This window comes from Janthinobacterium sp. 17J80-10 (assembly GCF_004114795.1).
GTDB lineage: Bacteria > Pseudomonadota > Gammaproteobacteria > Burkholderiales > Burkholderiaceae_D > Paucimonas.
The window spans coordinates 1,480,142-1,537,430 of record NZ_CP035311.1; the positions used below are offsets into that span (position 1 = coordinate 1,480,142).

52 protein-coding genes (2 of these 52 cut by a window edge) are annotated in these 57,289 nt (G+C 60.4%); 16 read left to right on the forward strand and 36 right to left on the reverse strand.

What is annotated here, in order from left to right:
* The 3 genes from EKL02_RS06700 to EKL02_RS06710 form a co-directional block, all read right to left on the reverse strand.
* A protein-coding gene (locus EKL02_RS06700; RefSeq protein WP_164931968.1) for an EAL domain-containing protein crosses the window boundary here: on the reverse strand, nt 1-79 show its beginning. The gene continues 2,795 nt to the left of window position 1, outside the view; only the first 79 of its 2,874 coding nucleotides appear in the window; it begins with the start codon at nt 77-79; its stop codon lies off the left edge, out of view.
* A 252-nt stretch (nt 80-331) separates the two neighbouring features.
* Nucleotides 332-2,257 carry a molecular chaperone HtpG gene (htpG, locus tag EKL02_RS06705; protein ID WP_128901330.1) on the reverse strand — a complete coding sequence of 642 codons (1,926 nt, stop codon included), beginning with the start codon at nt 2,255-2,257 and terminating at the stop codon, nt 332-334.
* An 82-nt stretch (nt 2,258-2,339) separates the two neighbouring features.
* A complete protein-coding gene (locus tag EKL02_RS06710) occupies nt 2,340-3,803 on the reverse strand; it encodes a PLP-dependent aminotransferase family protein (protein WP_128901331.1) in 1,464 nt (487 codons plus the stop codon).
* 105 nt (nt 3,804-3,908) lie between these two features.
* Here EKL02_RS06710 and EKL02_RS06715 point away from each other — a divergent pair, with 105 nt between their 5' ends.
* From EKL02_RS06715 to EKL02_RS06725, 3 genes are all read left to right on the forward strand, one after another.
* Nucleotides 3,909-4,493, forward strand: coding sequence for a LysE family translocator (locus tag EKL02_RS06715; protein ID WP_128901332.1), 585 nt, complete (start codon nt 3,909-3,911; stop codon nt 4,491-4,493).
* Nucleotides 4,494-4,590: 97 nt separating this feature from the next.
* Entirely contained in the window at nt 4,591-5,049 is a 459-nt protein-coding gene (locus EKL02_RS06720; RefSeq protein ID WP_128901333.1) for a RidA family protein, read from the forward strand.
* Between the two features lie 67 nt (nt 5,050-5,116).
* Complete coding sequence (locus EKL02_RS06725; protein ID WP_128901334.1) at nt 5,117-6,310, forward strand: PLP-dependent aminotransferase family protein; 1,194 nt, start codon at nt 5,117-5,119, stop codon at nt 6,308-6,310.
* A gap of 108 nt (nt 6,311-6,418) precedes the next feature.
* Here EKL02_RS06725 and parC read toward each other — a convergent pair whose 3' ends face one another.
* The 5 genes from parC to EKL02_RS06750 form a co-directional block, all read right to left on the reverse strand.
* Entirely contained in the window at nt 6,419-8,731 is a 2,313-nt protein-coding gene (parC, locus tag EKL02_RS06730) for a DNA topoisomerase IV subunit A (RefSeq protein WP_128901335.1), read from the reverse strand.
* Between the two features lie 14 nt (nt 8,732-8,745).
* A complete protein-coding gene (locus EKL02_RS06735; protein WP_128901336.1) occupies nt 8,746-9,531 on the reverse strand; it encodes a transglycosylase SLT domain-containing protein in 786 nt (261 codons plus the stop codon).
* Entirely contained in the window at nt 9,531-11,516 is a 1,986-nt protein-coding gene (locus EKL02_RS06740; RefSeq protein WP_128901337.1) for a DNA topoisomerase IV subunit B, read from the reverse strand. The genes EKL02_RS06735 and EKL02_RS06740 overlap by 1 nt, the downstream gene beginning before the upstream one ends.
* A gap of 114 nt (nt 11,517-11,630) precedes the next feature.
* Nucleotides 11,631-12,800, reverse strand: coding sequence for a VWA domain-containing protein (locus tag EKL02_RS06745; RefSeq protein WP_128901338.1), 1,170 nt, complete (start codon nt 12,798-12,800; stop codon nt 11,631-11,633).
* Between the two features lie 32 nt (nt 12,801-12,832).
* Nucleotides 12,833-13,699, reverse strand: coding sequence for a MoxR family ATPase (locus EKL02_RS06750; protein ID WP_128901339.1), 867 nt, complete (start codon nt 13,697-13,699; stop codon nt 12,833-12,835).
* 129 nt (nt 13,700-13,828) lie between these two features.
* On the opposite strand from EKL02_RS06750, the gene EKL02_RS06755 reads away from it, so the two are divergent.
* From EKL02_RS06755 to EKL02_RS06765, 3 genes are all read left to right on the forward strand, one after another.
* Entirely contained in the window at nt 13,829-15,961 is a 2,133-nt protein-coding gene (locus EKL02_RS06755) for a preprotein translocase subunit TatB (protein WP_128901340.1), read from the forward strand.
* Nucleotides 15,962-16,103: 142 nt separating this feature from the next.
* Nucleotides 16,104-16,424: a cytochrome c gene (locus EKL02_RS06760; RefSeq protein WP_128901341.1), complete on the forward strand. Its 321-nt coding sequence runs from the start codon at nt 16,104-16,106 to the stop codon at nt 16,422-16,424.
* Between the two features lie 12 nt (nt 16,425-16,436).
* Entirely contained in the window at nt 16,437-16,790 is a 354-nt protein-coding gene (locus EKL02_RS06765; protein ID WP_128901342.1) for a cytochrome c, read from the forward strand.
* 66 nt (nt 16,791-16,856) lie between these two features.
* On the opposite strand, the gene EKL02_RS06770 is transcribed toward EKL02_RS06765, so the two are convergent.
* The 6 genes from EKL02_RS06770 to fdxA all read right to left on the reverse strand — a co-directional run bounded on the left by EKL02_RS06770 (nt 16,857) and on the right by fdxA (nt 22,135).
* Nucleotides 16,857-17,285 (reverse strand): DUF1841 family protein, encoded by a 429-nt coding sequence (locus tag EKL02_RS06770; protein WP_128901343.1) that lies wholly within the window; start codon nt 17,283-17,285, stop codon nt 16,857-16,859.
* Nucleotides 17,286-17,287: 2 nt separating this feature from the next.
* Complete coding sequence (gene nth, locus EKL02_RS06775) at nt 17,288-17,938, reverse strand: endonuclease III (RefSeq protein ID WP_128901344.1); 651 nt, start codon at nt 17,936-17,938, stop codon at nt 17,288-17,290.
* Entirely contained in the window at nt 17,931-18,632 is a 702-nt protein-coding gene (gene rsxB / locus EKL02_RS06780; protein ID WP_128901345.1) for an electron transport complex subunit RsxB, read from the reverse strand. The genes nth and rsxB overlap by 8 nt, the downstream gene beginning before the upstream one ends.
* A gap of 128 nt (nt 18,633-18,760) precedes the next feature.
* Nucleotides 18,761-19,996 (reverse strand): polyhydroxyalkanoate depolymerase, encoded by a 1,236-nt coding sequence (phaZ, locus tag EKL02_RS06785; RefSeq protein WP_128901346.1) that lies wholly within the window; start codon nt 19,994-19,996, stop codon nt 18,761-18,763.
* 594 nt (nt 19,997-20,590) lie between these two features.
* Nucleotides 20,591-21,697, reverse strand: coding sequence for an NAD(P)/FAD-dependent oxidoreductase (locus EKL02_RS06790; protein WP_241687811.1), 1,107 nt, complete (start codon nt 21,695-21,697; stop codon nt 20,591-20,593).
* A 114-nt stretch (nt 21,698-21,811) separates the two neighbouring features.
* On the reverse strand, nt 21,812-22,135 hold the full coding sequence (gene fdxA / locus EKL02_RS06795) for a ferredoxin FdxA (protein ID WP_128901347.1): 324 nt from the start codon (nt 22,133-22,135) through the stop codon (nt 21,812-21,814).
* Between the two features lie 281 nt (nt 22,136-22,416).
* Here fdxA and EKL02_RS06800 point away from each other — a divergent pair, with 281 nt between their 5' ends.
* The gene (locus EKL02_RS06800) at nt 22,417-23,400 is read left to right on the forward strand and encodes a D-glycerate dehydrogenase (protein WP_128901348.1); all 984 of its coding nucleotides are present in this window, start codon (nt 22,417-22,419) and stop codon (nt 23,398-23,400) included.
* 56 nt (nt 23,401-23,456) lie between these two features.
* On the opposite strand, the gene EKL02_RS06805 is transcribed toward EKL02_RS06800, so the two are convergent.
* Together EKL02_RS06805 and EKL02_RS06810 are read right to left on the reverse strand one after the other, a co-directional pair.
* On the reverse strand, nt 23,457-23,711 hold the full coding sequence (locus EKL02_RS06805) for an acyl-CoA-binding protein (protein ID WP_128901349.1): 255 nt from the start codon (nt 23,709-23,711) through the stop codon (nt 23,457-23,459).
* A 5-nt stretch (nt 23,712-23,716) separates the two neighbouring features.
* Nucleotides 23,717-24,073 (reverse strand): FKBP-type peptidyl-prolyl cis-trans isomerase, encoded by a 357-nt coding sequence (locus tag EKL02_RS06810; protein ID WP_128901350.1) that lies wholly within the window; start codon nt 24,071-24,073, stop codon nt 23,717-23,719.
* 97 nt (nt 24,074-24,170) lie between these two features.
* On the opposite strand from EKL02_RS06810, the gene EKL02_RS06815 reads away from it, so the two are divergent.
* Both EKL02_RS06815 and EKL02_RS06820 read left to right on the forward strand, forming a co-directional pair.
* Entirely contained in the window at nt 24,171-25,025 is an 855-nt protein-coding gene (locus EKL02_RS06815; protein WP_128901351.1) for an EI24 domain-containing protein, read from the forward strand.
* Nucleotides 25,026-25,046: 21 nt separating this feature from the next.
* Nucleotides 25,047-25,847 (forward strand): molybdopterin-binding protein, encoded by an 801-nt coding sequence (locus EKL02_RS06820; RefSeq protein ID WP_128901352.1) that lies wholly within the window; start codon nt 25,047-25,049, stop codon nt 25,845-25,847.
* 113 nt (nt 25,848-25,960) lie between these two features.
* Here EKL02_RS06820 and phaP read toward each other — a convergent pair whose 3' ends face one another.
* Entirely contained in the window at nt 25,961-26,521 is a 561-nt protein-coding gene (phaP, locus tag EKL02_RS06825) for a TIGR01841 family phasin (protein ID WP_128903409.1), read from the reverse strand.
* Between the two features lie 442 nt (nt 26,522-26,963).
* On the opposite strand from phaP, the gene pbpG reads away from it, so the two are divergent.
* Nucleotides 26,964-28,109, forward strand: coding sequence for a D-alanyl-D-alanine endopeptidase (gene pbpG, locus EKL02_RS06830; RefSeq protein ID WP_128901353.1), 1,146 nt, complete (start codon nt 26,964-26,966; stop codon nt 28,107-28,109).
* Nucleotides 28,110-28,161: 52 nt separating this feature from the next.
* On the opposite strand, the gene EKL02_RS06835 is transcribed toward pbpG, so the two are convergent.
* A complete protein-coding gene (locus tag EKL02_RS06835) occupies nt 28,162-28,944 on the reverse strand; it encodes an IclR family transcriptional regulator (RefSeq protein ID WP_128901354.1) in 783 nt (260 codons plus the stop codon).
* A gap of 132 nt (nt 28,945-29,076) precedes the next feature.
* Here EKL02_RS06835 and EKL02_RS06840 point away from each other — a divergent pair, with 132 nt between their 5' ends.
* Together EKL02_RS06840 and EKL02_RS06845 are read left to right on the forward strand one after the other, a co-directional pair.
* Nucleotides 29,077-29,478, forward strand: a complete 402-nt coding sequence (locus EKL02_RS06840) for a diacylglycerol kinase (protein ID WP_128903410.1) — start codon at nt 29,077-29,079, stop codon at nt 29,476-29,478.
* Nucleotides 29,479-29,744: 266 nt separating this feature from the next.
* Entirely contained in the window at nt 29,745-30,929 is a 1,185-nt protein-coding gene (locus EKL02_RS06845) for an acyl-CoA dehydrogenase family protein (RefSeq protein ID WP_241687812.1), read from the forward strand.
* Here the strand turns inward: EKL02_RS06845 and EKL02_RS06850 are convergent.
* The 13 genes from EKL02_RS06850 to EKL02_RS06910 all read right to left on the reverse strand — a co-directional run bounded on the left by EKL02_RS06850 (nt 30,920) and on the right by EKL02_RS06910 (nt 43,975).
* Complete coding sequence (locus tag EKL02_RS06850) at nt 30,920-31,210, reverse strand: gamma-butyrobetaine hydroxylase-like domain-containing protein (RefSeq protein ID WP_128901356.1); 291 nt, start codon at nt 31,208-31,210, stop codon at nt 30,920-30,922. The two genes, EKL02_RS06845 and EKL02_RS06850, sit on opposite strands and share 10 nt — an antisense overlap.
* Nucleotides 31,211-32,188, reverse strand: coding sequence for a HEAT repeat domain-containing protein (locus EKL02_RS06855; RefSeq protein ID WP_128901357.1), 978 nt, complete (start codon nt 32,186-32,188; stop codon nt 31,211-31,213).
* Between the two features lie 10 nt (nt 32,189-32,198).
* Complete coding sequence (locus EKL02_RS06860; RefSeq protein ID WP_128901358.1) at nt 32,199-33,044, reverse strand: ABC transporter ATP-binding protein; 846 nt, start codon at nt 33,042-33,044, stop codon at nt 32,199-32,201.
* Complete coding sequence (locus EKL02_RS06865) at nt 33,041-33,862, reverse strand: ABC transporter permease (protein WP_128901359.1); 822 nt, start codon at nt 33,860-33,862, stop codon at nt 33,041-33,043. Before EKL02_RS06865 ends, EKL02_RS06860 begins: the two co-directional genes overlap by 4 nt.
* A 24-nt stretch (nt 33,863-33,886) precedes the next feature.
* Nucleotides 33,887-35,287, reverse strand: coding sequence for an ABC transporter substrate-binding protein (locus EKL02_RS06870; protein WP_128901360.1), 1,401 nt, complete (start codon nt 35,285-35,287; stop codon nt 33,887-33,889).
* Nucleotides 35,288-35,340: 53 nt separating this feature from the next.
* Nucleotides 35,341-35,574 (reverse strand): ferredoxin family protein, encoded by a 234-nt coding sequence (locus EKL02_RS06875; protein WP_128901361.1) that lies wholly within the window; start codon nt 35,572-35,574, stop codon nt 35,341-35,343.
* A gap of 11 nt (nt 35,575-35,585) precedes the next feature.
* On the reverse strand, nt 35,586-37,340 hold the full coding sequence (locus EKL02_RS06880; RefSeq protein WP_128901362.1) for a fumarate reductase/succinate dehydrogenase flavoprotein subunit: 1,755 nt from the start codon (nt 37,338-37,340) through the stop codon (nt 35,586-35,588).
* Between the two features lie 2 nt (nt 37,341-37,342).
* A complete protein-coding gene (locus EKL02_RS06885; RefSeq protein ID WP_128901363.1) occupies nt 37,343-38,140 on the reverse strand; it encodes a GntR family transcriptional regulator in 798 nt (265 codons plus the stop codon).
* Nucleotides 38,141-38,362: 222 nt separating this feature from the next.
* Nucleotides 38,363-39,862 carry an amidase gene (locus EKL02_RS06890; protein ID WP_128901364.1) on the reverse strand — a complete coding sequence of 500 codons (1,500 nt, stop codon included), beginning with the start codon at nt 39,860-39,862 and terminating at the stop codon, nt 38,363-38,365.
* 15 nt (nt 39,863-39,877) lie between these two features.
* Nucleotides 39,878-41,302 (reverse strand): allophanate hydrolase, encoded by a 1,425-nt coding sequence (locus EKL02_RS06895; RefSeq protein WP_164931969.1) that lies wholly within the window; start codon nt 41,300-41,302, stop codon nt 39,878-39,880.
* A 21-nt stretch (nt 41,303-41,323) separates the two neighbouring features.
* Nucleotides 41,324-42,079, reverse strand: coding sequence for an ABC transporter permease (locus tag EKL02_RS06900; protein ID WP_128901366.1), 756 nt, complete (start codon nt 42,077-42,079; stop codon nt 41,324-41,326).
* Nucleotides 42,080-42,085: 6 nt separating this feature from the next.
* Nucleotides 42,086-43,069, reverse strand: a complete 984-nt coding sequence (locus EKL02_RS06905) for an NrtA/SsuA/CpmA family ABC transporter substrate-binding protein (RefSeq protein ID WP_164931970.1) — start codon at nt 43,067-43,069, stop codon at nt 42,086-42,088.
* Between the two features lie 51 nt (nt 43,070-43,120).
* A complete protein-coding gene (locus tag EKL02_RS06910; RefSeq protein ID WP_241687813.1) occupies nt 43,121-43,975 on the reverse strand; it encodes an ABC transporter ATP-binding protein in 855 nt (284 codons plus the stop codon).
* A gap of 227 nt (nt 43,976-44,202) precedes the next feature.
* On the opposite strand from EKL02_RS06910, the gene EKL02_RS06915 reads away from it, so the two are divergent.
* Together EKL02_RS06915 and EKL02_RS06920 are read left to right on the forward strand one after the other, a co-directional pair.
* Complete coding sequence (locus tag EKL02_RS06915; protein ID WP_347232099.1) at nt 44,203-45,108, forward strand: sulfurtransferase; 906 nt, start codon at nt 44,203-44,205, stop codon at nt 45,106-45,108.
* A complete protein-coding gene (locus EKL02_RS06920) occupies nt 45,109-46,278 on the forward strand; it encodes a YeeE/YedE family protein (RefSeq protein WP_128901368.1) in 1,170 nt (389 codons plus the stop codon).
* On the opposite strand, the gene EKL02_RS06925 is transcribed toward EKL02_RS06920, so the two are convergent.
* The 5 genes from EKL02_RS06925 to EKL02_RS06945 form a co-directional block, all read right to left on the reverse strand.
* On the reverse strand, nt 46,216-47,730 hold the full coding sequence (locus EKL02_RS06925; RefSeq protein WP_128901369.1) for an efflux transporter outer membrane subunit: 1,515 nt from the start codon (nt 47,728-47,730) through the stop codon (nt 46,216-46,218). The genes EKL02_RS06920 and EKL02_RS06925 overlap by 63 nt on opposite strands.
* Nucleotides 47,731-47,748: 18 nt before the next feature.
* Nucleotides 47,749-50,853, reverse strand: coding sequence for a multidrug efflux RND transporter permease subunit (locus EKL02_RS06930; RefSeq protein WP_128901370.1), 3,105 nt, complete (start codon nt 50,851-50,853; stop codon nt 47,749-47,751).
* Complete coding sequence (locus EKL02_RS06935) at nt 50,850-53,990, reverse strand: multidrug efflux RND transporter permease subunit (RefSeq protein WP_128901371.1); 3,141 nt, start codon at nt 53,988-53,990, stop codon at nt 50,850-50,852. The genes EKL02_RS06930 and EKL02_RS06935 overlap by 4 nt, the downstream gene beginning before the upstream one ends.
* A 15-nt stretch (nt 53,991-54,005) precedes the next feature.
* Nucleotides 54,006-55,295: an MdtA/MuxA family multidrug efflux RND transporter periplasmic adaptor subunit gene (locus tag EKL02_RS06940; RefSeq protein WP_128901372.1), complete on the reverse strand. Its 1,290-nt coding sequence runs from the start codon at nt 55,293-55,295 to the stop codon at nt 54,006-54,008.
* 349 nt (nt 55,296-55,644) lie between these two features.
* Nucleotides 55,645-55,851 carry a hypothetical protein gene (locus EKL02_RS06945; RefSeq protein ID WP_128901373.1) on the reverse strand — a complete coding sequence of 69 codons (207 nt, stop codon included), beginning with the start codon at nt 55,849-55,851 and terminating at the stop codon, nt 55,645-55,647.
* A gap of 307 nt (nt 55,852-56,158) precedes the next feature.
* Between EKL02_RS06945 and EKL02_RS06950 the strand changes: the two genes are divergently transcribed.
* Together EKL02_RS06950 and epsC are read left to right on the forward strand one after the other, a co-directional pair.
* Nucleotides 56,159-56,677: a rhodanese-like domain-containing protein gene (locus EKL02_RS06950; protein WP_128901374.1), complete on the forward strand. Its 519-nt coding sequence runs from the start codon at nt 56,159-56,161 to the stop codon at nt 56,675-56,677.
* A 24-nt stretch (nt 56,678-56,701) separates the two neighbouring features.
* A protein-coding gene (gene epsC / locus EKL02_RS06955; protein WP_128901375.1) for a serine O-acetyltransferase EpsC crosses the window boundary here: on the forward strand, nt 56,702-57,289 show its 5' portion. The gene runs 348 nt beyond the window's last position; 588 of the gene's 936 nt are visible here — the first part of the coding sequence; its start codon is at nt 56,702-56,704; its stop codon lies beyond the right edge, outside the window.

Here is a 57,289-nt window from a genome sequence, read left to right on the forward strand (position 1 = left end):
TCTCGGCTTGCTGGCTCCATTCCAGGATTTGGCTATCTTCATCAATGGCAATGAATGCATCGAGCGCATTGTCCAACATGAGGTGATACAGCTGCTCATCTTGGGCAATTTCTTGGAATGAATGCATAAATGCCGGATACCTGGCGGGATAAGGAGTACCCGTATGACAAGATGCAGCAATGATGGTTTCTTGCAGGCCGGACGACATCCTGCGTTCTTCTGATTTTTTTCATGCCTGCCGGCGCTTGGCGCGATGATTAAATTGCATCAGGCAAAAAAAAGCGTCCGGAAGTGTTCCGGACGCAGCAAATAGCCATTCAGCTTTAGGCGCTTATTTCCCAGCCATATTCAATAACATCTGGTTCAGGCGCTTCACGAATCCGGCCGGGTCGGCCAGCGTGCCACCTTCGGCCAGCATGGCCTGGTCGAACAGGATATGCGCCCAGTCGTCAAAGCGCGCTTCCTCGTACTTCAGGCGCTGCACCAGGGCGTGGTCGGGATTGATTTCCAGGATGGGCTTGGATTCCGGCGCATTCTGGCCGGCCGCTTTCAGCATGCGCACCAGGTTGCCCGACAGCTCATTCTCATCAGCGACCAGGCAGGCTGGCGAGTCGGTCAGGCGGAAGGTCACGCGCACATCCTTGGCTTCTTCGGCAAGCGCGGCTTTCATTTTCTCGACCAGGTCCTTGTAGGACGCCTCGGTTTCCTCGTGCTGCTTTTTCTCGGCCTCGTCTTCCAGCTTGCCCAGGTCCAGGTCGCCCTTGGCCACCGACACCAGTTCCTTGCCGTCGAAATCCTGCAGGAACGACAGCATCCATTCATCGACGCGGTCGGTCAGCAGCAGCACCTCGACGCCTTTCTTGCGGAAGATTTCAAGGTGCGGGCTGTTCCTGGCGCCGCCGTAGGATTCGCCGGTGACGTAATAGATCTTGTCCTGGCCTTCCTTCATGCGACCGATGTAGTCGTCGAAGGAGACGGTCTGGAGGGTGTTGCCACTGAGGCTGTCATTGTGCGTCGAGGCAAAGCGCAGCAGCTTGGCAATGCGTTCCTTGTTGCCGGCGTCTTCGCCGATACCTTCTTTCAGCACTTGGCCGAACTCGGTCCAGAAGCTGGCGTACTTGTCGCGCTGTGCCTGGTCGTCGGAAGTGGCCATGTCTTCCAGCATCGACAGGATGCGCTTGGTCGAGCCTTCGCGGATCACCTTGACGTCGCGCGACTCTTGCAGGATTTCACGCGAGACGTTCAGCGGCAGGTCGGCCGAATCGATTACGCCTTTCACGAAGCGCAGGTACACCGGCATCAGTTGCTCGGCATCGTCCATGATGAAGACGCGCTTGACGTACAGCTTGATGCCGCCGCGCTTGTTGCGGTCCCACAGGTCGAAGGGCGCGTGCGCCGGGATGTACAGCAGCTGCGTGTATTCGCTGCGGCCTTCGACGCGGTTGTGGGTATAGGCCAGCGGCGCCTGGAAGTCGTGCGAGACGTGCTTGTAGAATTCCTCGTACTGTTCCGGTGTGATGTCGGACTTGCTGCGTGCCCACAGCGCGCTGGCCTGGTTGACCGTTTCAAGCTCGTCCTTCACCACGGTTTCCTTCTTTTCCTCGTCCCATTCTTCCTTCTGCATCTGGATCGGCAGCGAGATATGGTCGGAATATTTGCGGATGATCGATTTGAGCTTCCAGGACGAGAGGAACTCATCCTCGCCTTCGCGCAGGTGCAGTGTGATGTCGGTGCCGCGGGTTGCCTTGTCGATCGCCTCGACGGTGAAATCGCCTTCGCCGGCCGATTCCCAGCGCACGCCATCAGTCGCCGGCAGGCCGGCGCGGCGCGATTCCACGGTAATCTTGTCGGCGATGATGAAGGCGGAATAGAAGCCCACGCCGAACTGGCCGATCAGCGCCGCATCCTTTTGCTGGTCGCCGGAGAGCCTGGAAAAGAATTCCTTGGTGCCCGACTTGGCGATGGTGCCGAGATGCTCGATGGCGTCGTCGCGGCTCATGCCGATGCCGTTGTCAGAAATCGTGATGGTGCGCTGCGCCTTGTCGAATGTCACGCGGATCTTCAGTTCCGCATCGCTTTCAAACAGGGCGCCGTTGTGAATGGCTTCGAAGCGCAGCTTGTCGGCGGCGTCCGAGGCATTGGAGATTAGTTCCCGTAGGAAAATTTCTTTGTTCGAGTACAGCGAATGGATCATCAGCTGCAGGAGCTGCTTGACTTCGGCTTGGAAACCCAGGGTTTGTTTTTCGGCTACGGCCATTTTTTCCTCAAATTCCGGTTGAAAGGTGGGTTGAAAACGATTGCATGTGATTTTTTGCACAATGGGGATGGAAGCAGGAATTTCAAGGCTTTTCCAGCGACTCTTCCAGAAAGCGCCAGATGCCGGGATCGGACATGGCGGCGATATTCAGGCGCATCTTCGATGACGGCAACTGGTGCGGCGAAAACAGGCTGCCGGGGGCCAGCAGCCAGCCTTCGGCCATGGCCCGCTCGGTCTGGCGATTGGTGTCGCGCCCGGTATCGACCCAGACAAACATGCCGGCAGCCGGCCTGCCAGTGACCTCCAGTCCAATGCGTTCAAGCTGCCGCAGGGTGTGTTCGCGGGCGCGGTCGAGCTTGCCGCGCAGGCGTTCGGCGTGCTTGCGATAGTGGCCTTCGGATAAAACCTTGTAGACCACCCGTTCGCCGATTTCAGTGCTGGTCAGCGATGTCAGGATCTTGCGGTCGGCCAGCGCCTGGGCCAGCGCCGGCGAAGCGGCGATGAAACCCACCCGCAGGTTGGCCGCCAGTGTCTTCGAAAAGCCGCCAAGGTAGATCACGCGCTGCAGCTGGTCCAGCGCGGCGATGCGGGCAGCAGGCTGGATGGCGCTGCCGGGGTGCAGGTCGCAGTAAATGTCGTCTTCCGCAATATGGAAATCGTATTGTTCGGCGATTTTCAGGATCTGGAATGCCTTGGCCGACGAAAGCGAGCCCGAGGTTGGATTGTGCAAGACCGAATTGGTCACGAACAGTTTCGGCCGGTGCAATGCCGCCAGTTCAGCAAGTTTTGCCACATCCGGACCGTCGGACGCGCGCGGTATGCCGATCACCCTGGCACCCAGCGCGGCAAATGACCCGAACATCAGGAACCATGCCGGATCGTCGACGAATACGGTGTCGCCTGGACGCAGGAAGTGGCGCGCGACCAGGTCGAGCGCCTGCGTGACACCGGAAGTGGTGACGATCTGCTCCGGCGTTGCCTGGATTTCCAGTTCGCCCAGCTTCAGCTGCAGTTGCTGGCGCAACGGCATAAATCCCTGCGGGCTGCCGTATTGCAGCAGCAGTGCCGGGTTTTGCCGGCTGACAGCGCGCATGGCATTGCCGACCAGTTCGGCATCCAGCCACTCGGTGGGCAACAGGCCTGACCCCGGCATTTTTTGCGGCGGCAGTTGCCGGAACATGTTGCGCACCAGCCAGACCACATCCAGCTGGCTATTTGCCGCATCGGCGTCAGGCTGCGCCGCATTCAACAGCGGCGCGCGCTCGCGCACATAAAACCCGGAGCCGCGGCGCGATTCGAGGTGGCCGCTGGCCACCAGCCGGTCATAGGCTTCGATGACCGTGAAACGCGATACCCCGTGCTGGTCGGCGAACTGGCGAATCGACGGCATGCGCGCGCCGCTGCGCAGCAGGCGGTCATCGATCCGGGCGGCGAGTGTACGCACGATCTGCTCTACCAGCGAGAGGCTGGAGTCGCGTGAAATCATTGGCTGGCCCACCGTCGTCGGTAAAGGAGGTGGCTGGCGGACGGCGGCTGTATTGGTCATGGTGCCGGAACAGTGTCATGAATTATCTTTAAAATTGTACCGGTACTGTACTGGTTTTGTCGACTAGGATGGCTTGTCACCTTAGCCACTGATTCTGGAGAAGTCATGGAAACCTTGCTGCCCATGGTCCTGTTTGCCTTTGTTTCATCGATCACGCCGGGCCCGAACAACATCATGCTGACGTCATCGGGCATTTTGTTCGGCTTTGGCCGCACGGTGCCGCATCTGTTTGGGGTGACTGCCGGATTCGGCGCAATGCTGTTTTTGTGCGGCGCCGGTGTCGGCAGCCTGGTTCTCGCAATGCCGGCGCTGCATACCGGATTGAAAACCGCCGGTTCGGCTTATTTGTTGTATCTGGCCTGGCAACTAAGGTGCATGCGATTGCGCGATGCGGAACATGCGCCGCTGCGTCCGCTGTCCTTTGCCGGCGCAGCGGGTTTTCAATTCGTTAATCCCAAGGCCTGGGTGATGGCGGTCGGTGGCGTGGCGGCGTTCCTGCCCGAGGCCGCGCCCGGCGGCATCGGCCTGCTGTGCCTGGTTTTTTGCATGGTGAATTTTTGCTGCATCAGCCTCTGGGCAGGCGCCGGTGCGGCCTTGCGGCGTCAACTGGCGCGCCCGGCATGGCAAAAAGCCTACGGGGCAGTCATGGCGCTGCTGACGGTGTATGCGGCATTTTCGCTGTGGCTGTAACAGGCAATGGTACGCGGTGGACGTGGTTGGGAGTAAAATCGACCTTTTGACTGATTTTGCCGGTCGCTCGCCGCCGGCGCCATTTTCGGAGCGGATCTTGTCTTATTACGAAAAAATTAATGCCCTCAATATCGAATTGCCGTCAGTGGCTGCCCCGGTCGCAGCCTATGTCATGTATGCGCAGACTGGCAACACGGTGTATTTGTCGGGCCATATCGCAAAAAAAGACGGCAAGCCCTGGGTTGGCCAGTTGGGCAAGAACATCGCAACCGAAGAAGGCAAGCAAGCCGCCCGCGCAGTCGCCATCGATCTGATCGCCACCCTGCAGGCGGCTTGCGGCGGCGACCTGAACCGCGTCAAGCGCATCGTCAAGGTGATGAGCCTGGTGAATTCCACTGCCGATTTCACCGAGCAGCACCTGGTCACCAATGGCGCTTCCGAGCTGTTGGCCGAAGTCTTTGGCGACGCCGGCAAGCATGCCCGTTCTGCCTTCGGTGTCGCGCAGATCCCGCTGGGCGCCTGCGTCGAGATCGACCTGGTCGCCGAAATCGCCTGATACAGGCTTGCCTGAATCCGCTTTCCACTGCGTGGCAATTGCCGCGCGCATCACTTTAGAGAATTGCATGAACAACGATCAGCACGCGCCTATCGAATGGCGTTTTTCCCGCCGCGCGCAAAAACTGGAAAGCTCGGCCATCCGTGAAATCCTGAAGGTTACGATGCGCCCGGAAATCATTTCCTTCGCCGGCGGCCTGCCGTCGCCCGCGACCTTTCCGGTCGAGCATATGCGTGCCGCCTATGAAACCGTGCTGTCGAAGCAAGGCAAGGTGGCGCTGCAATACGGGCCGTCCGACGGTTATGCGCCGCTGCGCGAGTGGGTTGCCGACAGGCTGACGCGCGAAGGCACGCGCATCGAGCCGGACCAGGTGCTGATGGTGTCCGGTTCCCAGCAGGGCCTGGATTTGCTGGGCAAGGTGCTGATCGATGAAGGCAGCAAGGTGCTGGTGGAAACTCCAAGTTACCTGGGCGCCCTGCAGGCATTCTCGGTGTACGGTCCGCAGTTCGAATCGATTCCGACCGACGATGGCGGCCTGCTGCCGGAAACCATTGCCGACATCGGCCAGGGCGCGCGCCTGCTGTATGCTTTGCCGAATTTCCAGAATCCGACCGGCCGCACGCTGTCGGTCGAGCGTCGCCATGCCCTGGTGGACGCCTGCGCGCGCCTGGGCGTGCCGCTGATCGAGGATGACCCTTATGGCGCGTTGTGCTATCGCGGCGATCCGCTGCCGAAATTGTTGGGCATGAATCCGCAAGGCGTCATCCACATGGGTTCCTTCTCCAAGGTGCTCACGCCTGGCATCCGCCTCGGTTACGTGGTGGCGCCGCAGCCGCTGGTGCGCAAGCTGGAGCAAGCCAAGCAGGCAACCGACCTGCATACCGCGCAATTGACGCAGATGGTGGTGTACGAGGCGGTCAAGGATGGATTCCTCGACCAGCATATCCCGACGATCCGCAAGCTGTACGCCGACCAGTGCCAGGTGATGCTGTCGGCGCTGGAAGAATTCTTCCCGGCAGGCACGCACTGGACCCGCCCCGAGGGCGGCATGTTCATCTGGGTACGCCTGCCAGAGCATATCGACAGCATGAAGCTGCTGGATGAAGCGATCGCCCAGCACGTGGCTTTCGTGCCGGGTGCGCCGTTCTATGCCAATGCGCCGCAGCACAATACCTTGCGTCTGAGCTTCGTGACGGTGTCGCCGGAAAAGATCCGCGAAGGCGTGGCCAAGCTGGGCAAGCTGATCGCCGCCAAACTGTAAGGCGGGATCGCCGGGGCGGCGCGCCGGTTGCGCGGTCGCCGGCTTTTCCGGATGAAAAAAGGGCGGAAGCTTTGCAGCTTCCGCCCTTTTTATTTATGCCGCAGCCATTTATTGAATCGCTGCCAGGCTGGCGGGTTTGATCTTCGATTCCAGGGCCTTGCCCTTGCGCGCGCGCTTGCCGATATGGCTGGACAGTGTAGACGCCGACAGCGTCACTTCCTGCGCCTTGCCACCGCGGCCGCTGCCGGCAACCAGCACGCCGCGCTGGCTGATCGGCTCTGCAGCCAGCAGCTTTTCGTTTTTCTCCAGTTCCATCAGGATCACGCCGCGGCCGCCGCCCGACAGGGTCTTGATTTCATCCAGGCCGAACACCAGCACACGCCCTTTCTCGGACAGGCAGGCGATGGCGCTGGCGTTCGCCGGCAGGGCGCGCGGCGCCAGCGGAACGTCGCCCTCGTCGAGCGTCATGAAGGCCTTGCCGCCCCGGGTGCGGCTGACCATGTCGCCGGCGCGGGCGACAAAGCCGTAGCCGGCATCCGATGCCAGCAGCAGGGTGGTGTCGGGCACGCCGACGTAGTAGTGGCGCAACTGGGTGCCGGCGGCGAGTTCGAGCAGCGTGGTGATGGGTACGCCGTCGCCGCGCGCGCCAGGCAGCGAGGCCACCGGCACCGAGTAAATGCGGCCATTGGAACCGAAGGCGAGGAGATTGTCGACCGTGCGGCATTCGAACGTGCCGTACAGGTCATCGCCTGCCTTGAATGCAAATTGCGCGGCGTCGTGGCCATGGCCGTTGCGCGAGCGTATCCAGCCTTTTTGCGAAATGACCACCGTAACCGGCTCGTCGATCAATTTCTGTTCGACCACCGCACGTTCGGCTTCCTCGATCAGGGTGCGACGGGCGTCGCCAAACTGCTTGGCATCGGTCTCGATTTCCTTGATGACCAGGCGCTTCATCGAGGCCGGGTTGTCCAGCAAATCCTGCAGGCCGGCGCGTTCGCTGCGCAATTCCAGCAATTCCTGCTGGATCTTGATTGCTTCCAGGCGCGCCAGCTGGCGCAGACGGATTTCCAGGATATCCTCGGCCTGCCGCTCGGACAGGCGGAAGTGGGCGATCAGCGCCGGTTTCGGCTCGTCGGACTCGCGGATGATGCGGATGACTTCATCGATGTTCAGCAGCACCGCTTCGCGGCCTTCGAGAATATGGATGCGGTCGTCGACCTTCTGCAGGCGGAACTGCGTGCGCCGGGTGATGGTGGCAAAGCGGAAGGCGATCCATTCGTTGAGAATGTCCGCCAGTTTTTTTTGCCGTGGGCGGCCGTCGCCGCCGATCATCACGAGGTTGGCCGGGGCGCTGGTTTCCAGCGAGGTGTGGGCCAGCAGCGTGTTGGCAAATTCGGTCTGGTCCTGGTTCTTCGATTTCGGTTCGAACACCAGGCGCACCGGTGCCTCGCGTCCCGACTCGTCGCGCACGGCATCCAGCAGGCCCAGCACGTTCTGTTTCAGGCTCAACTGGTCGGGCAAAAGCGACTTCTTGCCGAGCTTGAGCTTGGGATTGGTGATTTCCTCGATCTCTTCGAGCACCTTTTGCGACGAAGTGCCGGGCGGCAGTTCGGTGACGACCAGTTGCCACTGGCCGCGGGCCATGTCCTCGATCTTCCAGCGCGCGCGCACCTTGAGCGAACCACGCCCGCTATCATAGATTTCGGCGATCGCCGCCGCCGGCGTGATGATTTGCCCGCCGCCGGGGAAATCCGGGCCGGGGATGAATTCCAGCAGTTCGCGGCTGGTGAGCTTCGGGTTGCGGATCAGGGCGACTGCCGCCTTTGCCACTTCCTGCAGGTTGTGCGGCGGGATTTCGGTGGCCATGCCGACGGCAATGCCGGAGGCACCGTTCAGGAGCACCATCGGCAGGCGGGCCGGCAGCAGGCAGGGTTCCTCGGTGGAGCCGTCGTAGTTGGGCTGGAAATCCACCGTGCCCATGTCGATTTCATCGAGCAGGAGTTTCGAGATCGGCGTCAGGCGCGCTTCGGTGTAGCGCATGGCTGCTGCGCCGTCGCCGTCGCGCGAGCCGAAGTTGCCCTGGCCGTCGACCAGCGGGTAGCGCAGCGAGAAATCCTGCGCCATGCGCACCATGGCGTCGTAGACCGACTGGTCGCCGTGCGGATGCAATTTGCCCAGTACGTCGCCGACCACCGCAGCGGACTTGCGCGGCTTGGCCGTGGCGTTCAGGCCAAGCTCGTGCATGGCGTAAAGGATGCGGCGCTGCACCGGCTTCTGGCCATCGCACACGTCCGGCAGGGCACGGCCCTTGACGACGGAAATGGCGTAATCGAGGTAGGCGCGCTCGGCGAAGGTGGCGAGCGTCAGGGATTCGCTGTCGTCGGGCTGGCTGGCTTCAAACAGATTGGCTTGTTCAGTCATCGTGGTTCGGTGAATTATTCGTATTGGGGCGTCGGTATCGCCGGCAGGGGCGCGCGGCCGGGGATGGTCATGCGGATGCGTCGGCTGCCGTTCGGACTTGACAGGGTCGGTGCCGTGCCCTGGTCCGTGGTCATGCGGAAAAACTGGTAAAACTGCGCCACCAGCTTCACGTAATTACGTGTTTCAGGATAGGGCGGGATGGTGTTGCGGTATTTTTGCACCGCGCCTTCGCCGGCGTTGTAGGAGGCGATCACCAGCTCCGGCTTGTCCGGAAACAACCGCGAGAGGTCGCGCAGATAGCGCGCGCTCAGGCGGATATTGGTTTGCGGATCGGCCAGCTTTTGCTCCAGAGACTTCCTGGCGCCGGCCTGCAGGCCATAGCGCTCGGCGGTTTCCGGCATCACCTGCATCAGGCCGATGGCGCCTTTCGGCGAAACCGCCGCCGGGTTGAAGCCGGACTCTGCTGCCATGATCGCCTTCAGCAATGCCGGTTGCAGGCCGTATTCGCTGGCCGCCTTTTGCAGCAGGGGTTCGAATTTTTTCAGGTTGGGATGTTCGCCAAGCTGGCGTGACATGGCAGGGGAGAGCGGCTTGTGCTCACCTGCGGACACGTGCTGATCGAGCCGCCCGGTATCGAACATGGCGTCGCCGCGGGCATACAGCTGATAGCGTGAATCCAGCTTTTCCGTGGAAAAATGCGCGTTGCCTTGCGCATCGACGTAGCCATAGATGTCGGCATGCGCGGCAGTCCCGGCCAGCGCCAGGCAGGAAGCCAGCAGGATGGCACGCAGTGTCGTCATCAGATATCGGCTTCCGCTTCGTTGCCGTGCTCTTCCAGCCAGGCGCGCCGGGCGGATGCCTCGCCTTTGCCCATCAACATGTTGAACCGCTCATGTGACGCCGTCAGGCCGAAGTCGCCCACGGTCACAGGCAAGAGGCGCCGGGTATCGGGGTTCATGGTGGTTTCCCACAATTGTTCGGCATTCATTTCACCCAGGCCCTTGAAGCGGGCGATGCTCCAGGCGCCATCCTTGACGCCGTCCTTGCGCAGCTTGTCCTCGATCGCAATCAGCTCGCCCTCGTCGAGCGCATACACTTTCTGCGCCGGCTTCTTGCCGCGCGCCGGCGCGTCGACGCGGTACAGCGGCGGGCGCGCGATGCAGATGTGGCCGCGCGCGATCAGTTGCGGGAAGTGCTTGAAGAACAGCGTCAGCAGCAAGACCTGGATATGCGAGCCGTCGACGTCGGCGTCCGAGAGGATGCAGATGCGGCCATAGCGCAGGCCGGACAGGTCGGGCGTGTCGTTGGGGCCGTGCGGATCGACGCCGATGGCCACGGCAATGTCATGGATCTCGTTGTTGGCAAACAGGCGGTCGCGCTCGGTTTCCCAGGAGTTGAGCACCTTGCCGCGCAGCGGCAGGATGGCCTGGAATTCCTTGTCGCGTCCCATCTTGGCCGAGCCGCCGGCGGAGTCGCCCTCGACCAGGAACAGTTCGTTGCGGGTGATGTCGGACGATTCGCAATCGGTCAGCTTACCGGGCAAGACTGCGACGCCGGAGGATTTTTTCTTTTCGACTTTCTGCGCCGAGCGCAGGCGCGACTGGGCTTGCTTGATGACCAGTTCGGCCAGCTTCTTGCCGTAGTCGACGTGCTGGTTCAACCACAATTCCAGCGAGGGCCGGGCGAAACTCGACACCAGCCGCACCGCATCGCGCGAATTCAGGCGCTCCTTGGTCTGTCCCTGGAATTGCGGATCCAGCACCTTGGCGGAAAGCACGAAGGAGGCGCGCGCGAACACGTCTTCCGGCAAGAGCTTCACGCCCTTGGGCAGCAGCGAATGCATTTCGACGAAACTCTTGACCGCGCCGAAGAGGCCTTCGCGCAGCCCCGATTCATGGGTGCCGCCCGCCGATGTGGGAATCAGGTTGACGTAAGACTCGCGCACCACGTTGCCATCTTCGGTCCAGGCCACCACCCAGGCTGCACCTTCGCCCTCGGCGAAACCTTCGGCGTCGGCGCTGGCGTATTGCTCACCCTCGAACAGCGGGATGACCGGCTCGGCGCTGGTGGATTGTGCCAGCGATTCGACCAGGTAGCCACGCAAGCCCTGGTCATATTGCCAGGTTTGCGTGTCGCCATTCCTGGCGTTAAACAGGGTAACTTTCACGCCCGGCAGCAGCACTGCCTTGGAGCGCAGGAGGCGCTGCAATTCGCTCAGCGGGATCGTTGCCGCATCAAAGTACTTCGGGTTGGGCCAGGCCGTGACCTTGGTGCCGGATTTTTTTTCATCCTTGCCCGGTGCGCGGGATTTCAGCTTTTCAATGACATCGCCATCGGCGAAGGCCATGTCATGGACGCGGCCTTCGCGCCATACCGTGATTTCCAGGCGTGTCGACAATGCATTCGTAACCGATACGCCAACGCCGTGCAAGCCGCCCGAGAAAGAATAAGCGCCGCCGGAACCCTTGTCGAATTTGCCACCGGCATGCAGGCGGGTAAAGACGATTTCCACGGTCGGCACCTTTTCTTCCGGGTGCAGGCCGACCGGAATGCCGCGGCCGTCATCTTCGACGCTGACGCTGCCGTCGGCATTCAGGGTGACCAGTATATTCCTGGCAAACCCGCCCAGCGCTTCATCCGAGGCATTGTCGATCACCTCCTGGATGATGTGCAGCGGATTTTCCGTGCGGGTGTACATGCCCGGGCGCTGCTTGACGGGTTCGAGCCCTTTCAGGACCCGGATCGATGATTCGCTGTAATCGGATGTGGTTTTTTTGGTGGCCATGCAGGGAATGTAGTGCAAATAAACTGTTTATTTGTACAGTAAAAATTGTACAGCCAACAGATTACCCTTTTCCAGCAATTTGTGCATGCCTTAAATTTCAGGCACGGGGCTTGTCTATTTGCTCAGCATGCGCATGCCGCGCTCCAGCCCGTCCAGGGTAATCGGGAACATCCTGCCCTGCAGGATCTTGTAGATGATGGCAATCGACTGGCGGTATTGCCACAAGCCTTCCGGCTCGGGATTGAGCCAGATATGTTTTGGAAAGGCGTGGGTAAACCGCTGCAGCCAGGCCGCACCGGCTTCCTCGTTGTTGTATTCCACCGAGCCACCCGGCTGCAGGATTTCATACGGGCTCATGGTGGCGTCGCCGACAAAGATCAGCTTGGTGTCCGGGGTGTACTTGCGCAGCACATCCCAGGTCGGGAAGCGTTCGGCATGGCGGCGCCGGTTGTGCTTCCAGAGATGATCGTAGACGCAGTTGTGGAAATAGAAGAACTCCATGTTCTTGAATTCCGAACTCGCGGCGGAAAACAGTTCTTCGGTGCGGGCGACGTGGTCATCCATGCTGCCGCCCACGTCCAGCAGCATCAGCACCTTGACATTGTTGCGGCGCTCCGGCCGCATGCGGATATCCAGGTAGCCGGCATTGTTGGCGGTGGCGCGGATGGTGTCGTCCAGCGCCAGCTCTTCCTGGGCGCCATCGCGGGCGAACCGCCGCAGGCGCCGCAACGCCACCTTCAGGTTGCGCGTGCCGAGTTCGCGCTCGCTGTCGTAATCGCGATAGGCGCGCGCTTCCCAGACCTTGACTGCGCTGCGGTTGCGGCTTTCGCCGCCGATGCGGATGCCTTCCGGATTGTGGCCGCCATGGCCGAATGGCGACGTGCCGCCGGTGCCGATCCACTTGCTGCCGCCTTCGTGGCGTTCCTTCTGTTCTTCCAGCAGTTCGCGCAGCCGGTCCATCAGCTTGTCGTAGCCAAGCTTTTCCAGCCGGGCGATTTCTTCCGGCGTCAGCTCGCGCCGCATGCGCTGGACCAGCCAGTCCAGCGGGATCTGGGCATTTTCCTCGAAGGTGGCGGCGATGCCCTTGAAGTACAGCCCGAACGCCTGGTCGAACTTGTCGTAATGCGCCTCATCCTTGACCAGCGTGGTGCGCGCTAAAAAATAAAAATCATCCAGGGAGGGCGCGATCACGCCTTTCTGCAGCGCCTCCAGCAAAACCAGGAATTCCCGGATCGAGACGGGCACCCGGGCATCCTTCAGCGTGAAGAAGAAATCGATCAGCACGGCGTTTCCTTGCGCAGTCCGTTTTCCAGAGGCTAGCGGCCGTTGCGCGCCATCGACAGCAGGCGCTCGAACAAATGCACATCCTGCTCGTTCTTGAGCAGGGCGCCATGCAGTGGTGGCACGACGGCCCGGGCATCCTGGCTGCGCAAGGCTTCCGGCGGAATGTCTTCGGCCAGCAGAAGCTTGAGCCAGTCCAGCAATTCCGAGGTCGAGGGTTTTTTCTTCAACCCCGGCACCTCGCGCACTTCATAGAAGGTCTGCAGCGCCTGCGCCAGCAAGTCCCGTTTCAGGCGTGGAAAGTGGACCTTGACGATGTCCTGCATCGTATCCTTGTCCGGGAACTTGATGTAGTGGAAGAAGCAGCGGCGCAGGAAGGCGTCCGGCAACTCCTTTTCATTGTTCGAAGTGATGATCACCAGCGGCCGGTGGCGTGCCGTGACCATCTCGCGCGTTTCGTACACATAGAATTCCATGCGGTCGAGCTCGCGCAGCAAATCGTTGGGGAATTCGATATCGGCCTTGTCGATCTCGTCGATCAGCAGCACCACCGGTTGCGGCGCCGTGAAGGCTTGCCACAGCACGCCCTTGACGATGTAGTTATGGATATCCTTGACGCGCTCCGAACCTTCAATATCCGCCAGTTGCGAATCGCGCAGGCGCGACACCGCATCGTATTCATACAGCCCCTGCTGGGCCTTGGTGGTGGACTTGACGTGCCATTGCATGAGGGGCATGTCGAGCGCCGCCGCCACTTCCTCGGCCAGCATGGTCTTGCCGGTGCCTGGCTCCCCCTTGATCAGCAAGGGTCGCTGCAGCGTCAGGGCGGCATTCACCGCCAGCTTTAAATCGTCCGTTGCCACATAAGTTGGGGAACCTTCGAAGCGTGTTTCCTGTCGCATAACTTCGTGTCTTAAAGAAATATTCGTGTCATCAAGCGGAAAATTAAGGGGTGTCTAATCGCCCCCATCACTTTTTAAGTATAAGCGAGAACCGGTTTTCCGGAATTTAATGAAAAGAGGATACGCTGCATGAAAATCCTGATCTTGCGCCTGTGGGTGATGTGCCGCCGCCTGGGCGGCGGTGTCCAGCACAGGCGCGACCGTCGCATCCGTTACGAGCGCCAGGTCGAATCCCTGCTCCTGCAGGCCAATCCCTTCGCCAGCTGGAATGAGCGCGCCAACTGGGTGATCGATGTCGCCGCCTGGTTGCGCCATGTGCCGCGCACGGCCATGCTGCGGCCGGCGGCTGCCGGCGAACTGCGCAGGCAGCGCCTGCTGTTCCTGCTCGACTGGCTCGATGCGCACCGCGACATCCGCCGCGTGGTCCAGACCACCTTGCAGAAAACCTTGCGGGAAGCCGCCGGGCCGGAGCTGTTCAGCACCACCGGCCTGCCGCGCGAGCCGGCCTTCTTCAGTGAACTGGGCGAGCGCCTGGTCAAGCTGGTGCTGCCTCGCCCGCCGGCGCAACACGACCTGGCGGCGCTGTTTGCCGCCATGTTCCCGGATCCGGCCGATGCCGGCTGGCTGCTGACGCTGGACCACGCCACTATGACGCGCCTGGCCAAACTCTGCACCGACGAAGGCATCCGGCATGCCTACATCCGCCAGATTGACGAGGCGCTGACGTATCTGGCTGCCATGATCGTGGCGGTCGGCATTGGTCCGGCTTTCCGCCAGCGCCTGGACCCGAAGGTGCCCTTGCAGGCGACGCCATTCATGGCGCTGCGGCGCGAACTGGAGAAGTATTGCCTTTCGCGCGACCATGATGTGGCCGCGTTGCGCAGCGTGAAAATGCTGGTTGCCGTTTGCCAGGCGCAAACCGACCGGATTTACGCCGACCTGGACGAGCATGGTGTGTCGGTCGGCCTGGTCTATAGCGTCGAACGCATGCGCGCGCAACTGGTGCGCATCGGCCGCCTGCTCGATTTGCGCACGGCAACCCTGCACACGCCGCAAGGGGCAGGGCAGGTCCAGGCCCTGCTGGCCGACCTGATTTGCGCCCAGCATGCGCGCGACTCGGTGCCGGCGCTGGTGCAGCGCAGTTTTTCCCTGCTTGCACGCAAGCTGGTCGAGCGCAATGCCAGCCGGGGCGAGCATTACATTGCCCGTAACCGCAGCCAGTACAACGCCATGCTCAAGGCGGCCTGCGTGGGAGGCGTAGTAACTGCTTTTACCGTGCTGGCCAAGTATGCCCTGGTCGGTGCGGAGGCCCGTTTCTTCGACGGCTTGTCTGCCTCGCTGACATACGCAGCCAGCTTCATGCTGATCACTGCGCTGGGCGGCGTGCTGGCGACCAAGCAGCCGGCAGTGACGGCGCCGGCGCTGGCAGCGAGGATGGGCGCGCTGGATTCCCTCGATGGCTTGCGCGCCTTGATGCAGGAGATTGCATCGTTGTTGCGCTCTCAGGCCGCTGCCGTGTTCGGCAACCTGATGGCCGTGATTCCCGCCATGGCGCTGCTGGCGGGGGCAGTGCTCCTTGCCACGGGGACGCCGCTGCTGGCGCCGGAAAAAGCCCGGGCCAGCCTGGATTCGCTGTCGTTATTCGGGGTGACGCCGCTGTTTGCCGCCCTGACGGGCATCTTGCTCTGGATCTCCAGCCTGGTCGCCAGTTTTGCCGACAACTGGTTTGCCTTGCGCCAGTTGCGTGCCTCGCTGGCACATCACCGGCGCCTGGTGCATGCGCTCGGCACCGCCCGCGCCGAGCGGCTGGCACACTGGGTCGAGCGTCATGTCGCCAGCGTCGCGGGCAACCTGTCGCTGGCTTTCCTGCTGGGCATGGGGCCGGCAGTCAGCCAGTTTTTCGGTCTGGGGCTGGATGTGCGGCATGTTACGCTGGCTACGGGGACGCTGGTCGCTGCGGCTGCCAGCCTGGGTAGCAGCCTCTTTCTGTCGTCGGACTTCTGGCTTGCGGTACTGGGCATCGTCACCATCGGCTTGCTGAATGTCGGCGTCGCGTTTGCCTTTGCCCTGGCGCTGGCCTTGCGCGCCCGCGAAGTGCCGGAGCGCATCCGCCGGCTGGTATTCCGCACGGTGCTGCGGCATTTCGCAAGGTCGCCGCGCGCCTTTCTCTTTGCGCAGGAGACGGAAGCGGGTGGGGCGGGCGCTGCCAAATCGGCCCCGGAACCGGAGGTGGAAGAGACCAGGCGCGCCGGCGGTGCCTGAGCCTGAACCGTGCCCGGCAGGGTGTTGTCTGGCCAGCATGGACTGGCGGTAGGAGTTCAGGTAAAATCGCATGGTTTGGGTGCCGGCGATGCAAGGGAGTGCTGGACGCCCGCCGGTTTCGCTTTACTTACCTCCTGCTACCATGAAAAAAATATTCGCATTGCTCGCGCTCGCAGGCGTAGCCAACCTTTCCGTTGCGGCGGAAGTGGTCGGCGACGCCAAGGCCGCCAGGGCCAAGGTTGAGATGTGTATCGGCTGCCACGGCATTCCGGGCTACAAGGCTTCCTTCCCGGAACTCTATCAAGTGCCCATGCTGGGCGGCCAGTCGGCAAAATACATTGAAAGCGCGCTGAAAGCGTACAAGAAGGGCGACCGCAAGCATCCGACCATGCAGGGCATTGCCGCCAGCCTGTCGGAGCAGGATATTGCCGACGTTGCAGCATATTACGCGCAGCAGAAATAAGGGGAGCGCACGATGAAAAACATGTTTAAGGCCGCGGTCCTGGTACTCGCCGCTGCAACTTGCCTGGGTGCCCAGGCCGCCGGCAATATCGAAGCCGGCAAGAAGGCAGCGCAACAGAATAATTGCTTCAGCTGCCACGGCCAGGATTACAACACGCCGATCGATCCCACGTACCCGAAGCTGGCCGGTCAGCACAAGGATTACCTGGAGCATGCCTTGATTGCCTACCAGCGTGGCGCCAGCGCAGCGAATGGCCGCGGCAACGCGATCATGGGTGGTGTGGTCAAACCTTTGAGCAAGAAGGATATCCAGGATATCGCCGCCTACCTGCACAGCCTGCCGGGCTCGCTGGTGTTGCGCAAGTAAGTTTGCGTAGTCGGCCTGAAAAAAGCCACGGGTTCCGTGGCTTTTTTTATTGACCTGCGCCAGTGACTAGCGGGCGCGCCGCTGCACGCAATCGATATAGGCTGCGCCATCCGGCGGGGTGCCGTTGCGTTGCGAATTCCAGATCATTTCGCCCAGGCATTCCATGATGTGGTGATGGGCTTCGTGCTCGGATTGCAGCTTGCGGGCGAGCGCCTGGCAAGCCGCGCGGATGCCAGGCGGCTGGTCGATCGACACCTGCTCGGCAATCGACAGGTGCATCGAGAGGTGCAGGAAGGGATTGGCCTGGCCGCGTTCTACTGAATAGTCGGCTGCCAGCGCGGCATCCGCATCTTCCAGTTCGCCCGCATACTCCGGATGCTGGGCGATCCAGTCGCGCGCAATGGCTTCCAGCGGCGTCAGGATTTCATTGTTGCGGTGCTTGCGGTAGGCCGCGCAAAAAAAGCGCCGCACGTCATCTTGCGAGGGATTGAACATGATCAGATTCCTTTTGCCGGCAGCGGCGTCTTGTCCGCATAGTCGCACAAATCCGCAATGATGCAGTTCCAGCACAGCGGCTTGCGCGCGATGCAGGTATAACGGCCATGCAGGATGAGCCAGTGATGGGCGTCATGCAGGAATTCGGCAGGGACTTTTTTCATCAGCTGCCGTTCGACTTCATCGACGTTTTTCCCGGGAGCCAGGCCAGTGCGGTTGGCGACCCGGAAGATATGCGTATCCACGGCCATCACGGATTCGCCGAATGCCGTATTCAGCACGACATTGGCAGTCTTGCGGCCCACGCCGGGCAGGGCTTGCAGGCTTTCGCGCGTGCGCGGCACGGTGCTGCCATGTTGCTCGATCAGGATGCGGCAGGTTTCGATGACGTTCTTGGCCTTGGTGCGGTACAGGCCGATGGTGCGAATATATTGTTCCAGGCCCTCGACACCGAGGTCGAAAATCGCCTGTGGCGTATTGGCGATCGGGAACAGAACGCGCGTGGCCTTGTTGACCGAGACATCGGTCGCCTGCGCCGACAGGATTACGGCAATCAGCAATTCAAAGGGCGTGGTGTAGGCAAGTTCCGTCGTCGGATGCGGATTGGCGCTGCGCAAGCGCTCGAACATCAGCTGCCGCTGCTGGCTATTCATGGTTTTCCCCCGTGCCTGCTGCTGCCGCCGCCATCTGCTCCTTCTTGAGGCGTGCACGTTCGATCGCTGCCTGCACGATCGCTTTCTTGCGCGCCTGTTCGGCCAGATCTTCGGGGCTGGCAGCGGCTTCCGCTTCCAGCGCCTGCAGTTTGGCAGTGGCCTTGGCTGCCAGCCTGGCGTCGTTTTCTTCCTTTTCGCGCTTCAGGCGCATGCCATGGAAATCGTGGCGGTCGCGGGCATCGTCAGCCTGCTGCTGCGACCAGGCATCCCAGCCTGTATTGGCGCCGGTAACATCGACCATGGCGATGCAGTCGACCGGGCAGGGCGCAACGCACAGGTCGCAACCGGTGCAAAGCGACGGCACTACCGTATGCATCAGCTTGGCGGCGCCGACGATGGCATCCACCGGACAGGCCTGAATGCACAGCGTGCAGCCAATGCACAAGGCTTCGTCGATCAGCGCAACCGGGCGCGGGCGCTCAGGGCCATTGGCGGGATTGAGCGCAATGACAGGCTTGCCAAGCAGGTTTGCCAGCCGTGCGACACCCTCGGCACCACCGGGCGGACACTGGTTATAGGAGGCCTCGCCATTGGCGACCGCTTCGGCATAGGGGCGGCAGGCCGGATAGCCGCATTTTGTGCACTGCGTTTGCGGCAGGAGGTTTTCGATTTGATCGGCAAGCGGGGCGGACACGAGGGCGAATATTCTGCGGTAAAACCAGCATTATCCAATGCCGCCGGGTTTGGCACAATCCGGCATGGTCCTGGAATAAAAAAAGCCGTCCCGACGTGGGGACGGCTTTTGCATGACGCTCCAGCGAATCAGGAATGTTTCTTGATGAATTCGCCGACCTTCGGACAAATGATTTCGCGCCAGCGGCGGCCCGTGAAAATGCCGTAATGCCCGCATTTCTGCGCAACATAATCCTCCTGCATGTTTTTCGGAATGCCGGAGCACAGGTCGTGCGCAGCCTGGGTCTGGCCGGGTCCGGTGATGTCATCCAGTTCGCCTTCGATGGTGAACAGGGCAACGGTCTTGATATCCTGCGGACGCACCAGTTTGCCACCGACTTCCCAGGTGCCCTTGGGCAGGACGTGATCCTGGAAAATCAGCTTGATGGTTTCCAGGTAAAACTCTGCCGGCATGTCGAGCACGGCATTGTACTCATCGTAGAACTTGCGGTGTTCTTCGGCCGAGGCAATGTCACCCTCGCGCAGGTGCATGTAGAAATCCCAGTGGCTTTGCGCATGGCGGCCCGGATTCATCGCCACGAAACCAGCATGCTGCAGGAAGCCTGGGTAGACCTTGCGGCCATGGCCCGGATAGGTCGGCGGCACGGAATAGATCACGGTGTTTTCAAACCAGGAAAACGGTTTGTCGGTCGCCAGGTCGTTGACTTGTGTCGGCGACTTGCCCGGATCGATCGGGCCACCCATCAGGATCATCGACTTGGGCAGCATCGGGTCATTTTCTGTGGCCATCAGCGAGACCGCAGCCAGAACCGGCACGGTCGGCTGGCAGACGGCCATGACATGGAGGTCAGGCCCCAGCTTGCGAATGTACTCCTGCACGTAATATACATAGTCGTGCAAATGGAAGGGGCCTTCCGAATACGGCACCATGCGCGCATCGATCCAGTCGGTGACGTAGACGTCATGGTTTTCGAGCATGCTGCGCACGGTGCCCCGCAACAGGGTGGCGTGGTGGCCGGACAGCGGGGCGACTATGAGTACTTTGGGGTGCTTTAGCTTGGCGATTTCGGCATCGCTCAAGTCTTTTTTGAAGTGGATCAGGTTGCAGAATGGCTTTTCAATGGCAACGCGTTCCAGGATCTGGACCTCTTTGCCGTTGACTTCCACTTTGTCGATCCCAAACGGCGGCTTTTCATAGGCCTTGCCCAAGCGGTGCATCAGCTCGTAGCCCGCAGCAATGCGTTGCGCGAAAGGGGCATGTGCCAGCGGTGACACCGGATTGGTAAATAATTTGGCGGACGCTTCAGCCCACTGGATCAGTGGGTTAATGAAGTTGCGGTTTAATTCATGAAATTGGTAAAGCATGATCGCCTCATCGAATAGTGCGTCACAAAAAGTCTCAAATTGATTTTAATTGTTGCAATGCATCATAGACCATTTTACTTCAACGTGTAGGAAAATTCTCGTTGCACCACAATAAAATTTACAAAGAGTAGCAATCTTTTTGCAAAACTAGGCACTACTGAGAAAAACTACCTACGTACCAATTGTTCCTCAGAAACATACCATAATTGTCGGGACTTACCAGACATTCACGGCGTATTTATTCTTTACCTCTGTCGTTTTATTTCAACTAAATTATGGCTATTGCAAGTGAAATCAATGACTTAACGCTCTTTTATGGTGCAAGGCTTTCCATTCCGATGATGACATCGTCATAAAAAGGTAATCAATCCGCCACGAGTCGCCTGCCATCCAGACTGCCTGGCCAATGCCATTTATGGGTGGCCAAAAGCTTTATTCCGGCTTGGAAATTCACCATTCATGGCGACATGCTCTCATGGAGCAGTGCAGCATGATTCATGCCAGATATCGCTGGTAAATCGGCCAGGCAATAAAAAAGCGCTCCCTGGCTTGTCCCGCCAGGGAGCGCTTCTGAAGCGATGCCAGGACGTCTTATTAATCGAATACCGGCGTCTCCACGCCCAGGATCTTGTGCAGCTTGGGCGAGGTGGTGGTGTATTGCATGTGGATCTTCTTTTCCGGGAAGATGTAAGGTGCGGCCCCGAATGCTGCCAAAGCCGCTTCGTGGAAGCCGGAAAGAATGAGTTTTTTCTTGCCCGGATAGGTGTTGATATCGCCCACTGCGAAAATGCCCGGAACATTCGTCTCGAACTTTTCGGTATCCACGACTTTCAATTGCTTGCGCTCGATATCCAGGCCCCACTCGGCGATCGGGCCGAGCTTGGGCGACAGGCCGAAGAACACCAGCAGGTAGTCCAGAGGCAGGCGGCGCGTGACGCCATCGGCACCGGTGACCTTGATTTCCGTGAGTTGCTCGTCTTTCGATTCAAAACCGCTGACCTGGCCCACCAGGAATTGCATTTCAAATTCTTCGCACAATTCCTTCATCTTGGCGACCGAAGCGGGCGCGGCACGGAAATCCTCGCGACGATGCAGCAGGATGACGGATTCGGCCTTGCCGACGAAGTTCAGGGCCCAGTCCAGCGCGGAGTCGCCGCCGCCGCAAATGACAATGTTCTTGCCATGGAAACGGTTCGGATCCTTGACGCGGTAAAACACCTGATTGCCTTCGAACTGTTCGATGCCATCCACCTTGATCGTGCGCGGCTGGAAAGAGCCGACGCCGGCGGCGATGAAGATCGTCTTGGTGATGAAGCGGGTGCCAAGCGAGGTTTCAACATTGAAACGACCGTCTTCGCGTTTTTCGACGATCGTGACTTCCTGGTTCAGGTGGAAGGTCGGTTCGAACGGCTCGATCTGCTTCAGCAGGTTGTCAGTCAGTTCCTGGCCGGTGCACACTGGCACGGCAGGGATGTCATAGATTGGCTTGTCAGGATACAGTTCGACGCACTGGCCGCCAACGACTGGCAGCGAGTCGATGACATGCGCCTTGATTTCCAGGAGGCCAAGTTCGAATACCTGGAACAGGCCAACCGGGCCGGCGCCAATGATGACGGCATCGGCTTCGATCGGTGCCTTGGTCGATCCGGGTTGGGCATTGGGGGCTAGGGTCGAGGCATCGAGGCCGGCACTGGTTTCCATACGACTGTCAAATTCCTGTGTAATTGAAGGAGCGAAAAAGCCGGCAAACTGCCACCGGCTTCAGGTATATCTTTGGGTGCGGCTGAAATGCTTCCGGCAAAGGACGGAGGCGTATCAGCGTTCGAGGTACTGCAATTTTTCCTTGGTGTCTTTCCATTCCTCGGCATCGGCCAGCGGTGTCGTGGTTTTGGTAATGGACGGCCACTTGCGCGCCAGGTCGATATTCAGCTTGATGAATTGCTGCTGGTCGGCCGGCACATCTTCTTCGGCATAAATCGCATTGACCGGGCATTCCGCCACGCATACCGCGCAGTCGATGCATTCGTCAGGGTCGATTGCGAGGAAATTCGGGCCTGCGCGGAAGCAGTCTACCGGACACACATCGACGCAGTCGGTATAACGACAACGGATGCAGGATTCGGTCACAACGTGGGTCATAACGGTCCTATCTACTTAATTGGGGATAAAATGGCTTGATGCGGTTGCCTGGGAGGAGCGCAGCTACTCCGGCATTCCATTGCAAAGCCTTGTATCTTAAGGCATTTTATATCTTCCCACAAACAGCGGTTATACAAATTACGCATAAGCAAATGCGCTCAGCGGTTTTTCCGCAATACCATTCCTCTGGCGAGTGGCGATAAAATGTCGTTAAGATCTTCGTAATGCATGCAATATCGCTCTTTTTGTTGGTTTGTGCACTCTTTACTGATTAATGCAGCATGAAGCCGAAAATCCTGATTGCCCGTGCCATTTTTCCCGAGATCGTGGAACGCTTATCCGACTATTTCGAGGTGCAGGCGAATCCGGGCGATGAAAGCTGGTCGCCAGCCCGGTTGCAGGAGCACTTGCGTGGCAAGCAAGGCTTGTTTTGCACCGCGGGTGAGGCGATCGGCGCCGACCTGATCCGGGCATGCCCGGAATTGAGGGTGATCGCCAACATGGCGGTCGGCTTCAACAATATCGATCTTGATGCGGCAACGCGCGCAGGCATCCTGGTCACCAATACGCCGGAATTACTGAACGAAACCACCGCCGATTTCGCCTGGGCGCTGCTCATGGCGGCTGCCCGCCGCGTCGGCGAATCGGAACGCTGGCTGCGCGATGGACAATGGCAGCGCTGGCGATATGACGCCTTCCTCGGCGCAGACCTGCATGGCGCCACGCTGGGCATTCTCGGCATGGGGCGCATTGGCCAGGCCATCGCGCGCCGCTCGCGCGGTTTTGACATGCAGGTTCTTTATCACAACCGTACGCCGTTGCCGGCCGAACTCGAAGCGCACGCCAATCACGCGCGCTATGTTGCCAGGGATGACTTGCTGGCCCGTGCCGACCACCTTGTGCTGGTGCTGCCGTATTCCGCGGCGACCCATCATGCCATCGGCGCTGCCGAGCTGGCCTTGATGAAGCCGACGGCGACGCTCGTCAATATCGCGCGGGGCGGCATCGTCGACGATGCCGCGTTGATCGCGGCGCTGCGCGAGCGGCGTATCGCTGCGGCAGGGCTGGATGTCTTCGAGAACGAGCCGGCTTTTCATCCGGACTTTCTTGCGCTGGACAATGCCGTGTTGACACCGCATATCGGCAGCGCGTCCGCTCCCACGCGTCATGCGATGGCGGCATGCGCAGCGGATAACCTGATTGCCGCATTCAGCGGGAAGGCGCCGCCCAACCTGCTGAATCCGCAAGCCTCGCGCCGCGCCTGAGCAAAAAAAACCGCACGGCACGGTGCGGTTTTTTTCGGCTGGGGTCCGGAGCCGGTTCAGGCTTTCAGCGATTCGACGATATCAATGTATTGCTGCATTGCTGCTTCCCGGGTCGTGCCTTTCAAGGCATCCCAGGCATCCCACTTGGCGCGACCGACGAAGTCGGTCATGCCCGGACGCTCGCCGGCTGCGTCGCCGCTGCTGGCTTGCTTGTAGAGGGCATAAAGCTTCAGCAGGGTCAGGTTGTCCGGGCGCTCCGGCAGATTCTTCGACTCTGCCACGGCCTGTTCAAAACTGGTTTGCAGGCTCATGTTGCTTACACGCCCAGCAGTTCGACATCGAAAATCAGGGTGGCATTCGGCGGGATCACGCCGCCGGCGCCGCGGGCGCCATATCCCAGTGCTGCCGGGATGATCAGGCGGCGCGCGCCGCCGACTTTCATGCCTTGCACGCCCTGGTCCCAGCCCTTGATGACATGGCCGGCGCCCAGCGGGAACTGGAAGGGATCGTTGCGGTCCTTGCTGGAATCGAACTTGCTGCCGGCGCTGCCGTCGGCATTTTGCAGCCAGCCGGTGTAATGCACGGTCACGTGTGCGCCGGCCGTGGCTTCCGGGCCATCGCCGACGGTAATGTCTTCGTACTGCAGTCCGGTGGAGGTCGTTATGGTGGACATGATTTTCCTTGAGGGTAGAGGTTCTGAAAGCAGGGTAGACTGACGGAATTGTAGCGAAGAATACGGAAAAAATGGGAATTGATATGGAGTTTGCCTGATGATACGACCGGTTCTGGATGCCTTTACGAGGGCGGTCGTATCGCAGTTGCACATGCGCATGCTGTTGCTGACGATCGTGCCTTTCCTGCTATCAGTCATACTCTGGGGTGTCGTGCTGTTTTTCAGTTTACAGCCGTTATATGACTGGGTGCATGCCTACTTCACCGGGCACGACTTGTTCGGCATGGTCGGCAGCTGGTTGGATGCCGTGGGCGCCGGCTTCGCCACGTACGTCATGGTGCCGCTGGTGGCGATGTGGGTATTGCTGCCCCTGATGATCCTCACCGCCCTGGCTTTCATTGCGCTGTTCGCCATGTCCTCGATCATCCGCCACGTGGCCAGCCGCCATTACCCGCAGCTGGAGCGGCGCCAGGGCGGCAACATCTGGGGCAGCCTGTGGCTGTCGCTGTATTCATTCGTGATCTTTGCGGTGCTCTGGATCGTCAGCTTGCCGCTGGCGCTGATCCCGCCTCTGGGCCTTGTCGTCCAGTCGCTGCTGTGGGGCTGGCTGACCTACAAGGTGCTGTCCTACGACGCCCTGGCGGAACACGCCGATCCACAGGAATTTCGCGCGCTGCAACGGCGCCATCGAACCCCATTGCTGCTGATCGGCACCCTGACCGGCGCCATGGGGGCAGCACCCATGTTGCTGTGGCTGGGCGGCGCCTTGTCGGTGTTCCTGTTTCCGATATTTGCGGCTTTTTCGATCTGGCTCTACGTGCTGGTGTTTATTTTTACCGGCCTGTGGTTTACCCATTACTGCCTGGCGGCGCTGGCTGGAATGCGCATGGCAGCAGTTGCCGGTGCCGGCACGTCTGAGGCCACGCCGGTGCCCTTCAAGGATCTCAATTAACTTTTCAAGCGGGCGTACTTCATGGTTTTCGGATTGATCATCATCGGCGACGAAATCTTGTCGGGCAAGCGGGTTGACCAGCATTTTCCCAAGGTCGTGGAATTGTTTCGCGCGCGCGGCTTGCAACTTGGCTGGGCAGAGTATCTCGGCGACGACCCGGTCCGCATTACCGCGACCTTGCGGCGCACCCTGGCCAGCGGCGATATCGTATTTTCCTGCGGCGGCATCGGTGCTACGCCCGATGACCATACCCGCCAATGCGCGGCAGCGGCGCTCGGCTTGCCATTGGCATTGCATCCGGAAGCGAAAGTCCTGATCCAGGAGCGCATCGCCGACACGGCGCGGGAGGCCGGACGCGAAATGGATTTGCAGGCGCCGGACAATCTGCATCGCCTCAAGATGGGCGAGTTCCCGCAGGGAGCGCAAATTATTCCGAATCCCTACAACAAGATCCCGGGCTTTACCGTGCGCGGCGCAGGCGAGGGCGCGCACCATTTCGTGCCCGGTTTCCCCGTCATGGCATGGCCCATGATCGAGTGGGTCCTGGATAATCATTATTCCGCCCTGTTTCACCAGGCGCCGTGGCTGGAGCGTTCTGTCATGGTGTTCGGCGCGATGGAGTCGAGCCTGACGCCACTGATGGAAGCCATCGAGGCGCAATACCCGCTGGTGAAAGTATTCAGTCTGCCCAGTGTGGCGGATGCCCGTAACCGCGCCCGTATCGAGCTGGGAGTCAAGGGGGAACCGGAGCAAACTGCGGCGGCATTTGTCAGCCTGCTGGCGGGGCTGGACCGGTTTGGCGCCGAATACCTGCACGCCTGAACGCTAAAAAAGATTCGGGCCTGCCGGACAATGCTTTCTATGCATTGTCCGGCAGGCCCGTTTGCCTTCAGTCGCTTGCCGCCCCGCATCTGCAGGGCGGACGCTGCGCTGGATTACTTCTTGGCTTTGGCAGTCTTGGTTGCAGCTTGCGAGATCTGGGTCACTGCAGTGTTCAAGTTGGTTTCCAGGGCTTCGACAGCTTGCTTGGTCGACTGGGCCAGTTGCTCGTAGCTGGCGTTGGCCGTGCCAAAAGCCGACTTGACCAGGGCGATCACATTTTCCGAACCGGCCGGAGCATTCTTGCTGGCTTCTTCGATCAGGGCCAGAACCTTGCGGTTGGCTTCGGCAACTTGTTCTTCAGCAGCCTTGGTGAATTCAGCTTGGGCGCTGGAAGCGATGTTGGCAACATGACGGCCATAGGCCAGCGCTTTTTCTGCGCTCGGCTGTGCTTGCGCTGCCAGCAGCGTGGAGAGTTCTTGCGGGTCTTTAGCGGCCAGCAATTGCTTGGCAGCGGAATTCGAATCTTCCAGCGACGACTTGACGGCGGTCAGGTTCAGGTCAACCAGTTTTTCAACGCTTTCAAAAGCCTTGTTGGTCAGGGACGTGATCAGGGCGATTTGCGCTTCGAAATTGGCTTTGGTAGCAGCAGCGAATTGGTCTTGATTCGGGAACAGTTGGTTCGACATGGCAATTCCTTAAGTAAGTTAATTGATAATAAACAAGGGCAAAAATTTAATTGTGCACCGCAACAAACTCTATTCTAAATACAATTTTCAGCATGTCAAGGATTTTTTTGTGCAGTGCACTATAAATTTGTTTGTAAAAACCACAAACATAATCTTGTGTTTTAGATAGTTATTGTTTGGAAATTAATGTCTTTATGATTTAAATCAATCATTTGCTGGCATCTGATTTCCCCTCCAAGGAACTACCACGGCGATTTACTCGATAATTAATTTTCATTCAAGCAAGTTTAAATGTCCATTTGAAACTAGTTGCTATCTAGAATATTGTTTAATTGAGGAGGCTAAGCCCTTCATTCTCTTGCAGATTTTCATTATTTTGCTACACTGCACTAATTGAACATCTGTAACAGTCTGAATCGGAGCCGGCCAAATGGGTAAGTCTGGGCTAGGGATATTTTTTTCACTGGTTTTTCTTTGCTCCATCGCGGGCAGTGCCTCTGCCGCCACAGGGAATGCGTCGGGCGCAACCCGCGCGGGAACCAAGAAAGCGGTGGTGAAAAAATCCGCCGCCAAACCTGTAGCCGGCAAGCGCAAGCCCGCCGCTGCCAAGCCTTCCCGCAAGCGCACCAGCTTCGTCGCACACAGCGGCAGCGACAAGATCGTCAAGCAAGTCAATGTGGTGAATGGCAAGCGCCAGGTCACCTATGAGCAAGTCAAGGCGCGTCCAGTCATGCGTGCCGACATGCCGGCGTCGCGCACTGCCGGAGATCTGGCTGGCTTGAGCCATGCGCCTGATCCGCTCGACCTGAAATCCAATGTGGCCCTCGTGCTGGATCAATCGAATTCGCAAGTCCTGTTTGAAAAGAATTCCAATATCTCTTTGCCGATTGCTTCGATTACCAAGTTGATGACCGGGTTGATCGTTGTCGATTCGCGACAAAACAAGGATGAAATCCTGCAAATCACCTCGGACGATATCGACCGGGAAAAAAACAGTGGTTCCCGCCTGGCAGTCGGCACTCAGCTATCACGGGCCAGCCTTTTGCATCTGGCGCTGATGAGTTCGGAAAACCGCGCGGCTTCGGCGCTGGGACGCAACTATCCTGGCGGCTTGCCGGCATTTGTCTCGGCGATGAATGCCAAGGCCAGGGCATTGGGAATGAACGACACGCATTTTGTCGATTCCAGCGGTTTATCGAGCCGTAACGTTGCGAGCGCACATGACTTGGCCAAGCTGGTCGGGGCGGTGCAAAAATACCCTATCCTGGGACAGTATTCAACGGTGCCGGAATCGGTGGTGGACGCCGGCGGCAGGACGCTGCAGTACAGGAATACCAATCAGCTGGTGCGCAATCCATCCTGGGAAATCGGCTTGCAAAAGACAGGGTATATATCCGAAGCCGGGCGCTGCCTGGTAATGCAAACGGTGATTGAGGGCCGTTCGATCGTGATGGTGTTCCTCGACTCCAAGGGCAAGCTGTCGCGTATTGCCGATGCCGGCCGGATCCGCAAATGGATTGAAAACATCAAGCCGCACGCGACCTCGACTGCAGCACGGGCGGACCTGAATGGCTGAATCCAGGGCGTATCGATAAAAAAAGCGAACCGTATGGTTCGCTTTTTTTTTATCATGATTGCGAAACGTACCCCAGCACCGAGGAAATCTGTCCCGCCGTATTGGTCAGGTCATCCAGCCATTCTTCCTGCAGGCGGTCAGTCGGCGCCGAGATCGACAGGCCGGCAATCAGGCGGCCGGAATCGTCGCGGATGCCGGCGGCCATGCAGCGCACGCCCAGTTCCAGTTCTTCATTGTCGCGCGCGTAGCCGAGGGCGCGGACCTGGCTTAATTCGCGCTCCAGCTTGGCCAGGTCGGTGATCGAGTTTTTGGTCTGGCCCGCCAGGCCGGTGCGTGTAGCGTAAGCGCGCACGGTCTTCGGGTCGTCCACCGAGAGAAACAGCTTGCCGGTCGAGGTCAGATGCAGCGGCGCGCGGCCGCCAATGGCGCGCACGACCTGCATGCCGGAGCGTTCGGAAAAGGAACGGTCGATATACACGATTTCATCGCCCTGGCGTACCGACAGGTTGATCGTCTGGTTCGTCTTGCGGTGCAGGCCGCGCATGAAATCGAGCGCCGCTTCCCGCACGTTGATGCGGCTCTTGACGATATTGCCGAGCTCCAGCAGACGCATGCCAAGGCGGTACGAGCCAGGTTCGGAACGGTCCACGAAGCGCTTCAGCACGAGGTCATTCAAAATCCGGTGCGCGGTCGAAGGATGTAGTCCGGTGGCAACTGCAAGGTCTTTCAAGCTTACCGGATCGGGCTGTTCTGCCAGCGCATCGAGCAACGCTACCATGCGTTCGATCACCTGGATCGAGGTTTTATCTGTCTCAGCCGTGGAATCGGTTTTCATAGGGTGAAAATGTAATGCAATGATCCTTTATACCATAATGTGAAAAAATCAAAAAGGGTTGAATTGACGAATGCAGCTGCGCTTCGCCTGCTAAAATCGCCCCTTTGTCGAACGCAAGCCATCAAAACAACAATGTCTGAGCACGAACCGTCTTTTAGCGAATTCAAGAGCAAAAGTGGGCTAAAGCGTATTGCTTCCGCCATTCTTTATTCCATGGCAGGCTTTAAAGCAGCCTGGCTACATGAACATGCTTTCCGTCAGGAATTGATGTTGGCGATTCCAGGCACCTTCATTGCCCTCTTGTTGCCGGTATCTCGGCTGGAAAAACTGGCCCTGGTCGGGGTCCTGATTCTGGTCCTGATCGTCGAATTGATGAATTCTTCCATTGAGGCAATCGTTGATCGCGTCTCGCTGGAGCGCCATCCCTTGTCGAAAAATGCCAAGGATCTCGGCAGCGCCGCAGTGTTTCTCGCCATGTCGATGGCATTCGTGACCTGGATGGTGATCGTGCTGCCGGTGTTCTGGCACGGCTGAAATTTCTCTTCGCCGCCATGTGATGCGTTGTTTGCTAGACGCGAGCGATGCCTCGTCTTGCATATGGATATGCGGAATCCTTCGTTGTCCTGTTTTCTGTTCTTCCCTACCATCGAGCCATTCCTGATGATTCCGGTTGCCATTGCTGCTGCCGGGTCAGCGGAGTTCGTCAATACTGGAATGGCTAGGACATGGGACAAGTACCAAAATTGAACGCGTTGCGCCGACCAGCGCCATCGGTTTCCACCTGCAAATCACTGCATCTCGTGCGACGCGATTTCGGTGCGTTTACCGAGACCGTGGAAGCGACCGCGGCAGTGCTGGCGCTCACAGCTCCCGAACGCGACCATTGCGGCGGCACCGCCTGGGCCGAGCGCGAGGCCTTGCGCGACAGCGGCTTGCTGACGCTGGCAGTGCCGGCGGAATTCGGCGGCCCGCAGGCACCCTGGCCGTTGATTTATCAAGTTATCCGGCGTTTCGCCGAAGTGGATAGCTCGCTTGCGCATTTGTTCGGTTTCCAGCAATTGCAAATTGCCAGCATCACCCTGTTCGGCAATCCCGCACAGAAATGCCGTTACCTCGGCAAGTCAGTGGCGGCCGGCTGGTTCTGGGGCAATGCAACCAATGGGCTGGATAACCGTACATCCCTGGTCTGGCGGGAAGACGATGGCGGCTACTATGAATTGAACGGTACCAAGTCATTCTGCTCAGGGGCGACAGGTTCCGACATGCTCAACGTGACCGCGCCCAGCCCGGAAAATCCCGCCGAGCGGGTGTTTTTTTCGATCCCGACCAGTCGTGCCGGCATCCAGGTCCATGACGACTGGGACAACCTGGGCCAGCGACAGACGGACAGCGGCACAGTCACGTTCGAGCAGGTGCGTGTCGAACGCGACGAAGTGCTGGGGCCGCCGGGTACGGCAGGCACGCCGCGGGCGACCCTGCGCACGCTGGTGTCGCAACTGATCCTGATTGAAATTTACGTTGGCAATGCCCAGGGGGCGCTGCTGAATGCCTGGAAGTACACGCACGAGCATGGCCGCCCCTGGGTTTCTTCGGGAGTCGAGCGGGCAATCGATGACCCGTTTACGCAGCAGCATTATGGCGACTTGTGGATCGCCCTGCGCGGGTCGATTGCCATGGCCGAAGCCGCCGCAAGCCGGTTGCAGGCGGCGTGGGAGCGCGGCGATGACTTGAGCACTGAAGAGCGAGGGGCGGTCGCATTGGCGGTCTACGAGGCCAAAATTGTCGCCGCCCGGGCTGCGCTGGAGATCACCTCGAAGATATTCGACGTCATGGGTGCGCGCGCCACGGCAGCAAAATTCGGCTTTGACCGTTTCTGGCGCAATGTGCGCGTGCATACCCTGCATGATTCGCTTGACTACAAGCTGAAGGATGTCGGCCAGTGGGTGCTGACCGGCGAAGTGCCGGTGCCGTCGATCTATTCCTGATTCAGTTCCTTCAGATATACCCACGGAAAAATCCCGCGGTCGTGGCCGTCGCTGAAAACGATTTGTGCAGCGTAGCGGCCCACCAGGCGGACATCCCGGATGCTGGGCGGTGTCGCGCTCGCCGCATGATTCTTGCCTCGCTGTCGCAGGCTTTTGCATTCGGCGCAGGGACAGTGGTGCCGCAGCAGCGCGCTATCCAGCCGCTGTAGGGTGTCATCATCCCATGCAATTTCGAGCAGCCCGGCATTCTTGTCGCTGCGTAGCGCTTGTGGATACGGCATCTAGGGTGTCCCCGGGCTGGTCGCCGCATGAATCTGCCCGATCGCCAGGCGCACCGACTTGCGCACTTCGGGATCGGGATCGGCCTGCAGGTTTTCCAGCGCTGGCAGCGCGGATGGCAGGCCAATCTCACCCAGCGCCAGTGCGGCTTCCTTGCGCAAATTGCTGTTTTCATGTTCGAGCACGCGTACAAGCCCCGGCACCGCAGCCGTGCTGCGCAAGCGGCCAAGACTGCGCGCGGCGCGCAGGCGTGTTTGCCAATAGCTGTCTTCCAGCGCTTCAATCAGGCGTGGCGCGGCTTCGGCAAAACGCAGTTTGCCCAGTGTCGTCGCCGCTTCCTCGCGCACTTGCCATGCCGGGTCGCGCAGCGCCGACAGCAGTGCCGGCAGTACCGATGCGTCGGTGGCATAGCCGAGCGCACCGACCGCGCCACGGCGCACGTCGGCATCGGCATCGCCGGCGGCGATCCCGGTCAGCGGCGTCAACGCGGCTGGCTGCTTCAGATAGCCAAGCACGCCAACAGCTTCACGGCGCACCGTCGGGGCGTCGCTGCTCAAGGCGGCTAGCGCGGGGTCGAAACTTTCCGGTACGCGCAGTTCGCGCAAGGCGCGCAAAACGGCCACGAGCACGAAAGGATCGGCAGCGCCTGCATGCGGCAGCAGCAAACTTGCCGATGCCGGATTTTTCAATTCGCTCAGGCTGTGCGCGGCCGCTTCCCGCACTTCACGGTCGGCATCGTTTAACAGCGTAACCAGGCCGGCAACGCTGGCATCGGTTTCAAACGCCTCAAGCGCCCTTGCGGCTTCGGCGCGAACCGGGGCATACGCGTCGCGCAAGGCATCGATGAAAAGCCCGGCATGTTCATCGCCAGCAATATCCGTCAAATCGAGGAGGGCGATGCGGCGCACTTCACGGTCCGGCGACTGCAGCCGACCCTGGATATCCCGGATTTCCGGATCGTCATTAAATACGGTACTCACTTTTTTATCCTTAAATTGCAAATTGCAACTGGCTTGCCTGCACAGCACCCAAGGGACTCAGGCGCTCCAGCGGCTCGACGTTCGCTTCCGGGTGCAGCAATGCCATGCAATGCCGCTTCAATTGGGTGAATCGGCTCGATGTCAGCAATTCCGCATTGCGCGGGCGGGCAAATTCGAGCGGGATTTCTTCGATAATGCGCCCGGGGCGGGGGCTCATTACCAGAATGCGGTCAGCCAGGAACAGCGCTTCATCGATGTCGTGGGTGATGAAGACGATGCTGGTCTGGATGCGTGCCCAGACTTCGAGCAACAGTTCCTGCATCTTGAGCCGTGTTTGCGCATCCAGCGCGCCGAATGGCTCATCCATCAGCATCACGCGGGGATGATTGATCAGCACGCGGGCGATTTCCACGCGTTGCTGCATGCCGCCGGAGAGCTGCACCGGATAGACGTTTTCAAAGCCTTCCAGCCCCACCAGCTTGAGCAGGTCACGGGCTTGCTGGAGGCGCTGGCGGCGCGGGATGCCTTTCATTTTCAGGCCGAAGGCGACGTTTTCCACGACTTTCTTCCATGGAAAGAGCGTGTGATGCTGGAACACGAGGCCGCGGTCAGGATGCGGTCCGATGACAGGCAGCCCATCGACGCGGATGCTGCCCTGGCTCGGCGCAAGATGGCCTGCAAGGGCGCCAAGCAGGGTTGACTTGCCGCAGCCGGAAGGCCCCAGTATGCAAATGAATTCACCTGGTGCGATGGAAATCGAGACGTTTTGCACGGCTTCGAATTCCTGCTTGCCTGTGCCCAGGCGGATATGCACCTGGTCGATTTCGATCTTTCCCTGGCTTGCGTTGTTGCTCATGATTTTTTCCTTTGCAGCAGATACCAGGGCATCAGCGCATTGCCGATTTTCTTGACCAGCGCGCTGCTGCCCATGCCGATGACGCCAATGAACAGCATGCCCACCACGATTTCGGCATAGTTCTGGATGGTGTACGAAGCCCAGGTGTAATAACCGATGCCGAACTGGCCGGAGATCATCTCAGCCGTCACCAGGCAAAACCAGGCGGTCCCCATGCCGATCGACAGGCCGGTCACGATGTTGGGCGCGGCCGCCGGCAGGATCACTTCCGTGAAGATGGCGCGCCGTCTGCCTCCTAGGCTGCGGGCGGAGGCGATCAGGCGCGCATCGACCCCTTCCACGCCGTGGATGGTGTTGAGCAAGATCGGGAACAGCGCGCCGATGAAGGTAATGTAGATCATCGACATTTCCGAAGAGGGAAACATCAGGATGGCAAGCGGAATCCAGGCAACCGCCGGAATCGGGCGCAACACTTCGAGAGGTGGCAACAGCACATCCTCCAGCCAGCGCGAGCGGCCGATCACCAGGCCCAGCAGGACGCCGGCCACCGCGGCGCCGGCAAATCCGGCAAACACGCGATACACGCTGGCCGACAGATGCTGCATCAGCTTGGGCGACTCGATCAGGTCGAGCGCCGCCTGCAGCACATCCTTGGGCGAGGGAACATTCTGGAATGTCACCAGGCCCAGATTGACGTGCCGGGACGATGCCCATTGCCATGCCAGGATGCAGACGGCAATGGATGCCACCCGCAGCAGCAGGCGTGCGGCCAGTTGCAGGTTCGCTGCACCGGGAATATTGAGGCGCGTGCTGGTCATGTCAGGACTCCGCTTGCTTATCGATCAGCTGGAAATGCCGGCCTTGGCAGTGTCAAAATCCAGCACCTTGCCCTTGTTTTTCTGGGCCCAGGCTTCGGCGGATGCCTTCAGCAGGAACGCGCTGATTTCATTCTTGCCGTTGACTACGAACCAGGCATCGCCGGCCAGCAGCTTCAGCCCGGTTTCGCGGTCATGGGCATACACGGTGCGGATCTTCTTGCCTGCTTTTTCCAGCTTGCGGGCTTCGGCAAAGGCGGTTTCCGCGGTTGCATAATGGCGCACCAGCGGTTCGTTTTCGACCCAAATCTGTGCGACGCGCTTGGGATCGGTGATTGCCTTGCCGGTGACGGCATCTTTCGCAGTCAGCGGTAGCTTGGCGTAATTTTTCAACTGGGCATCATAGTTCAGGCCGGTCTGTTTGAATGCGGCGCGGATGTACTGGTCATCAATGAAGGCATTGGCATCGATATCGCTGTCGGTGCGTTTGAGCAGGCGCAGGGTTTCGATCGACGTCTTCACTGCCTGGCGGTATTCCGGTTTCCAGCTCAGGTCGCGGGTTTGCAAGCCGAGCGGGCCATGGAACAGGTAATTGACCTCGGCTTCAATACCGGTAACCTTGGCAATCAGTTCGCTGTATTTTTCCGGCTCGGCCGCGATCAGGCGGTCCGCTTCAAGCGCAGCGCGCAGATAGGCAACCACGATTTCCGGGTATTTCTTGGCATAGTCGGCATCGACCAGGCTGCCGTGCATGGTCGGTGCATTGGCTTGGGAGCCATCGAAAATCTTTCGGGCATAGCCGCGGTGCGGGAACAGCTCAGCGAACGGCACGAAGTCGGCGTGCGCTTCGATCTTGTTGCTCTGGAGGGCAGAGCCTGCAACTTCCGGCGACTGCGTCGTGATGGTCACGTCCTTTTCCGGATCCCAACCCTGGGCCTTGATGGCGCGCAGCAGCATGCCATGTGAAGTCGAGGCGAACGGAACGGAAATCGTCTTGCCTTTCAATTCCGAGATTGACTGCACCGGCGAGGATTTCGGCACCACGATGCCGTTGCCGCTGCCCAGGGTGCTGCCTGAGAGGACATTGATGAAGATACTCTGTTTGCCGGCTTTTTGGTGCGCAGCGCCGTTGAACGAGCCCGGGAAGTCGGCCATCGAGCCGAAGTCGAGCTTGCCGGCGACCATTTCATTGGTCAGCGGCGCGCCGGAGGTGAAGTTTTTCCATTGGATGTCATATTGCGCATCCTTGTACTTGCCGTCACGCGGCAGGTATTTTTCCAGCAGTTTCAGTTCGCGGATCAGCAGGCCGCCAGTGGCGCAATTGATGGTGGTATCCTGTGTGCCAATCGCGATGCGGATGGCTTCGGCATTGGCGCTGCCAAAGGCGAGTATCAGGGCCAGGCCCAGCAGTTTTTTGTGCAGTTGCATTTAATTCTCCCAAAGAGGTTGTTTTCGGATTACTTCTACTTCAAGGCACTTCATTAACGCAGCAAATACGGGATATCGACATGGATGGCGCCGGTAGGACAATCTTTCTCGCACGGCATGCAGTACCAGCATTCATCGAATTTCATGTAAGCCTTGCCTTTGACGAGGTCGATTGCCAGCACGTCGAGCGGGCAGACATCGACGCAGACGGTGCAGCCTTTGTCGGCGATGCATTTTTCTTCATCGACCCTGACCGGGACGCTGGTGATATTGATGGCGGTTGGCATGGTCTTCTCTTTCAGGCTGCGGCATGCGCCTGGTTGCTGGTTGGCGTCGCGGCTTCCTTGTTGATGCGCAAACGCTGGTAGGCTGTTCTTTCATTTTCATCGAGCGCGACGATGTAAGGCTCAATGGCTCTCTTGAAGCAAGTCATCTGTTCCTTGTCCTTCTTCAACTGGACATGGACGAACCAGTCCTGGTCATTGCGTTCCGGGTAATCGACGCGGTTGTGATACAGGCCCCAGCGGCTTTCGGTGCGATACAGCGATGCCCGCGCCGCCATTTCGGCGCAATCGCGGATGGCATGCACTTCCAGTGCGCGCATCAGTTCATGCGGGTTGTTGGCCTGGAGGCGGTCCAGGTCTTCGCGGATCGCTTCGAAACGGGATAAGCCAATTTCCATCTTGCGGGTCACCTTCGGCGGCTGCAGGTAATCGTTGACCATGCGGCGCAACTTGTATTCCACCTGGTTCGGCGGCAAGCCATCCTGGCGCGACAACGGCGCCCATACGCGCTGGCGCTCCCGATCGACCTGGCCCTGGTCGATCCCGGGCAGCGGCTTTTCGGCGCAATAGCGCGCCGCGCTTTCGCCGGCGAGCTTGCCGTAGACGAATGCGCCCAGCATGTAGTTGTGCGGCACGCACGCCATGTCGCCGGCGGAGTACAGTCCGGCCACCGTGGTTTCGGCATGTTCGTTGACCCATACGCCGGAGGCGGAATGGCCACTGCAGAAGCCGATCTCGGAAATGTGCATTTCCACCATCTGCTCGCGATAATTGGTGCCACGCCCTTCATGGAAGCGGCCGCGGCTCGGCCGTTCATTCGTATGCAGGATGTGTTCGATGGTGCTGATGGTTTCGTCGGCCAGATGGTTCAGTTTCAGGAACACCGGGCCATTGCCGCCCTGCAGTTCGTTATAAAACTCCTGCATCATCTGGCCGCTCCAATAGTCGCTCTCGATGAAGCGCTCGCCCTTGTTGTTGGTGGTGAAGCCACCGAACGGGCCCGTCACGTAGGCGCAGGCCGGGCCGTTGTAATCCTTGATCAGCGGATTGATCTGGAAGCATTCGAGGCCGGAGAGTTCGGCGCCGGCGTGATACGCCATGCTGTAGCCATCGCCGGCATTGGTCGGATTTTCATAGGTGCCGAAGAGGTAGCCGGAAGCGGGCAGGCCGAGCCGGCCGGCGGCGCCGGTGGACAGCACCACGGTCTTGGCGCGGATCACATGAAAGTCGCCGGTGCGGCAATCGAAGGCCATGGCGCCGGCGATGCTGCCGTCGTCGGCGGTCAAGAGACGGGTCGCGACCAGGCGGTTGGTAATTTCGACGCGCAGGCGCTTCAGGCGCCGGTACAGCACTTTCTTGATGTCGTGGCCTTCCGGCATCGGCAATACGTAGGTGCCCATGTGGTGCACCTTGCGCATGGCGTAGTCGCCGGTTTCATCCTTTTCAAATTTCACGCCCCAGCGGTCGAGTTCCTCGATCATCGGGAAACTGTTTTGCGCATAGGCCATCAGGGTCTTTTGATTGACGATGCCGTCGTTGGCGGTCGTGATTTCCTTGACGTACTGCTCTGGCGTGGCAAATCCAGGCACGACGGCGTTATTCAAGCCATCCATCCCCATCGAAATGGCGCCGCTGCGCTTGACGTGGGCCTTTTCCAGCAAGAGCACGCGCAGTTTTGGATTGGCTTCCTTGGCCTTGGCTGCTGCCATCGGCCCGGCAGTGCCGCCGCCGATGACGAGCACGTCAACAGTTTGAATATGAGTTTCCATGTTTACTTCCTTGTTGGTGCGGGGGCATTCCCCGTAATTGGATGCAAGGGCTGGGTGGCGCCATGTCGGGCAATCTGCAGCCGGTATTGGAATGCATCGCCGCGAAAATACAGAAATTCGAAATCCAGCGGTTTGCCGTCGGCGCCGTGCGTCAGGCGCTCGATGCGCAGCAGCGCGGTACCTTGCTTAACCTGCAGGGCGAGCGCAAGGTGGGCATCGGCAGGCAGGGCGTCGATCTGCAATTCGGCATGCCCGAGGGCGATGCCGTAATCCTTCTCGAGAATCAGGAAAATGTCACGGCCAGCCAGGTCTTCCTGGCGCAGCCGCTCACCGATTGCATGCGGCAGGTAGGTGATATCGAGCGATACGGGGGCGCTGTCGAGATGTCGTATGCGCCTGATTTCTGTGACCTGCGTGCCAGGCGCGATTTCCAGTTGCTGCGCAATGTGCTGCGTGGCGGCGACGGTGGCGTGGCTGATAACGCGGTTGTGGACGGCGTAGCCCTTGCCGGACATCGCTTCGGCAAACCCTTCCAGCTGGGTCAGCTCCTGAGTTGCCTTGGGCTTCGATACAAAAGTTCCCTTGCCGGGAATCTTGAAAATGACGCCTTCGTTTTGCAAGTCGCCCAGCGCCTGGCGCACGGTGATGCGGCTGACACCGAAGATGCGGCTGATTTCGCTTTCGGCCGGCAGTCTTGCATGGGGCGCATAGGTGCCATCAACGATGCGCTCACGCAGGCTTTGCTTGACCTGGGTATAGAGCGGGACCGGTGAGGCTTCAATGGCACGAAAGGAATTCATTGCAAGAACTTGATTTCGAACCTGTCATGACAGGTTATGAGTGATGAGGTGAAGCGATGGTAACGGGCGACTCCCCGATTGGGAACGAATCAAATCGCAGTTGCTTATGCGGAAAATGATGGAAGCGCCAAGAGACTTTTTCTTCCTGTGGACGGACTGTGCGCTGCTGACTGTTGGCGAATGCGATCGTCGTCATTCAGCAGCGGGATCAAGACCGGGCTTTTAGCGTGGAAGATGCGAAACATGCACCGGCGGCGCGGTGTTGAACCATTGCGGCAGCAATTGTTCGAGTTGCGTGGCTACCTGCAGCAAGCGGTGTTCTTCGAACCAGCGGCCATATAGTTGTATGCCGAGCGGCAGTCCCAGTTCATCTTTTCCTGCTGGTAGGCTGATGGAAGGTATGCCGGCGTCGCTGGCCGGAATCGCGTAACGTCCGGCATCGAGCAATTCATTGGCATAGGTGTCGAAGTCGCGGTCATTCATCAGCGAGAAGGGGCCATTGGCCTTTGGCGTGCTGGCGGCAAATGCGGGCACCAGCAGCAAGTCATATTCTTCGAAGAATGCACCGAGCGCGACCATATGCAGATTATTGCTGGATTGGTGCTGCAGCACTGCGGCCTTGTCGATTTTCTGCGAAACCGCCCAGAATTTGCGCGCCATCGGCGTCAATTGTTCGACTAGTTCCTCCGGCAATTTTCCGCCATGTTCCAGCGCCCACATGGCAGGACGCATGCCCAGCCAGAAGGTGCGGAACGATGGCCAGAAACGGTTCCAGTCCGATATCTGTCCATCGCCGACTTCCTCGACATGGTGGCCGAGCGCTTGCAGATGTTTTGCCACTTCACGGGTGCGCTCGGCAACATGCGGCGCGCACGGCGTGGTGCGTCCCCATGCGCCGGTGGAGAAGCCGATGCGCAGGCGCCCGGGCGCACGAAGGGCTTCGGCGCCAAACGACAGGGCAGGTGCAGGAACCGGAATGAAGCTCTTGCCGAGCGGGCGTGCGGCAGCGGCGGCATCGAGAAACGCTGCAGTGTCGCGCACCGTGCGTGAAAATACGCCCTCGGTCATGGTTTCATTGCCGTATTCGCTGAATGACCATGGCGGCGGCAAGCGTCCGCGCGAGACTTTCAAGCCGACCAGACCAGTAAAGGCGGCCGGGATGCGCGTGGACCCGGCGCCGTCGGTCGAGTGCGCCAGCGGCACGGCGCCGGCGGCAACGAGGGCTGCGCTGCCACCCGAGGATCCGCCCGGCGTGTATTCCGGATTCCACGGGTTGCGCGTGACCTTCAGCCCGCGGTAACTGGTGGTGGTGTCATATGTCATCCCCATTTCGGCAGTCGTTGCGCGCCCGACCGCCACCAGGCCGGCACGATGCAGGTTGTTGAACAAGGGGTCGGTTCTGTCGCACAGGCGGCCCTTGCCCAGCGCCGAGCCGCTTTCGCGCAGGCGCCCGGCGATCGACGAGCCGAGATCCTTGACGAACAGCGGCACGCCCCAAAGCGCTCCGTCCTGGCTGGCGCCATCGGCGGCGGGATTCTTGACGATATCGTCGAATATCTCGAGCACGGCGCCAAGTTGCGGTTCGAGCAGGGCGGCAGCTAGTGTTGCCTGGCTCGCTGCTTCCTCTGCGGTGATCTGCCGTTCGCGGATCAATTGTGCAAGGCCGACGGCGTCGGTCCTGCCCCATTCGGTCCAGCTCAGTGCCGGATGATGCTTGCTCATGTTTGTAGTTCCTCGTTATTGATTTGAAGGCGCAGCCACTACGGGGTGGCTGGTGGCGCCGAGGTTGCCGCCGAAAGCCGCTTGCATGCGGCTGGCGTAGGCGTATAAATCCTGGTCTGCAAAAGGCATGCCGAGGAAGCACACGCCGAACGGCAAGCCATCCGGACGCAGGCCTGCCGGCACGCTGACTGCGCACAGGCGCAGCGGATTGGCGAAATAGGTGTAGTAGCCGAGATTGGCATTCAGCCGCACCGGGTCGGCCTCCACTTCGTCGCAGCGGTAGATGGTGCCGCAGGTGGGCACAAGCAGGACGTCGGCTTTCTGGATTTCCCGGTAGGCCAGCCGCTTCAGTTCTTCCAGTCGATACAGGGTACGGAAAGCATCTGCAGCATCGTATTGCTTCGCGTTTAAGATTGCCTGCTGTACGACGGGATGGACTTCGGCACCGCCGCGCCCGGCAGCTTCACCATAGGTAAGCCAGCGCTCTGCCACCAGCGCGCTGCTGAATACCATCCGGCCTGCCTCAAGGAACGGGGCAAAGTCAATCTCAACGGGGGTGCCGCCCATTTCGCGAAGCTTCACGACCGCCGCGGCGAACTGCGCTTCAGCATGTCTGTCACCAAAAAATTCCAGATCCGCGGGGCCCGGGAGAGCAAAGCGGAACTGCTCCGGCAGCCCGCTGCGGCCGCTTGTTCGCGGCGGTGGCGCCACCGAGTAAATGTCGCGCTCGTCGTAGCCCTCGATTACTTGCAGCACCTTGAAGGCATCCGCAGCGGTCAGGGCGAACACCGGCGGTACATCGAAGCTGCGGTTGCAATAGAGAAATCCGTCACTGCTGACGCGACCCGGTGTCGGTTTCAGCCCGATGATATTGTTGAACGCAGCCGGCACGCGTCCCGAGCCACCGGTGTCGGAGCCGATCGAGAAGCTGGCCTGGCCGGTACTGACCGCCACCGCCGAGCCGGAGCTGGACCCTCCGGGCACGTAGTCGCGGTCGAATGGATTGCGGCAATAGCCTTGCGGCGAACGGATGCCGACCAGGCCAGTGGCAAACTGGTCCATGTTCTGCTTGCCGATCAGGATTGCGCCAGCCGCCCGCAGCTTTTCGACCACGGTGGCAGTCCTGGTCGCGGTATATGTGAAGCTGGCACAGGCGGCGCTGGTTGGCAGGCCTTCGACGTCGATATTGTCCTTGACACCGAATGGCAAGCCGTACAACGGCAAGTCCGCTCCCCGCGCCGCAAGTTGCTCGATGCGGTGCGCTTGCTGCAATGCATCCGCGCGCGCCACCACGTGCGTCCAGACATGCTCGCCGGTGTGCTGCTCCAGGCGGAGGTAGGTTTCTTCGATGACCGCCGATGGCGACAGACCGGCGCGGTAAGCGGCGGCCAGCGAGGCGAAATCGAAACTCAGTGCGTCTGGCGAAAGATGCTGATTCATGCTTGGCTGATTCATCGTGTGTCAGGTGGTCCAGTGCAGCACGCGCCGTGAAATACCTTGAAACGCGCGGTCGGAAAGAGTGGACATGAATCCAAGTACCAGCAGGCCAGCCATCATGTGGCCGATCTGCAGGTTCTGTTGCGATACTTCGAGGCGGTAGGCGATCCCGGCGTAGGCGCCTGCCAGTTCGGCCGCCACCAGCGTATAGAAAGCGATGCTGAGCGCCGTGCGCAAGCCGACAAAAATCACCGGCAGGGCATCGGGAAGTTGCACCGACCACAGCAGTTGCAGGCGGGATGCGCCGAGGCTTTGTGCCGCGCGCAGCAGCGTCAGGCTGACCCGCTGCACGCCCATATGGGTGGCCAGCCAGACCGTAAAGAACACGCCCCAGAACACCAGGAACCATTTGCCGAATTCGGTCAATCCGAACCACACGATCACGATCGGCACGAACGCGATCGGCGGAATCGGGCGCAGCAGCTGGAACACGGGCATCAGAAAACCCGACAGCAGCGGGCTGGCGCCCGTCAGCACGCCGAGCGTAATGCCGACCGCCGCGCCGGACAGGTAGCCGATCGCAACCCTGCCCAGGCTCCAGCCGGTGTCGGCAACCCCATCGCCGAGCGTCATGTAATCCCAGAACGCGCGGATGACGACGCTTGGCGGCGGAAATAACAGTGGATTGACCAGTTCCAGGCTGGCGACCAGCTGCCAGACCCCGAGGAAAAGCGGGATTGACACCAGTCTGGCCAGCAGCACGGCATATTGACGGAACATGGCGGATTACAGGCCCTTGATTTTGACGCGCTCCGGCGCAACCTGCTTCAGCGGCGCCGCGAAAATAATGTCGTTGAAATCGGGGATGGTCGCTCCCGTCGGCGCATTGCCCGAATCCAGGCGCCACTGCGCATGGTTCTTCAGGGTGTTGAGCGTCAGGTCATCCAGCACGAGGTCAAAGATGTAGTCATTCCATATTGGCGCCAATTCTTCCTTTTTCATGCCGGTGGCAGTGGCAATGACGGCAATGCTTTCGTCGCGATTTGCCTTCAGGAAGCGTTCGGCTTCGAGTACCGCTTGCAGGAATGCGGCGACGGTCTTGCCGTTTTTGGCGAGGTAATCCTGCGGCACGACCAGATTGAAGGTTTCCGCATAGACGCCTCTTGTGTCGATTTCCTTTACCTTGTCGCCCAAGGCCTTCTTGCCGTTGACGATATGTGGTTCCCACGTGTTGTAGGCGTCGATGCTGTTGGTTGCCAGTGCCGACACCATGTCTTGCGGACGCAGGTTGACCAGGGTGACATCGTTCCTGGTGAGGCCGGCCTTCTTGAGAAGGGTCAGCGTATAGATTTCACCGCCGGTGCCGGCGGTGTAGGCAATGCGCTTGCCCTTCAGGTCGGCCGGCGTGTTGATGCCGGACGCCTTGCTGACCAGGGTCTTGTCGTCCGAATACACCATGCGGGCCAGCAGGGAAATCTTCTGGCGGGCAAGCGCGGCGGCGGTAATCGGCGCCTCCGCCGTGGTGGCGATATCGGCGCCCCCGCCAAGCACGGTTTCCAGCGCCTGGCGGCCGCTGGTGAAATTGCTGACCGTGACATCGAGGCCGTGTTTGTCGAACAGGCCCTTTTCCTTGGCGATGATCACCAGGCCGGAAATCGGCGCCAGGTTTTGCGCCAGGCGAATTTTTTCCGCAGCGTTGGCCAAGCCTGCATTGAGGGCGGCGAGCGTCATTGCGCCCACCAAGAGATAACGACTGATGCCATGTTTCATTTTTATATCCTTTTTAAAGGTAGGGAGTTGGATTCGGTTTTGGGCCATGTTTCATGCGGCCAGTGCAGTCGGCGGCGCTTCGCTGGCGAATGCGCGCAGGCTTTCTTGCCGGATGAGGGCGCGCAGGTGTGCGCGGATTTCCAGGAATTCGGCGCTGACGACGACATCGGGATGGCGCGGCCGCGGCAACGGGATGGTGACCACATCCATTATTTTTCCTGGGCGCGCGCTCATGACATACACCCGGTCAGAGAGGAAAATCGCTTCGTCGATATCATGGGTGACAAACAGGACCGAGATGCCCAAGGTTTGCCAAAGGTCCGTCAGGATCTGCTGCATGATGGCCCGGGTCTGTGTATCGAGTGCGCCAAACGGCTCATCCATGAGCAGGATGCGTGGATTCGCGGCCAGTGCGCGAATGATGCCAACCCGCTGTTTCATGCCCCCTGACAGCTGGTGCGGATAGTGCCGTTCAAATGCAGCCAGTCCGGCCAGCTTCAGCAAGTGGCGCGCCTTATCTTGTCGTACCTGCCGCGCGACGCCTTGCAGCTTGAGACCGAATTCGACATTGCCCAGAACGGATTTCCACGGAAAGAGTGAATACTGCTGGAAAACGACGCCGCGGTCTGCGCCCGGGCCGGTGATCGGCTTGCCGTCGATGTTGACGCTACCGGATGTCGGTTGCACGAAGCCGGCAACCGCATTCAGCAATGTCGACTTGCCGCAGCCGGATGGGCCGATCACGCTGATGAATTCGCCGCTGGCGACCTCGATCTCGACGCCATCGACTGCCCGGACGGTGTCTTTTTTTCCGGGGAACTCGATGTGTAACTCACGTACTTCTAGGTGGCCGACATTCCTGCTCATGCTCAATTCCAGTTCGTTGATGCTGTCATGACAGGTCATGATCTATAGGAGATGCAATCCTAGCCATGGGTGAAGGAGATTGGAACGAATGTCTTCGCACATGCTTATGCGGAAATCGTTGGTCGTCGGCGACGGGATTTTCAGCGCCGCCATATCTGTTTTTTGCATATGAAAGGCGGATTTGATTCGTTGTTTGTCGGTGGATTCCTCTTGTAACCTGATCTCCGGATGTATTGACCAACCAAGGGAGAACAACAATGAAATTCATGAAGTCACTGCTGCTCGTCGGCAGCCTGTTGCTGGGTACTGCGCATGCTGCCCCCGGCGATTTTCTCGTCAGTACCGACTGGCTGGAAAAGAACATCAACGATCCGAAACTGCGTCTGATCGAAGTGAGCGTCAATCCCGGTCAGTTCGAACGTGGCCATATTCAGGGCGCGGTCAATTTCACCTGGCATACGGACCTGGTCGATCCGGTCAAACGCGATATCGTCAGCCAGCCGAATTTTGAAAAGCTGCTGCGCGAGGCCGGCGTCAACAATGACAGCACGGTCGTCCTGTACGGCGATACCAACAACTGGTTTGCCGCCTGGGGTGCCTGGGTCTTCGATACCTACGGCATCAAGAACGTGAAACTGCTCGATGGCGGCCGCAAGAAATGGGAAGCCGAAAACCGTCCGCTGATCGCCGTGGCCAAGGTGCCGGCGCCAGGTAATGTCAAGGTTCAGGCAGCCAACAAGGCCCTGCGTGCGCGCCTGGCCGATGTCGTCGCCGTGGCAGAGAAGAAGAGCAATGTCGCGCTGGTCGATATCCGTTCGGCCGACGAGTACAGCGGCAAGGTGTTTGCACCGGCCGGCGTGCAGGAACTGGCGATTCGTGCCGGCCATGTGCCAGGCGCCGTCAACGTACCCTGGGGCCAGGCGGTTGCAGCCGATGGCACCTTCAAGCCGGTCGAAGAGCTGAAGAAAATCTACGCTGCGGCCGGCATCGACGGCAGCAAGCCGGTGATTACCTATTGCCGCATCGGCGAGCGCTCCAGCCATACCTGGTTCGCCCTGAAAAAGCTGCTGGGATATGACGTGCGCAATTACGATGGCTCCTGGACCGAATACGGCAATGCAGTCGGTGTGCCCATCAACAACCCGACCGGCACCGTCTGGGGCGGCAAGTAATTGGCTGCACTGGCATTGCCGCCCGCGCGGCGGCTCGCAATATCCGCGATCGTTGTAGCAGCGGCAGTGCTGTTCTCGCACCACCTCGGCGGCATCGCCGAGGGCGGTCGCGAGCTGGCGCTGTCCGCCCTGTTTGGCCTGGCGTTCGGCGCAATCCTGCAGCGCTCGCGCTTTTGCTTCTTTTGTGTCAGCCGGGATTTTCTGGAACAGCGCGATGCGCGCGGCTTGCTGGGCATCATCGCCGCGCTGGCAATCGGGATTGTCGGCTACCACCTCGTATTCGGCGCTTTCCTGCCAGTGCCGGCGCCTGGCCGCCTGCCGCCGCAGGCCCACATCGGGCCGCTCAGCTGGGTGCTGGCAGCAGGCGCATTTTCATTCGGTATCGGCATGGCGCTTTCCGGATCCTGCATCAGCGCCCACCTGTACCGCCTCGGCGAGGGATCGACGGCCTCGCCATTCGCCTTGCTGGGCGCGTTGATCGGTTTTTCGCTTGGATTTGCAAGCTGGAATTACCTCTACCTTTCGGGCATCCAGGAGGCGCCAGTGGTGTGGCTGCCGCATCACTTCGGCTATGCCGGCTCGGTGGCGCTGCAACTGGCAGGGCTTGCCATCATCGGCCTGGGGCTTTGGCGCTGGCATCGCCAGCCAGATGTCGCACCGTTGAAGGCAAGCCCGTGGGAACGCCGCTGGCCAGCCCATGTCGGCGGCTTGCTGGTCGGCTTCCTCGGGGTATTGTCGTATTTTCGCCTTGGCCCCCTGGGCGTGACTGCCGAACTGGGCAGTATCGCCCGTACCGGCGCCAGCACGACTGGTTGGCTGCCCGACCGGCTGGAAGGGCTGGATACCTTTTCCGGTTGCGCCACCGTGATCAAGCAAACCCTGTGGTCGGACAACGGCGTGTTTATCCTGAGCCTGGTGCTGGGTTCCCTGGCTGCGGCGATTTTTGCCGGCGACTTCAAGCCACGTCTGCCACGCCTGCCGGAAATCGTCCGCGCCCTGGCGGGTGGCGTGCTGATGGGGTGGGGCGCCATGGTCGCGCTGGGCTGCACCGTCGGCACCCTGCTGTCGGGGATCATGGCGGGCGCCGCATCCGGCTGGGTGTTTGGCTTATTTCTTTTCGGCGGCCTTTGGCTCGGTTGGCGCGTGCGCGGCCGGCTGGGCTGGGTCTGAGGACGTTGTTCCCGGCGCGGCAGCAGGCGGCGTCCAGCCGCCGCCCAGCGCCTTGACCAGGCCGATGCTGGCATTCAGGCGCCTCCCGAATACGCCCAGCGCATTGCGTTCGATGCCGAGCGCCGTGGTCTGCAAGGTCACGACGCTGAGAAAGTCCACCGTGCCTGCCTGGTAGCGGTTCAGTGCATCACGCTCGGCCAGGCGCGCCGACTCCAGCGCCGCGTCCAGGTACTCCGCTTCCTGTTCGAGCCATTTCAGGTTCGCCAGCTGGTCTTCGACTTCCTGCAGGCTTGTCAGCACGGTTTGCCGGTATGTGGCAACCGTGGCGTCGTAGGCGGCGATGGCGGCATCGCCTTGCGATCGCCGCAAGCCGGCATCGAACAGCGAAGCTGCAAGCGCGGGGCCGACCGACCATACCCGGTTGGGCAGCGTCAGCCATTTGCTCCACCGGCTGGACTGGAATCCCGATGAGGCCGACAGGGTCAGGTCAGGAAAGATCGCCGCCTGGGCAACGCCAATGCCGGCATTGGCTGCAGCGACGCGGCGCTCCGCCGCTGCCACGTCGGGCCGGCGCTCCAGCAGGCTGGAAGGAATCCCCGGGGGAATTGCCGGCAAAGTGCGCTGGACATGGTAGCTGCCACTCGCCGCGGTGTCGGCAGTCAAGGTGAACTCTGCTGGCGCCTTGCCCAGCAAGACTGCCAGCGCATGTTCCAGCTGCGCGCGCTGCGCCCGGTTGTCGGCGGCCTGGGCCAGCGTCGACTGGAGCTGGGTCTGCGCCTGGGACACATCGCTGCGGGCGGATACGCCGACCTTGTAGCGATTCTGGGTCAATTCCAGTGAACGCCGATATGCCTGTACGGCATCGTCAAGCAATCGCTGCTGGGCATCGGCGATACGCAACTGGAAATACGTCTGAGCGAATCCGGATTGGACCGCCAGGGTCGTGGCAGCCAGATCAGCAGCGCTGGCCTGTGCCGTAGCGATGCTGCCTTCCTGCTGCCGGCGCAAGCGCCCCCAGAGATCGGCTTCCCAGCTGGCGTCGGCGGCAAGGCGATAGGTATTCGAGTTGTTGCCTGCAGCGATGCCATTGGTGCCGGTGCCGCGCCGGGCCGAGCCATTCAGGTCCAGTGACGGCCAGCGGCTTGCGCCGGCGCCATCGGCAAGCGCTGCCGCCTGGCGATAGCGCGCCGCGCCCTGGGCGATGTTCTGGTTTGCCGCCGCGACTTGCGCCAGCAATTCATTCAGCTTGTCGTCGCCATACAGTTGCCACCATTCTTGCGCCAGCGCCGGGGCATCGGGCGTGGCCGTCTTCCATGCCGGCAGGTCGAAAGCCTGCTTGTAGTGGGATGCCGCTGGCGCCGCCGGACGCTGGTAGTCGGGACCCGCAGCGCAGCCGCAGAGCAGGGTCGCAAGCAGTATCGGCAGGTGGTTTTTTTGGGGATGCAGTTTCATGGTGTGCGCGTAGTGCGTTCAAATCGGCTCGGCTGCCGGTGCGGCATGCAGGCGGCGCCAGCTTTGCAGGGTTGCGTGTCGCAGCCGGTCCAGTTTCAGGTAAACCATCGGCGTGGTGTACAGCGTGAGTATCTGCGACAGCAGCAGGCCGCCGACGATCGACAGCCCGAGCGGTCGCCGCAGCTCGGCGCCGTCGCCGGCGCCCAGGGCCAGCGGCAGGGCGCCCAGCAGTGCTGCAAGCGTGGTCATGAGGATAGGGCGGAAGCGCAGCAGGCAGGCTTCTCGGATCGACTGTTCCGGGCTCAGGTTGCGGTCGCGTTCGAGCTGCAGCGCGGTATCGATCATCATGATGGCGTTTTTCTTGACTATGCCGACCAGCAGGATCACGCCGATAAAGGCGATGATCGAAAATTCGCTGCCGCAGACAATCAGCGCAAGCAGGGCGCCCACACCGGCAGACGGCAAGGTCGACAGGATGGTCAGCGGATGAATCGTGCTTTCGTAAAGGATGCCGAGCACGATATAAACCGCAAGCAATGCGGCAAGAATCAGCCAGGGCTGGCTGGCAAGCGACTCCTGGAATACTTGCGCGGTGCCGGCAAAGCGTCCCCTGACGGAATCGGGTGGGTTGAGCTCGGCAAAGGCTTTTTCAATGGCATCGGCGGCCTGGTCAAGCGCCACGCCTTGTGCCAGGTTGAAGGAAATGGTGGCGGCGGCAAACTGGCCCTGGTGGTTGACCACCAGCGGCGCCGTGGTCTGTTCCCACCGGCTGATCGCCGCCAGCGGCACCTTGCCGCCTTTTTCCGTCATCAGGTAGATATGCTCCAGCGCGGCGGGGCCCTGGGCATATTCCGGCTGCAGCGTCAGTACGACATAGTACTGGTTGAGCGGCTCGTAAATGGTGGATACCAGGCGCTGGCCAAAGGCATTGTTGAGCGTGGCGTCGATCTGCCGTGCACTGATGCCGAACGTGGCAGCGGCGGCGCGGTCCACCACCAGCGTCGTTTGCAATCCCTTGTCCTGGTAATCGCTGTTGACGTCGGTAAGCTCGGGCAGGCGTGACAGTGCACCGCGCAGCCGGGGCGCGATGCTTTTCAGTTGCTGCAGGTCGTCGGCCAGGACGGTAAACTGGAATTGCGCGCTGCCCGGGCGGGCGCCGATGTTCAACTCTTGCTGGGCATTGACAAACAGGGTGGCTCCGGCAATCTTTGCCAGTTTGGGGCGCAGCCGCGCAACGATTTCCTGCGCGGTCGCATTCCTTTCTGATAATGGCTTCAGACGGGCAAACATGGCGCCGGTATTCGTCTGGCCGGCGCCGAAGCCGCCGGTGTACTCGTAGTAAGTGTCGATATCCGGATCTTCGGCGACGATCTTCATGATCTGGTTGACTTTTTGTCGCATCGCCGGGAACGAGATGCTTTGGTCGGCCTGGAAATTGCCGTTCAGCCGCCCGGTATCCTGTTGCGGGAAAAAGCCTTTCGGCACGATCGTGTAAAGGTAGACATTCAGTGCAATGGTCGCTGCCAGCAACAGCAGGATCAATGCGCCATGGCGCAGCGACCAGTCCAGGCTGACGCGATAGGCCCGCAAGGGTATCTCGATCAGGCGCTCGAGCCACAGGCCTAGGCGGCTGGCGCCGGCCTTGGCGGGACGCAGCAGGATGGCGCTCAGCATCGGCGTGGTGGTGAGCGAGATGACCAGCGAAATCAGCACGGCGATCGACATCGTGATGGCGAATTCGCGGAACAGGCGGCCGATCATGCCGCCCATCAGCAACAACGGAATGAATACCGCGATCAGCGACACGCTCATCGCCAGCACGGTAAAGCCGACTTCGCGCGCGCCCTTGATGGCGGCGTCGAACGGCTTCATGCCTTCCTCGATGTGCCGGATGATGTTTTCAACGACCACGATGGCGTCGTCCACCACGAAACCGGTGGAAATGATCAAGGCCATGAGCGAGAGATTGTTGAGGCTGAAGCCGAGCAGATAAATGATCGCCAGCGTGCCCAGCAGCGACACCGGGATCGCGATGGCGGGAATGATGGTGGCACGGCCGTTGCGCAGGAACAGGAAGGTGACCATGATCACCAGCCCGATGGAAATGAACAGCGTTTCCTCGACTTCGGCCAGCGACTTGCGGATGGTGGTGCTGCGGTCGATCACCACCTCGACCTCGACCCCGGCCGGCGTGATATCCCGCAGGCGCGGCAACAGCGCCCTGACCGCATCGACGGTGGCAACCACGTTGGCGCCGGGCTGGTTCATTACGGCCAGCATGACCGCGGGCTTGCCGCGCGAAGTGCCGGCATTGCGCAGTTCCTGCACGGAGTCGCGCACCGTTGCGACATCGGCCAGCCGCACCGGCGCGCCATTGACCCAGCTGACGATCAGGCCGCGATAGTCGCGTGCCTGCCTGGCCTGGTCGTTGAGGCCGATTTGCCAGCGCTGCACGCCATCCTCGATGAAGCCTTTGGGCGCATTGACATTGGCCGCTGCCAGCGCGGCGCGCACCCTGTCCAGCCCGATGCCATACTGGTTCAGCACGGTCGGGTTGACTTCCACGCGCACTGAGCGCAGCGCGCTGCCGTTGACATTCACCTGGCCGACGCCCTGTACCTGCGAAATCTTCTGGCCGAGCACGGTGAAAGCGATGTCGTAGAGCTGTTCCTGCGTATGCGTGTCCGAGGTCAGGGAAATCGCCAGGATGGGCGGGCCGGCGGAATTGACCTTGCGGTAGGTCGGGTTGCCGGACAGGCCTGCGGGCAACGTCGAACGGGCAGCATTGATGGCGGATTGCACGTCGCGCGCGGCGCCGTCGATGTTGCGGTCGAGGTCGAATTGCAGGCTCAGGCGGGTCGTGCCCTGGTTGCTGGTCGACGTCATTTCGGTGATGCCGGCGATACGTCCCAACGCCCGCTCGAGCGGCGTGGCGACGGTCGCCGCCATGGTTTCCGGGCTGGCGCCCGGCATGCTGGCACTGACGCTGATCGTGGGAAAATCCACTTGCGGCAGCGAGGCGACCGGCAAGTGCTTGAAAGCCATCACGCCCGGCAATGCGATTGCCAGCGTCAGCAGGATGGTGGCAACCGGCCGATGGATAAAGACTTGCGACCAGTTCATGCCTGCGGCCCGGTGGCGGTGGCGCTGCCGGCATCGTCATGCGCGGCGAGCCCGGCATCGCGGCCGCGCCAGGACTTCACGCGGCTGCCCAGGCGGTCGAAGGCGAGATAGATTACCGGCGTGGTGAACAGGGTCAAAACCTGGCTGAGCAGCAGGCCGCCGATCATGGCAATGCCGAGCGGGGAACGCAATTCGGAACCCGGGCCGGACCCGAGCACCAGCGGGACCGCCGACAGCACCGCCGCCAGCGTCGTCATCAGGATCGGGCGCAGGCGCAGCAGGCAAGCCTGGTAGACGGCTGCGCGGGGCGTCAGGCGTTCAGTGCGTTCCGCTGCCAGGGCGAAGTCGATGATCATGATCGCATTTTTTTGCACGATGCCGATCAGCAGCACGATGCCGATGATGGCAATGACGCTCAGATCCTTGCCCGTGACCTGCAGGGCAAGCAATGCCCCCACGCCAGCCGAGGGTAGGGTCGACAGGATGGTCAGCGGATGGACAAAGCTTTCATAGAGCACCCCCAGCACGATGTACATGGTCAGGATCGCGGCGATGACCAGGAAGCCTTCATTGGCAAGCGCCGCGCCGAAGGCCATGGCGGCGCCCTGGTAGCGGGTCTGCACGCTGGCTGGCAGGTTCAGCGCCCGTTTCTCGGCGTCGATGGCGGCGGTGGCATCGCCCAGAGAATATCCCGGCGCCAGGTTGAACGACATCGTGACGGCGGGGAACTGTTTTTCCCTGCTGATCAGGTTGATTGCCGGCTCTTCCCGCACCCGCGCCAAGCTGCTCAGGGGAACCTGGCGGCCATTGGCGGACGAGATGTGGATGGCCCGCAGTTTCTCAAGGCCGCTCTGGAAATCCGGCAGCGCTTCCAGCACCACGCGATACTGGCTGGTCTGGGTGAAAATGGTGGAGACCTGGCGCTGGCCGAACGCGCTATACAGCGCATCGTCGATTGCCGCGATCGACACGCCGAGCCGGCTGGCGGTATCCCGGTCGACCTCGATATAGGCTTTCAGCCCGCCATTTTTCTGGTCGCTCACAATGTCGCTAATCTGCGGCAAGGTCCGCAGGCGTTCCTGCAGAAGCGGCACCCATTCGGTGAGTGCCGCCGCATCGGTGCTTTCTACCAGGTACTGGTACTGGTTACGACTGACGCGGTCTTCTACTGTGAGGTCCTGCACTGCCTGAAAGTACACCTCGATGCCTGGCACGCTGCGCACGGCGTCCTGCAGGCGCGCGATGATCTCCGGCGCGCGCTCGGCGCGCTGCGCATGCGGCTTCAGGTTGATCAGGAGGCGCCCGCTATTCAAGGTATTGTTGACGCCGTCGATGCCGACGATCGACGACAGGCTGGCCACTGCGGGGTCCTTCAGAAGGACCTGGGCTACGGCTTGCTGGCGTTCTGCCATGGCCCTGAAGGAAATGGATTGGGGCGCCTCGGTAATCACCTGGATCGTGCCGGTATCCTGGGTCGGGAAAAAGCCCTTGGGAATCCACCACGCCAGCAGTATCGTCAGCAGCAGCGTCAATGCCGCCACCGCCAGTGTTGCCGTCTGGCGCTCCAACACCCATTCGAGCGCGTCACCGTAGCGAGCCTGGATGCGGTCGAAAATCAGCTGGCCGCTAAGAGGCGTAGCGCTTTCGGCTTTGCCGGCATGCGGCTTGAGCATGCGGGCGCACAGCATGGGCGTCAGCGTCAACGAAACGACGGCCGATATCAGTATGGAAACCGCCAGCGTAATGGCGAATTCGCGGAACAGCCGGCCCACCACGTCGCCCATGAACAGCAGGGGAATCAGCACCGCGATCAGGGAAAATGTCAGCGAAATGATGGTGAAGCCGATTTCCCTGGAGCCTTCAAGCGCGGCGGCGCGCGGCGTCTTGCCCTGCTCAATGTGGCGCGCAATGTTTTCGATCATCACGATGGCGTCGTCCACCACAAAGCCGGTGGCGATCGTGAGCGCCATCAGGGTCAGGTTGTTCAGGCTGAATCCGGCCAGGTACATTACGCCGAAGGTGCCGACCAGCGACAGTGGCACCGCCAGGGCCGGGATCAGGGTGGCCGGGACGCTGCGCAGGAACAGGAAAATCACCATCACCACCAGCGCCACGGCCAGCGCCAGTTCGAACTGCACGTCGCGCACGGCGTGGCGTACCGAGTCGGTGCGGTCCGTTAATACTTTTACTTCCACCGATGCCGGCAGGCCCGACTGCAATTCCGGCAGCAGGGCACGGATCCGGTTGACCACCTCGATGACATTCGCGCCCGGTTGCCGCTGGATGTTGATCAGGATCGCCTGGTCCTGGTCTGCCCATGCGGCCAGGTAAGCATCTTCGGCCGCCTCGCGTACCTCTGCGACGTCGGCGAGGCGCACCGGGTTGCCATTGCGCATAGCGATCACGATCTGGCGGTATTCATACGCGCTCTTGAGTTGGCTGTTGGCTTCCAGCGCCGACGCCTGTTGTGGTCCGTCGAAATTTCCCTTGGCCTGGTTCGAATTGGCGGCGCTGATCGCAGCACGCAATTGGTCAAAGCCCAGTCCATAGGCTGCCAGCGCAGTTGGATTCACCTGGATGCGCACGGCTGGCCGTTGGCCGCCGCTCAGGGTGACCAGGCCGACGCCGGTTACCTGGGAAATCTTTTGCGCCATGCGGGTGTCGACGATATCCTGCAACTTCGTCAGCGGCAGGCTGCCCGGGGTGACTGCCAGCGTCATCACCGGCGCATCCGCGGGATTGACCTTGCTATAGATCGGTGGCGTGGGCAAGTCCGGTGGCAAGAAATTGCTTGCAGCATTGATCGCGGCCTGCACCGACTGCACTGCGATGTCGAGGCTGACATCGAGCTTGAATTGCAGGGTGATCAGCGAGCCGCCGCTGCTGCTGGTGGACGACATCTGGTTGAGCCCGGCGATGGCGCCGAACTGCCTTTCCAGCGGCGAGGTGACCCCCGTCGCCATCACTTCGGGGCTGGCGCCCGGGTACAGGGTGCTGACTTGGATGGTCGGATAATCGACCTGGGGCAATGCCGATTGCGGCAGCAGGCGGTAAGCCAGCAAGCCCGACAGCAGCAATGCCAGCATCAGCAGCGAAGTCGCAACCGGGCGGAGGATAAACAGGCGGGAAGGATTCATTCAGGCATGCCCCGTTCAAGAGCGTTCTGGCTGCGGCTTTTTCTCCTGCCGGCTGCCGGCTTCGCCGCGCACAGTGTCGGCCGTTGCGCCATCCTGTCGCGGTTTGCCTTGCCCTTTCGCGTTACGCGTCGCGCCTTCGCGGCCGCTGGATACTGCCACCTTGGCGCCTTCGCGCAATTTGTCCACGCCATTGACCACCACGATTTCCCCCGCATTCAAGCCTTCGCTGATCAGGGTGACGCCGGCTTCGACCGGGCCGGGCTTTACCGGTTTTACCGTGACGGTATTGTCTGCGCCCACCACGTAGACAAAGGGCCCCTGGCTGCCGCGCTGAATCGCCGCATTCGGCGCAACGGTGGCATTGGCGCGGGTTTCCGTCAGCAGGCGGATGTTGACGAACTGGTTCGGGAACAGGGTATTGTCCGTATTGGGGAAGAGCGCCTTGAATTTGACGGTGCCGGAGGCTGGATCGATCTGGTTGTCGATGGTCAGCAGCTCACCTTTCGCAAGCAGCTTTTTGCTGCCACGGTCCCAGGCTTCCACTTCCAACGGCTTGCCGCTTTTTTGTGAAGCTGCAAGCCGTGCCGCGATATTCGGCAGCACATCTTCCGGCAGCGCGAACACCACCCCGATCGGCTGCAGGGCCGTGATCACGGCCAGGCCAGTGCTATCGGTTGTGCTGATATTGTTGCCCGAGTCGATCTGGCGCAAGCCGATTTTGCCGGATATCGGCGCGGCAATGCGCGTGAATTCAAGCTGCAGCCGGGCATTGTCGAGCAAGCCCTGGTCGGCCTGGACTGTGCCCTTATATTGCTGCACCAGCGATTCCTGGGTGTCGACCTGCTGCGTCGAGATGGAATTCTGCTCGCGCAGCTGGCGATAGCGTTCCAGATCGATCTGGGCATTCTTCAGCAGCGCCAGGTTACGTGTGGCCTGGCCCTGCACCTGCGCGAGCTGGGCGGCAAACGGGCGCGGGTCGATCTCGGCCAGTACTTCTCCTGCCTTGACGGCCTGGCCTTCCTTGAACAGCACGCGCTGTAACTGGCCATTCACGCGCGCGCGCACCGTAACGGATGCTTGCGACACGACCGTGCCCAGGCCGTTCTGGACGATCCGCACGTCCTGGGTCTTGACCGGCTGGGCGATCACGGGAATCGGCCTGGCGTTACCGGCGTTGCGGGCAGCAGGCGCGGATGCCGCCTGGGTATCCTTGATTTTCCAGTAACTGCCGGCGCCGAGCCCCAGCGCGAGCACGAATAGCCCGCCGGCTGCCATGCGAACTGGCTTTGAATTCTTGATGAGCATTACAGGTCTCGAAAAAAAGCGGAGATGTGCCGTCGTGGCAGTGGAACGGCAAGGTGGATCAACGCAAAACCGTTCACCTTCGCAATATCCATGCCCACTGGTGTCGAGTAGTTGCGCCTGGGCGCTTGAGAGTGGATCAGGTGCGATAGTGCGCGCCGCCCATGGTGCGCTGGATTCCTGGTTACGGTAATGGCGCTCTGTCGGCAGGCGCAAGATCGATGGCGCTGTTGCAATGACAGCGGATTTTATCGGGAGGTGTTGATTTTTCTACAGTCAACTGCTTGATTATCAAACAAGGCGGGGTGGCCGACGAATGCGGACATGCGCGGCATGCCATTGGCGTGACATGTCAACCGCCAAATTCTTTCAAGACCGTCTCGCCCAATTCCTCCAGCTTTAATCGTTCCTCGCATTGCCACCGGCGATAAAACGTGATTTTTACCGGCAACAGCGTCCTGGGTTGCGGTAATGCGACCCATATGGAGTCGCCTTTGTCGCGCAGGACTCTCTTGTGGAATTGGGGTTCAAAGCTGGATGCCATGGCGATTTCTTTCAATTAGTACTCCCGTGCATGTCTATCGCGCCGTTTCGAATCGGCCTTGGCGCGGGGCAGATGCAGGACACGGAAGAATTCAAGCTTAGGCCGCGCCAGCGACGAAGTGAACGAATATTTTTAAATATTCATATGCCGTCATTTGATCGGGAGGCACTTTTTTCTGTGTCGGGGCATCGCCTTGTTTTTATATGTGTTTTTCATTTTTAGATCTTCGGTTTTATTCGTTTTGTGCATGCTTCAAATTCGCTACATTGGCTGGGTGTTGGGAATTCAGCAGTTTTTTACCTCAATCAACAGAATGCATGCCATGGCCTATAACGTACACGCCACCCAGACTTCCAACAATGATTTGCAGCCTGCTTCCGGCTTGCCCGGCGGCGGCGAAGACGCAGGCCTGTCGGCTGCGCGCCAGCAGGCCATTACTGACGGCCTGCCTTACGCCGGCGGCATTGCGCCCGCCGAGGCCTGGCGCCTGGTACAGGATGGACTCGCGATACTGGTGGATGTGCGTACCGCCGAGGAGCGCAAATTCGTCGGTTACGTTCCGGAGACCGTGCATGTAGCCTGGATGACCGGCACCTCGATGAATCGCAATCCGCGCTTCGTCAAGGAATTGGAAGCGAAAGTCAAGGACAAGTCGGCCGTGATTCTTTTCCTGTGCCGCAGCGGCAAGCGTTCTGCTGCTGCAGCGGAAGCCGCAACCAAGGCTGGCTTTGGCAGCGCGTTCAATATCCTCGAAGGTTTCGAGGGCGACCTGAATCCGGCGCAACAGCGCGGACAACTCGGCGGCTGGCGCTTGCATGCACTGCCTTGGGTGCAAGACTGATTTTTTTGATCAAGTGTAAATTCCATGTCCACGCCAGTTCCCTATTTCGAAATCGACCAGGTAGTGAGTGAGCTGGCTGCAGCCCGGCATAGCTGGCGCGAGGCGCATCATCGTTCGACCGAACCCGGAGGGCGCGAGCTGCCGTCGCGAGATGCGCTGTCGAAGATCGTCGCCGATTTGCGGGGCGCCTTGTTTCCGATGCGCCTGGGACCGCCCGAGCTGCGCCAGGAAAGCGAGGATTTTTACGTCGGCCATACGCTCGACTCCGTGCTGCATTCCCTGCTGGCGCAGGTCCGTCTCGAACTCAGCTACGCGGCGCGGTATCAGCCGTGCGTAGAGGCGCCCGCCGATGATCCCGCGGTGCGCATCGTGCGCGAATTTTCGCGTGCGCTGCCAGAGATTCGGGTATTGCTCGACAGCGATGTAATTGCCGCTTACGAGGGCGATCCTGCCGCGCGCAGCGTGGATGAAGTGTTGCTGTGCTACCCCGGCATTCTCGCCATGATTCATCATCGCATCGCACACCAGTTGCATCTGCTCGGCGTGCCTCTGCTTGCCCGCATCGTGGCAGAGATTGCCCATGGCCATACCGGCATCGATATTCATCCCGGC

Bases quoted from the DNA above. Each gene is read 5' to 3' on its own strand.
- htpG (WP_128901330.1), bottom strand. From the start codon at position 2,257: ATGGCCGTAGCCGAAAAACAAACCCTGGGTTTCCAAGCCGAAGTCAAG.
- EKL02_RS06710 (WP_128901331.1), bottom strand. From the start codon at position 3,803: ATGACCAATACAGCCGCCGTCCGCCAGCCACCTCCTTTACCGACGACG.
- EKL02_RS06715 (WP_128901332.1), top strand. From the start codon at position 3,909: ATGGAAACCTTGCTGCCCATGGTCCTGTTTGCCTTTGTTTCATCGATC.
- EKL02_RS06725 (WP_128901334.1), top strand. From the start codon at position 5,117: ATGAACAACGATCAGCACGCGCCTATCGAATGGCGTTTTTCCCGCCGC.
- parC (WP_128901335.1), bottom strand. From the start codon at position 8,731: ATGACTGAACAAGCCAATCTGTTTGAAGCCAGCCAGCCCGACGACAGC.
- EKL02_RS06735 (WP_128901336.1), bottom strand. From the start codon at position 9,531: ATGACGACACTGCGTGCCATCCTGCTGGCTTCCTGCCTGGCGCTGGCC.
- EKL02_RS06740 (WP_128901337.1), bottom strand. From the start codon at position 11,516: ATGGCCACCAAAAAAACCACATCCGATTACAGCGAATCATCGATCCGG.
- EKL02_RS06750 (WP_128901339.1), bottom strand. From the start codon at position 13,699: ATGCGACAGGAAACACGCTTCGAAGGTTCCCCAACTTATGTGGCAACG.
- EKL02_RS06755 (WP_128901340.1), top strand. From the start codon at position 13,829: ATGAAAATCCTGATCTTGCGCCTGTGGGTGATGTGCCGCCGCCTGGGC.
- EKL02_RS06760 (WP_128901341.1), top strand. From the start codon at position 16,104: ATGAAAAAAATATTCGCATTGCTCGCGCTCGCAGGCGTAGCCAACCTT.
- EKL02_RS06765 (WP_128901342.1), top strand. From the start codon at position 16,437: ATGAAAAACATGTTTAAGGCCGCGGTCCTGGTACTCGCCGCTGCAACT.
- EKL02_RS06770 (WP_128901343.1), bottom strand. From the start codon at position 17,285: ATGTTCAATCCCTCGCAAGATGACGTGCGGCGCTTTTTTTGCGCGGCC.
- nth (WP_128901344.1), bottom strand. From the start codon at position 17,938: ATGAATAGCCAGCAGCGGCAGCTGATGTTCGAGCGCTTGCGCAGCGCC.
- phaZ (WP_128901346.1), bottom strand. From the start codon at position 19,996: ATGCTTTACCAATTTCATGAATTAAACCGCAACTTCATTAACCCACTG.
- EKL02_RS06790 (WP_241687811.1), bottom strand. From the start codon at position 21,697: ATGGAAACCAGTGCCGGCCTCGATGCCTCGACCCTAGCCCCCAATGCC.
- fdxA (WP_128901347.1), bottom strand. From the start codon at position 22,135: ATGACCCACGTTGTGACCGAATCCTGCATCCGTTGTCGTTATACCGAC.
- EKL02_RS06800 (WP_128901348.1), top strand. From the start codon at position 22,417: ATGAAGCCGAAAATCCTGATTGCCCGTGCCATTTTTCCCGAGATCGTG.
- EKL02_RS06805 (WP_128901349.1), bottom strand. From the start codon at position 23,711: ATGAGCCTGCAAACCAGTTTTGAACAGGCCGTGGCAGAGTCGAAGAAT.
- EKL02_RS06810 (WP_128901350.1), bottom strand. From the start codon at position 24,073: ATGTCCACCATAACGACCTCCACCGGACTGCAGTACGAAGACATTACC.
- EKL02_RS06815 (WP_128901351.1), top strand. From the start codon at position 24,171: ATGATACGACCGGTTCTGGATGCCTTTACGAGGGCGGTCGTATCGCAG.
- EKL02_RS06820 (WP_128901352.1), top strand. From the start codon at position 25,047: ATGGTTTTCGGATTGATCATCATCGGCGACGAAATCTTGTCGGGCAAG.
- pbpG (WP_128901353.1), top strand. From the start codon at position 26,964: ATGGGTAAGTCTGGGCTAGGGATATTTTTTTCACTGGTTTTTCTTTGC.
- EKL02_RS06835 (WP_128901354.1), bottom strand. From the start codon at position 28,944: ATGAAAACCGATTCCACGGCTGAGACAGATAAAACCTCGATCCAGGTG.
- EKL02_RS06840 (WP_128903410.1), top strand. From the start codon at position 29,077: ATGTCTGAGCACGAACCGTCTTTTAGCGAATTCAAGAGCAAAAGTGGG.
- EKL02_RS06850 (WP_128901356.1), bottom strand. From the start codon at position 31,210: ATGCCGTATCCACAAGCGCTACGCAGCGACAAGAATGCCGGGCTGCTC.
- EKL02_RS06860 (WP_128901358.1), bottom strand. From the start codon at position 33,044: ATGAGCAACAACGCAAGCCAGGGAAAGATCGAAATCGACCAGGTGCAT.
- EKL02_RS06865 (WP_128901359.1), bottom strand. From the start codon at position 33,862: ATGACCAGCACGCGCCTCAATATTCCCGGTGCAGCGAACCTGCAACTG.
- EKL02_RS06870 (WP_128901360.1), bottom strand. From the start codon at position 35,287: ATGCAACTGCACAAAAAACTGCTGGGCCTGGCCCTGATACTCGCCTTT.
- EKL02_RS06875 (WP_128901361.1), bottom strand. From the start codon at position 35,574: ATGCCAACCGCCATCAATATCACCAGCGTCCCGGTCAGGGTCGATGAA.
- EKL02_RS06880 (WP_128901362.1), bottom strand. From the start codon at position 37,340: ATGGAAACTCATATTCAAACTGTTGACGTGCTCGTCATCGGCGGCGGC.
- EKL02_RS06885 (WP_128901363.1), bottom strand. From the start codon at position 38,140: ATGAATTCCTTTCGTGCCATTGAAGCCTCACCGGTCCCGCTCTATACC.
- EKL02_RS06890 (WP_128901364.1), bottom strand. From the start codon at position 39,862: ATGAGCAAGCATCATCCGGCACTGAGCTGGACCGAATGGGGCAGGACC.
- EKL02_RS06895 (WP_164931969.1), bottom strand. From the start codon at position 41,302: ATGAATCAGCATCTTTCGCCAGACGCACTGAGTTTCGATTTCGCCTCG.
- EKL02_RS06900 (WP_128901366.1), bottom strand. From the start codon at position 42,079: ATGTTCCGTCAATATGCCGTGCTGCTGGCCAGACTGGTGTCAATCCCG.
- EKL02_RS06905 (WP_164931970.1), bottom strand. From the start codon at position 43,069: ATGAAACATGGCATCAGTCGTTATCTCTTGGTGGGCGCAATGACGCTC.
- EKL02_RS06910 (WP_241687813.1), bottom strand. From the start codon at position 43,975: ATGACCTGTCATGACAGCATCAACGAACTGGAATTGAGCATGAGCAGG.
- EKL02_RS06915 (WP_347232099.1), top strand. From the start codon at position 44,203: ATGAAGTCACTGCTGCTCGTCGGCAGCCTGTTGCTGGGTACTGCGCAT.
- EKL02_RS06925 (WP_128901369.1), bottom strand. From the start codon at position 47,730: ATGAAACTGCATCCCCAAAAAAACCACCTGCCGATACTGCTTGCGACC.
- EKL02_RS06930 (WP_128901370.1), bottom strand. From the start codon at position 50,853: ATGAACTGGTCGCAAGTCTTTATCCATCGGCCGGTTGCCACCATCCTG.
- EKL02_RS06935 (WP_128901371.1), bottom strand. From the start codon at position 53,990: ATGAATCCTTCCCGCCTGTTTATCCTCCGCCCGGTTGCGACTTCGCTG.
- EKL02_RS06940 (WP_128901372.1), bottom strand. From the start codon at position 55,295: ATGCTCATCAAGAATTCAAAGCCAGTTCGCATGGCAGCCGGCGGGCTA.
- EKL02_RS06950 (WP_128901374.1), top strand. From the start codon at position 56,159: ATGGCCTATAACGTACACGCCACCCAGACTTCCAACAATGATTTGCAG.